Raw genomic sequence first — 57,671 nt, forward strand, 5'->3', positions numbered from 1 at the left:
CGGCCGTCGCGATGCGGCTATGCTCGCCCAACAGTTGCAAATGATTCTCCATTCGGTGTGCTGAATTTACCGCTTACGATCTGTCGACCGGTATCCTCAAGTTTTCGCTGATCCCGGGCGTGGTCCGCCATGTGCGCTTCGCCGACGAGAAACTGCGCGGCACGTGGAAGACCGCGTTTCCAACGGACGACGGCGAACTGCTGAACCTGCGCGATCTCGAACAGGGCCTCGAGCAAATGAAACGCGTGTCGAGCCAGGACGTTTCGATGCAAATCGTTCCGGGCGAGCTGCCCGGCGAAAGCGATGTCGTACTCGACGTGCAGCGTGGCAAACCGTGGACCGTCGTCGCGTCCGTCGACAACTCCGGCACGCGTGCGACTGGCAAGCTGCAAGGCAATCTGTCGCTCGGTATCGACAACCCTTTGGGCCTGAACGACATCTTCAACATCGGCGTGAGCCAGGATCTGGAATTTGACGACAAGCGCCTCGGCTCGCACGGCTGGAACGGTTTCTATTCGATCCCGTGGGGCTACTGGACGGCCACGCTGTCCGCTTACACGAACACGTACTACCAGCAGATTGCGGGCGTGAATCAGACATTCGTCGCGAGCGGCAATTCGAAGACGGTCGATTTCAAGCTGGCCCGCGTGCTGTCGCGTAGTCAGAACGATGTGTTCGGCGCGTACGTTCGCCTGTCGCGCCGTTTTGGACAAAGCTTTATCGAAGATACAGAGATCTCGCAGCAGCGCCGCAATAACACGATGATCGAACTCGGCCTGACCGATCGTCACTACTTCGGCGGCGCGCAGTTCGACGGCTCACTTGCATATCGTCAAGGTGTCGGTGGGTTGGGCGCACAGGACGATATGTTGGCGGCGGGAGGCGGGCCGACCTATCGCTTCAAGATGGCGGTGCTCGACGCGAACCTGTCGGTGCCCTTCGCGATCGGCAAGCAGCCATTCCGCTATGTCGGCACATTCCACGGTCAGTACACCGGAAACACGCTTTACTACATCGACGACTTGACGATTGGCAGTCGCTATACGGTGCGCGGGTTCGATGGCGAGACGATGCTCGCCGCAGCGCGGGGCTTCTACTGGCGAAACGAATTGCAGGCGCCGATCGGGCAGACAGGGCAGGCAGTTTATGCGGGACTCGACTATGGTCGCGTATGGGGCCCGCAGCCTGTCGTTCTTGTCGGGACGCAGTTGGCTGGCGCAGTGATCGGCATAAAGGGGAGCGTGGGTACGCGATTCGGAGCCTATGCGTACGATCTCTTCGCGGGTACGCCTGTCTACAAGCCGTCGGGTTTTCCGACTGCGCGAGTGACGCTCGGGTTTCAGGTGACTGCACAGTTCTGACAACGATGAGCCAAGGCACTTCTGCGACACGCACACGTCGCAAGCCAGATGTTGCATATGCCCGTATGATCGAGATTGCCGCCGAACGGGGGCTTACGCTTCTGACGCTCGAATGGCGAGGGCTGAAGTCCTACTACGAATTCCGCTGCGAATCGGGCCATAACTTCACGCGCATAGGCACAGTCGCGATGCGAGGCACGATAACGTGCCTCCAGTGCGAGCAAGTGCGCGTGCAGGACCGCTTTCGGGAACTGCTGAGTGAACGCGGTCTTGTTTGTCATGAGGGAACCTATCTCGGTCAAACGGCGCGGCAACATTTCACCTGTCGTTCTGGACACGAATGGACTACCGAGGCTCGCAAGATTCTAGACGGCCATGGATGTCCACGATGCGCAAAAGTCGAGTTGGCTGCGTGTCTCCTACGTTCCGATGGCTTGGAATGTCTTCATGAGGCGGCGACGGAGCGTGGCGGTCGTTGTCTGGCTGACACGTACATCGGTATCGCTGCGCATTACGAATGGGAGTGTGCCGAAGGCCATCGATGGACAGCAGTGGCTTACCGAGTCGTCGACGGCGGATGGTGTCCGCTCTGCGCTCGAATCAGGCATGGAGAACAGCAACGCGATCCGAACGGGCTTCAGCGATTGCAGGCCGCGGCGGCGCTGCGCGGCGGACAGCTTCTCTCGACGGAGTATCGCCTGACGAATTCGAAGTACCGATTCCGATGCGGACGCGGACATGAATGGACGACGTGGGGGCACTTAGTGCTTGGCGGGGCATGGTGTCGGCATTGCGCCAATCTCGCGAAGCGCCGAACGATAGAGGACATGCAGGCGGTTGCTGCGGCGCGCGGTGGCCGATGCTTGAGTACCGAGTATCACGGCAATCGAGTCAAATTGACATGGCAGTGCGCACACGGGCATGTGTGGAACTCAATGCCTAACACGGTGATCAATCGTGGCGCATGGTGCCCGAACTGTTTTCGGTTGCGGATCACACGGGACCCGGCATTGCGCCGGCGCTATGACCAAGAGGGGTAGCGCGAACCACCGGCGGTCTCGGGCGCAGTCTGAATTTGGCTTGCGCCAAAACATTGGCTCAAGCCCGTGACCAGATGACGGTGTAGAGAAGAGCAGCGGAGCATTTTGACCGCACACTCTTCGGCAACCAGGATTGTGTGCCTCGGAGTCAGCTTCGTTCCGCCGAGTAGTGCGTGTTGAAGACCGCGCGCAGCGTCGACTCGTCGGTGGCGAAATCGCCCCACAGCGGCCCGTCGTTCTGCGCGAACGCGAACGGCGTCGTATTGATCGACGCGAGGCGGAAGCGCCATTGCGCGGCTTCCTGGCGGAACGCGGTGAGCTGCATGTCGGACAGCGCCGTCTGTGCGCTGGCCAGCGTGACGAGCGGGTCGACCGGATCGTTCGCGACACGCACCTCGAAATGCAGGTGCGGGCCCGTGGCGGCGCCCGTCATCCCGACCGAGCCGATCCGCTGGCCCTGCTTCACGGTTTCGCCGGTCTTGAGCCCGCGTGCGAACGCGGACAGGTGCGCGTAGTAGGTCGAGTAGCCATCCGCATGATCGACGATCACGTAGCGGCCGTAGCCGCCCGGGTCGGTACCGACGAACGACACGACGCCGTCGGCGGCCGCGTCGACGGGCGTGCCGCTCGGCGCGGCGAGATCGACGCCCGTATGGAACGCCATCGCCTGCGACAGCGGATGGATGCGCTCGCCGAAGAACGAGCTGATGCGCGTCCACTTGACCGGCATCGTGAATGCCGCGGCTTCGAGCGGCGAGCCGTCGAGCGCGTAATACGCGCCGTGCTCGGCGCCCGGCGCGCGGAACCAGATCGCGCCGAACGTGCGGCCGGCGACGCGCAGCTCGAGCGCCGTGAGGCGCGGCGTGCCGCCGTTCGTGTCGAACGCGACGCGGTAGTAGTCGCCGCGCTGCGCGGTCGCACGCATCGCGACCTTGCCTGTGACGAGATCGCCGAGCTGGATGCGCACTTCGGGCGGTACGTCGAGACGGTTCAGCGTATCGGACAGCGTGAGCTCGATGCCGCCCGCGCGCATGCCGTGCTGGTTCTCGGGTGCCGCGAACTGGAACAGGCTCGCATAGCCGAGCACGTCGTTGCGGTGCGCGCTGAGCGGGGCGAACAGGCCCGGCTGCGGGCTGCGGTCGTGGCTGTCGACGTGCTCGTCGCGCGCGCCGATCGTGCGGGCGAGCTCGCTCGTCACGAAATGCTGCGCGGTGGGAAACGGCGTGTCGGACAGCACGCGCTGCGGCAGCGCGGCCGTGCCGGAATCGACGGCGCCCGGCAGTTGCGAGACGGCCGGCAGTGCGGCGGCGAGACCGAATGCGGCGAGGGCGCCGAGCACGGCGGCCGGCGCGAGCGCACGCGCGACGCGCTGCGCGCGGCCGGGCGCGAAAACATCAGGGGTAGCGGCAGACTTGACCAAGGTGTCCACATCCAGGAAAGCGGTTCAAAGGGGTGTGGGCAGGGGCCGCCGGCGGCTCATCCGTCGAACGGCGACGGGGCGGGTGGCGGGCGTGCAACAAAACAGGCCCCGCCAGGGGCCTGTGTCGTTTCCGTTCGACCCAACACACGGGGCGGGCCCGCTTCGAACGGCGGCGTGCATACCGGGTCGAACCCGGTTATCACGAAGACGCTAAAGAAAGATGACAGCGTCAGTCTACCGGTGTTCCGCAAAACGTTAAAAATTTTAAAGAGGGTCATCTCATTCGTTTCGCAGTGCGGTAAATCGGGTTAAATCAGCATTTGTTACGACGTTTGTCGTCGGTCTGGCAATTTTTGCGCGCGGCCGCGCAGCGCGGCGGAGGTGCGGACGGTGTCGAAACCGGCGTCGAGCATCGCTTCGGCGTCGTTCCACAGGTTGCCGCGCAGCCGGTTGGTCCAGATCATCGACGCGAACACGCCTTCGAGCAGCGACACGAGATAGACGGCGGCCAGGTGCACGTCGAGATCCGCGGCGAGTTCGCCGGCCGCGATCGCGCGGCGCAGCAGCGCCTTCGTGATGCGCAGCATCTGCAGTTCGAGCAGCATGCGGCGCCGCTGCAGCGCGCCGTTTTCCTCGCTTTGCTCGCACTTCGTATAGAGGATCACTAGCACGCGCTGCATCGGGCCCGGCTCGCCGCATTCCTGCAGGTAGTGCGACGCGGCGCGCCGCAGCGTGGCGAGCGGCGGCAGGCCGTCTCCTGCGTCGAAACCTTCCGACGTGCGCGCGAACGCGCGGTCGCACATCGCGAGACACACTTCCATCTTGTTGCGGTAGTGGCCGTAGACGGCGCCGCGCGACATCCCGGCGGCCTCGGCGAGGTCCGCCATCGCGGTTTGCGCGACGCCTTTCTCGAGCAGCACGAGCTCGGCGGCGTCGAGGATCCGGTGCTTGATGGCGAGCGATTCTTCCCGGGTCTTGCGGGCCATGTCGTGAAATTCCTTACAGTTCGCTGTCGTTTTATTGAGACAGTGTGCCAGGCAGATTGAAAGCCCATGTATTTAATCAGTCGTGACTGATTATAATCGGCCACCCTGAGCCGCCGCATTGTATCGGCGGCGAACGATCCGAGGTCAGAACATGAATAACAAACGCACCCTGTGGCGCCGCCTGCGGCTGGCGCCGTTCGCGCTGGCGGCCGTACTGGCCGTGGCCGGATGCGGAAAGGGCGACAAGGACGCCGCGCCGGAGACCGCAAAGCAGGCCACCGTCGTCACGGTGCGTCCGACGGCCGTGCCGATGACCGTCGAACTGCCGGGCCGGCTCGACGCGTACCGGCAGGCGGAAGTGCGCGCGCGGGTCGCGGGCATCGTCACGGCGCGCACCTACGAGGAAGGCCAGGAAGTGAAGCAGGGCGCGGTGCTGTTCCGCATCGATCCGGCACCGCTGAAGGCCGCGCGCGACGCCGCGCAGGGCGCGCTCGCGAAGGCGCAGGCCGCCGCGCTCGCGGCGAGCGACAAGCGCCGCCGCTACGACGATCTCGTGCGCGACCGCGCGGTGAGCGAGCGCGACCATACCGAAGCCGTTGCGGCCGATACGCAGGCGAAGGCCGAGGTGGCATCGGCGAAGGCGGAACTCGCGCGTGCGCAACTGCAACTCGACTATGCAACCGTCACCGCACCGATCGCGGGGCGTGCGCGACGCGCGCTCGTGACCGAAGGCGCGCTCGTCGGCCAGGACCAGGCGACGCCGCTCACGACCGTCGAGCAGCTCGATCCGATCTACGTGAACTTCTCGCAGCCGGCCGCCGACGTCGACGCGTTGCGCCGCGCGGTGAAGAGCGGGCGCGCGACGGGCATTGCGCAGCACGACGTCGCGGTGACGCTGCTGCGCGCCGACGGCACCGCGTATCCGTTGAAGGGCAAGCTGCTGTTCAGCGATCTCGCGGTCGATCCGACCACCGACACCGTCGCGATGCGCGCGCTGTTCCCGAACCCCGAACGCGAACTGTTGCCGGGTGCGTACGTGCGGATCGCGCTCGACGCGGCGGTCGACCAGCGGGCGATCCTCGTGCCGCGCGACGCGCTGCTGCGCACGGCCGACCGTACGTCGGTGCGCGTGGTCGGCACGAACGGCAAGGTCAAGGACGTCGAGGTCACGGCCGACCGGATGAGCGGCCATGACTGGCGCATCACGCGCGGCCTCGCGGGCGGCGAGCGCGTGATCGTCGACGACGCATCGCAGTTCGCGCCCGACACGGCCGTCAAGCCCGTCGAGAAGGCGCCGCCGTCGAAGGCGGCGCCGGCAGCGGCCGCTTCGCAGGCGGCCGCCCGTCAAACCTGACCGGTTCAAACCAACATGGCACGTTTCTTCATCGATCGCCCCGTCTTCGCGTGGGTGATCGCCATCTTCATCATGCTGGGCGGCCTGTTCGCGATCCGCGCGCTGCCCGTTGCGCAGTACCCGGACATCGCGCCGCCCGTCGTCAGCATCTATGCGACGTATCCGGGCGCATCCGCGCAGGTCGTCGAGGAATCGGTGACCGCGCTGATCGAGCGCGAAATGAACGGCGCGCCGGGGCTGCTGTATACGTCCGCGACGAGCAGCGCCGGGGCCGCGTCGCTGTACCTGACGTTCAAGCAGGGCGTGAACGCCGATCTCGCGGCCGTCGAAGTGCAGAACCGGCTGAAGACGGTCGACGCGCGCCTGCCCGAGCCCGTGCGCCGCGACGGCATCCAGGTCGAGAAGGCCGCCGACAACATCCAGCTCGTCGTGTCGCTGACGTCCGACGACGGCCGGATGACCGACGTGCAGCTCGGCGAGTACGCGTCGGCGAACGTCGTGCAGGCGCTGCGCCGCGTCGAGGGTGTCGGCAAGGTGCAGTTCTGGGGCGCCGAATATGCGATGCGGATCTGGCCCGACCCGGTGAAGCTGGCCGGGCACGGCCTTACCGCGTCGGACATCGCCTCGGCCGTGCGCGCGCACAACGCGCGCGTGACGATCGGCGACATCGGCCGCAGCGCGGTGCCGGACAGCGCACCGATCGCGGCGACGGTATTCGCCGACGCGCCGTTGAAGACGCCGGCCGATTTCGGCGCGATCGCGCTGCGTGCGCAGGCCGACGGCTCCGCGCTGTTCCTGCGCGACGTCGCACGCATCGAATTCGGCGGCAACGACTACAACTATCCGTCGTACGTGAACGGCAAGGTCGCGACCGGGATGGGCATCAAGCTCGCGCCGGGCTCGAACGCGGTGTCCACCGAGAAGCGCGTGCGCGCGACGATGGACGAGCTGTCCAGGTACTTCCCGCCGGGCGTGAAATACCAGATCCCGTACGAGACGTCGTCGTTCGTGCGCGTATCGATGAACAAGGTCGTCACGACGCTGATCGAGGCCGGCGTGCTCGTGTTCCTCGTGATGTTCCTGTTCATGCAGAACCTGCGCGCGACGCTGATCCCGACGCTCGTCGTGCCGGTCGCGCTCGCGGGCACGTTCGGCGTGATGTATGCGGCCGGCTTCTCGATCAACGTGCTGACGATGTTCGGCATGGTGCTCGCGATCGGCATTCTCGTCGACGATGCGATCGTCGTCGTCGAGAACGTCGAGCGGCTGATGGTCGAGGAAGGGCTCGCGCCGTACGATGCGACCGTCAAGGCGATGACGCAGATCAGCGGCGCGATCGTCGGCATCACCGTCGTGCTGACGTCGGTGTTCGTGCCGATGGCGTTCTTCGGCGGTGCGGTGGGCAACATCTACCGGCAGTTCGCGCTGTCGCTCGCGGTGTCGATCGGTTTCTCGGCGTTCCTCGCGCTGTCGCTGACGCCCGCGCTGTGCGCGACGCTGCTCAAGCCCGTGTCCGGCGACCATCACGAGAAGCGCGGCTTCTTCGGCTGGTTCAACCGCTTCGTTGCACGCGCGACGCAGCGCTATGCGTCGCGCGTCGGCACGATGCTGAAGAAACCGGTGCGCTGGCTCATCGTGTACGGCGCGCTGACCGCGGCCGCGGTGCTGATGATCACGCAGTTGCCGACCGCATTCCTGCCGGACGAGGACCAGGGCAACTTCATGGTGATGGTGATACGCCCGCAGGGCACGCCGCTCGCGGAAACGATGCAGAGCGTGCGCGAGGTCGAGTCGGCCATCCGTCGCGACGAGCCGACCGCCTATACGTATGCGCTCGGCGGCTTCAACCTGTACGGCGAAGGGCCGAACGGCGGGATGATCTTCGTCACGCTGAAGAACTGGAAGGACCGCAAGGCCGAACACGACCACGTGCAGTCGATCGTCGCGCGCATCAACGAGCGCTTCGCGGGCACGCCGAACACGACGGTGTTCGCGATGAACTCGCCGGCGCTGCCCGATCTCGGCTCGTCGAGCGGTTTCGACTTCCGGCTGCAGAACCGCGGCGGGCTCGACTACGCGACGTTCAGCGCCGCGCGCGAGCAGTTGCTCGCGGCCGGCGGCAAGGATCCGGCGCTCACCGACCTGATGTTCGCGGGCACGCAGGACGCACCGCAGCTGAAGCTCGACATCGATCGCGCGAAGGCGTCCGCGCTCGGCGTGTCGATGGACGAGATCAATACGACGCTCGCGGTGATGTTCGGCTCCGACTATATCGGCGACTTCATGCACGGCACGCAGGTGCGGCGCGTGATGGTGCAGGCCGACGGGCTGCATCGGCTCGACCCGGACGACGTGAAGAAGCTGCGCGTGCGCAACGCGCGCGGCGAGATGGTGCCGCTCGCGGCGTTCACGACGCTGCAGTGGACGCTCGGGCCGCCCCAGCTCACGCGCTACAACGGCTATCCGTCGTTCACGATCAACGGCTCGGCCGCGGCGGGGCACAGCAGCGGCGAGGCGATGACCGCGATCGAGCGGATCGCCGCGAAGCTGCCGGCCGGCATCGGCTATGCGTGGTCGGGGCAATCGTTCGAGGAGCGGCTGTCGGGCGCGCAGGCGCCGATGCTGTTCGCGCTGTCGGTGCTCGTCGTGTTCCTCGCGCTCGCGGCGCTCTACGAGAGCTGGTCGATCCCGTTTGCGGTGATGCTGGTCGTCCCGCTCGGCGTGATCGGCGCAGTGCTCGGCGTCACGCTGCGCGCGATGCCGAACGACATCTATTTCAAGGTGGGGCTGATCGCGACGATCGGGCTGTCGGCGAAGAACGCGATCCTGATCGTCGAAGTCGCGAAGGATCTCGTGGCGCAGCGCATGTCGCTCGTCGACGCCGCGCTCGAGGCTGCGCGCCTGCGGCTGCGGCCGATCGTGATGACGTCGCTCGCGTTCGGCGTCGGCGTGCTGCCGCTCGCGTTCGCGTCGGGTGCCGCGTCCGGTGCGCAGATGGCGATCGGCACCGGTGTGCTCGGCGGCATGATCACGGCGACCGTGCTCGCGGTGTTCCTCGTCCCGCTGTTTTTCGTGATCGTCGGCCGCCTGTTCGACGTCGGCCCGCGCCGGCGCGGCGGGGCGCAGCCGGCGACGATGGAGGGTTCGCAATGATGTCTGCGCTGAATGGACGCGCCGCGCTGCGGGTTCAGCTCGCGCTGGCCGCCGCGCTCGCGCTCGCCGGTTGCTCGCTCGCGCCGCGTTACGAGCGGCCGGCGGCGCCGGTGCCGGCGACCTATGCGCCGGCCGACGGCAGCACGGCGCCGGCCGCTGAACGGGCCGCGGCGCAGGATGCCGCGCTGCTCGACGACTGGCATGCGTATTTCACCGATCCGGCGCTGCAGGCGTGGATCGACGCCGCGCTCGAAAACAACCGCGACCTGCGGATCGCGGCCGGCCGGCTCGACGAAGCGCGCGCGCTGTACGGCGTGCAGCGTGCGGACCTGATGCCGTCGGTCGATGCGAATCTCGGCTACGAGCGCGCGCGCCAGTACGATCCGGTCGTGCGCGAAAGCGCGATCAGCGGGCTGTACCGCGCGGGCGTCGGCGTCAGTGCGTACGAGCTCGACCTGTTCGGCCGCGTGCGCAGCCTGTCCGATGCGGCGCTCGCCGAGTATTTCGCGACGGCCGAGGCACGGCGCACGGTCCGCATCGGCGTGATCGCCGAAGTGGCCGGTGCGTATGTCTCGGAACGCTCGCTGCACGAACAGCTTGCGCTCGCGCAGCGCACGCTCGACGCGCGCGAACGCATGGCCGCGCTCACGCAGCGCCGCTACGCGGCCGGCACGAGCGACGCGATCGAGCTGCGCTCGGCCGAGATGCTGGTGGCATCGGCGCGCGCGTCGCAGGCCGCACTGCAGCGCGAGCATGCGCAGGCCGTGCGGGCGCTGCAATTGCTGGCGGGCGATTTCGCGCGCAACGTGCCCGCCGACGCGACCGCGCTCGATACGCTGTCGATCGCGCCGGTGGCGCCCGGCGCGCCGAGCGAACTGCTCGAGCGGCGTCCGGACATTCGGCAGGCCGAGGCGCGGCTCAAGGCCGCGAACGCGCAGATCGGCGCCGCTCGCGCGGCGTTCTTCCCGCGCATCGCGCTGACGACCGACTACGGCTCGGTCAGCGACGCGTTCTCGAGCCTGTTCGCGGCCGGCACGAGCGTGTGGACGTTCGCGCCGCGCATCACGCTGCCGATCTTCGCGGGCGGCCGCAACCGCGCGAACCTCGACGTCGCGAATGCGCGCAAGCACATCGCGGTCGCCGAGTACGAGAAGACGGTGCAGACCGCGTTCCGCGAAGTGGCCGACGCGTTCGCCGCGCGCGACTGGATCGATCGCCAGCTTGCGGCGCAGCAGGACGTGTATTCAGCCGACGGCGCGCGGTTGAAGCTCGCCGAGCGCCGCTATGCGGGCGGCGTCGCGACGTATCTCGAACTGCTCGACGCGCAACGCAGCACGTACGAGTCGGGGCAGGAGCTGATTCGGCTCAAGCAGCTCAGGCTCGCGAATGCGATCGCGCTGTACCGTGCGCTCGGCGGCGGCTGGGCGCCGGCAGCGGCGGAGGCCGCGGCTTCCGCGTGACGGGTGTGTCGTCGCCAGGCGCTGCCGTGTGCCGGGTGACATGACGGCGGCCGTACGATCCGACGTGCGGCCGCCGCTTCGATAGTCGTGCTGCCGCCGTATCGCCGATCGCTATCGGTGCATTCTTTCGCTGTCCAGCGAACTACTTCGATGTTCTTCATCTCGCGGCGGGGCGGAAGTGCGCCTTCTGCGGCAACCCGCATCCGGCGGCCGGCCGTATCGCCCACCGACGCAAACGTATGCGCCGCATCTTCGCCTTTCCATCTCGTCCATCCAGGCCGGCGAATCGAGTTCCGATTGCTGCGCATTCATGCGATTTACGATCTTGAATTGATGATCGAATTAATCAATGAATTGGAATTAATGAGGGCGGCAAAGTGTCGCAGCAAAACGTTTGCATTCTTTTCGCAATCGTTTGCGCGGCAAATTGGCATTGATGAAATGCCTTGATTAATTTCCTGTCAGTTGAAAATGACTTGATATGGGCGTTGTCGTCGTACAACGATGGCGGCATTGGACAATATTTTGTCTTTGGGGTGATGGATATCGGTCAGAGCCAATGCCGGCAATGGCAGGCGGGGCGCGGTCGGTTATCGGAAGAAATTTCCCTTAATCTTCAATTGGTTCCGGAAAACTAAAAAGGACTGCGGATAAAAAGGTGCTTGATTGGAAATCAGGTGGAAATAATGTGATTCCGGAGGGGTGAATCGAACATTGTCAGATGCATTTGACAATGATTTACAGAAATCTTTCATGATTATCTCGATAATGCCGCCTCGTGTCGGACGGGAGCCACCATGCGCTGCCGTTTGTGTCCGCCACGTCGTCCAATCCATTTGCAGTCCTTACGGGAAACGTCATGAAAAAATCCATCCTGTCCGCCGTCGCACTCGCGGCCCTGTCCACCTCGGCCTTCGCAGCGGGCACCGGCACGATCAACTTCACGGGCGAGATCGTCGCGGGCGCATGCGGCATCGATGCGAACTCGGTCAACCAGACCGTGGAACTGGGCAAGGTGCCGACCAACAAGTTCAAGCAAGCCGGCGACAAGTCGGATCCGGTGTCGTTCGACATCAAGCTGACCGACTGCGACACCAGCATCGCGCAGAACGCGTACTTCACGTTTACGGGCACGTCGAGCGCAGGTCAGCCGAAGCTGCTCGCCACGATCGGTTCGGCAAGCAACGTCGGCATCCGCCTGCAAGCCGCGTCGGGCGAATACCTCGACAACGGCGCCGAGCAGAAGGCACCGACGCTGCTGCAGAACGGCACGAACACCGCGCGCTTCGCAGCGATGTACGAATCGACGGCAGCCGGCGTGACGCCGGGTACCGCCAACGGCGTCGCGAACTTCACGGTCCGCTACCAGTAAGCCGCCGTACCGGGGAAGGGTGCGCGCACCCTTCCTCGTTCGTTGTTCCTCCTTTTCCCCCTCCCTGGACTTCCGGTAGCACCGCGTGCGAATCAGACATTCCTTCCTTTGCGTCTCCGTGCTGGTGGTCGGCAGCCAGAGCCATGCGACGGAATTCAATTCGTCGTTCCTCGACATCGATGGAACGAGCAATGTCGACCTGTCGCAGTTCTCGCAGCCGGACTTCACGTTGCCCGGCGAGTACATGCTCGACGTGCAGGTCAACGACCTGTTCTACGGGCTGCAGGCGATCGAGTTCATCGCGGTCGACACATCGGGCGCGGGCAAGCCGTGCCTGCGGCCGGAGCTCGTCGCGCAGTTCGGGCTGAAGCCGTCGCTCGCGAAGGACCTGCCGCGCTTCCAGGGCGGGCGTTGCGTCGATCTCGGCGCGATCGAGGGCGCGACCGTGCGCTACCTGAAAAGCGACGGCCGGCTCAGGATCACGATTCCACAGGCCGCGCTCGAGTTCACCGATTCGACCTACCTGCCGCCGTCGCGCTGGTCCGAAGGGATTCCGGGCGCGATGCTCGACTATCGCGTGATCGCGAACACGAACCGTAACTTCGGTACGGGCGGTAGCCAGACGAATTCGATCCAGGCCTACGGGACGGTGGGCGCGAACTGGGATGCGTGGCGCTTTCGCGGCGACTACCAGGCGCAATCGAACGTGGGCAACACGGCGTATGCGGACCGCACGTTCCGCTTCAGCCGGCTGTATGCCTTTCGTGCGCTGCCGTCGATCCAGTCGACGGTGACGTTCGGCGACGACTACCTGACTTCCGACATTTTCGACACGTTCGCGCTGACGGGCGCGTCGATTCGCAGCGACGACCGCATGCTGCCGCCGTCGCTGCGCGGCTATGCACCGCTGATCTCGGGCGTCGCACGCACCAACGCGACGGTGACCGTGTCGCAGGCCGGCCGCGTGCTGTACGTGACGCGCGTGTCGCCGGGCGCGTTCGCGCTGCAGAACATCAATACGAGCGTGCAGGGCACGCTCGACGTCGCGGTCGAGGAAGAGGACGGCAGCGTGCAGCGCTTCCAGGTGACGACGGCCGCCGTGCCGTTCCTCGCGCGTGCCGGGCAGTTGCGCTACAAGGCCGCGGTCGGCAAGCCGCGGCTGTTCGGCGGCGCCGGCATCACGCCGTTTTTCGGCTTCGGCGAAATCGCGTACGGCTTGCCGTTCGACGTCACGGCGTACGGCGGTTTCATCGCCGCGTCGGGCTACACGTCGATCGCGCTCGGCGTCGGCCGCGATTTCGGCGCGTTCGGCGCGCTGTCGGCCGACGTCACGCATGCGCGGGCGAAACTGTGGTGGAACGGCGCGACGCGCAACGGCAACTCGTACCGCATCAACTATTCGAAGCACTTCGACGGGCTCGATGCCGACGTGCGCTTCTTCGGCTACCGCTTCTCCGAGCGCGAATACACGAACTTCGCGCAGTTCTCGGGCGACCCGACCGCATACGGCCTCGCCAACAGCAAGCAGCGCTACTCGGCGACGCTGTCGAAGCGTTTCGGCGACACGTCGACCTATTTTTCCTACGACCAGACGACCTACTGGGAACGCGCGAACGAGCAGCGCGTCGGCCTCACGCTGACGCGCGCGTTCTCGATCGGCACGCTGCGCAACCTGAACGTAAGCGTGTCGGCATTCCGCACGCAGAGCGCGGGTGCAAGCGGCAACCAGGTCTCGATCACCGCGACGTTGCCGATCGGCGGCCGCCACACCGTCACGTCGAACCTGACGACGGGCAGCGGCAGCACGAGCGTGAACGCGGGCTACATCTACGACGATCCGAATGGCCGCACCTACCAGATCAACGCGGGCGCGACCGACGGACGCGCATCGGCGAACGCGAGCTACCGCCAGCGCTCGTCGGCGTATCAGCTGACTGCGCAGGCATCGACGCTCGCCAACTCGTATGCGGCCGCGTCGCTCGAAGTCGACGGCTCGTTCGTCGCGACGCAGTACGGCGTGTCCGCGCATGCGAACGGCAATGCGGGCGACACGCGCTTGCTGGTGTCGACCGACGGCGTGCCCGACGTGCCGCTGTCCGGCACGCTCACGCATACCGATTCGCGCGGCTACGCGGTGCTCGACGGCATCTCGCCATACAACGTGTACGACGCGACTGTGAACGTCGAAAAGCTGCCGCTCGAAGTGCAGGTGACGAACCCGATCCAGCGCATGGTGCTGACCGACGGCGCGATCGGCTTCGTGAAGTTCACAGCCGCGCGCGGCAGCAACCTGTACCTGACGCTGACCGACCGGGCCGGCAAGCCGCTGCCGTTCGGCGCGTCGGTGCAGGACGCGGCGAACGGCAAGGAACTCGGCATCGTCGGCGAAGGCGGGGCGGCGTTCCTGACGCAGGTTCAGCCGAAATCCATGCTGGCGGTGCGAGCGGGCGAGCGGACGCTCTGCACGATCGACGCACTGCCGAACCAGCTTCAACTCGAAGGCACGCCGATCCCGGTGACGTGCCAGACGCCCGGCGAGTCGCATGCAGCGGCCGCGCGGGCCGAACGATGATTTCACGGATCCAGCGATGAAGAATCTCTTTTCCCTTTCCTTTCCGCGGCGCGCGCTGTGCGCGTTCGCGGCCTGTGGCGCGCTGCTCGCCGGCGCCGCCCATGCGGCGATCGTGCCCGATCGTACGCGCGTGATCTTCAACGAAGGCGAACCGGCCGCGGTCGTCACGATCACCAACAAGAGCACGACGTACCCGTATCTCGTGCAGTCGTGGCTCGAGGACGCGAAGGGCAACAAGATCACGTCGCCGCTGATGGTCGTGCCGCCGCTGCAGCGCGTCGAGGCGAACGAGCGCAACGTGCTGCGGATCGCGAAGCTGCCGGGCACCGAGCTGCCGGCCGATCGCGAATCGGTGTTCTACCTGAACATCCGCGAAGTGCCGCCGAAGACCGATACGCCGAACACACTGCAGATCGCGCTGCATACGCAGATGAAGCTGTTCTACCGGCCGAAGGCCGTGCAGCCGGCGCGCGACGAGGACTGGACGCTGCCGATGACGCTGCGCGTCGACGCAGCTGCGCACAAGCTCGTGTTCGACAATCCGACGCCGTATCACATCACGATCGTCGACCTGGCGTCGGGCGCGCAGAAGACGCACGTGCCGCTGGAGCCGGTGATGGTCAGCCCGATGAGCACGGCAGACGTGCCGTTCAAGGCCGCGACGCCGTCGACGCTGTTCGTCACGCATATCGATGATTACGGCGGCCAGGTGGCGATCGAGTATGCGTGCGAGGCCGGGGCTTGCAAGAGCGTGAAGAAATGAGCGGGGCCATGCATAAGCAGGTGTCGCTGGCGGGATGGCTTCGCTGGGTTGTGCTCGCGCTGCTGATCGCGGCAGTGCAGCCCGCGTGGGCACTACGTTGTCTGACCAACAGCGGCGCAACGTCGCTGACCGAGCCGGTTGGCGGCGTCGCCTCGTATCCGACCGACGCGCCTGACGGCTACGTCATATGGGTGTCGCCGCCGCGTACGACGTCGGGGTATTGCTACAAGGACCTGGGTGACGACAAAAGCCTGAGCGTCATCGACAACATCTATTTCTACGCCAATCCGAATCGCATGGACCCTGCAGCCTGGGGGCTCCAGATCGGCATCCGCTACAAGGGTGTCGATTACTTCGACCGGACCAGCGCGCCGGGCGGCGGCGTGCCGACCGGGTTCTCGGTGAAGCCGTGCAAGCGCTCCGACTTTGTTGCCGGGCGTTGCGAGCGCAAGCAGATCAGCATCGACTATCAAATCGTCATTCGAAAGAAGGGCAACTGGATCCAGCCATCCAACGACATCTACACGGTGTTCCAGTTCGACGGCGAGGGCGGCCTGAATGCGTTCGGCACCAGCTTTCAGTACCGCCTGAGCGGCCTGCGCAATCTCAAGCCGACGCCGTGCTTCGTCGACGTACTCGTCACGCCCGAGCCGGGCATCGTGAATTTCGGGCAGGTGCAGGCGTCCGGCAACGGCTTTCTGCCAGCCGTGCCGCGCAGGCGCTTCTCGCTGTCGTTGACGAAGAAATGCAGCATACCGGTGCGAGTCGACGGTTACTTCGAAGCGACGAAGGGCACGGTGCAGAACGGCTTGCTGGTGCCTGAGAGCAAGAGCAACTTCGGCATCGGCCTGGAAGACAGCCAGGGCAAGTCGATCGAATTCAACAAGCAATTCACGCTCACGCAGTTTCCGGCCAACGTCGCGAACCAGACCGTGTTGCTCGATGCGGTGCTCAAGTCGTTCGGACCACCGAAGATCGGACCGTTCGACGCAGCCGCCACGATCCGGATTTTCCTGTATTGAGCGTTGTGCGGCCTGAGCGGTGCGCGCCGCGCAGCATGCTGCCTGCACGGGATTTTCATCGATGTACTGACGGAGGAGAAGGGAATGCATCTGAAACGCAGTGTCGTCGCGGCCGTGCTGGCCGTGTCGGCAATGAGCGCGGTTCATGCGCAGACGGTATCGGCCGGCGGTTATTCGCTGACGGTGATCGGAGACCTGGGCGGGCCGCGCGACATGCAGTACCAGGGCAATGCCGTCAGCGCGGACGGCAAGACGATCATCGGTTCCTGCTGGAGCGCAGCGCAGTCCGGTGGCTCGATGGCGTTCTCGTGGTCGGCTGCGACGGGCTGGCAGCGGCTGGCCGCGCCAGCGAACGCCTATGACTCGCAGGCACAGACCGTGTCGGCCGATGGGCAGGTGATCGGTGGCTCGATCAGCGCGCGCCGGGCGGACGGCAACCTCGATCGATGGGCGGTGCGATGGCCCGGGGACGGTCGCACGCAGAAACTCGTTCCGGATACGGCGGGCCGGGGCGCATGGGTCGACGTCGCGAACCTCGCCGGCACGAGGATGACGGGCAGCTTCACGGCGGCAGGTGGCCGGAATGCACGGTTCATGTGGACCCAGCCGAGCGGTTTCCGCGAGTTGCCGCCGGGCGGCGACTATCTCGTGCACCTGCTCGCGATGACCTCGTCCGGGAATGCCGCAGCCGGGTTCGCCGGCAATGTCGACGGCGCGTATGGTTCGCGTGCGCTCCTTTGGACAGAACGAATTGGCGAACGACTGTTGCCGACGATCAACGCGGGCGTGGCCAGAATGGATCTGGCCCGTGGCGTGACCGAAGACGAACGCACGATCGCCGGCTCGCTCGGCACCCTGGTAGCCACGCCGGATGGACAACAACGGGTCGATTCGGAGGCCGTGCTGTGGACGAACGGCGGCGACAGCATCCAGCGGCTCGGTTTTCTTGACGGCGACGACAGCAGCTACGCGTTGTCGATCAGCATGGACGGGCAGGTTGTCGTCGGTGGCTCGAGCAACGGGCAGACCGGTGTCGAGCGCGTCTTCGTGTGGACGCCGCACAGCGGCATGCGCAGCCTCGTTGCGTTGCTCGAAGGGGCCGGCCTGTCGGTCGGCACGCTGAACCTGGCCAACGTGATCGGCGTGAGCCCCGACGGGCAGACCATCACGGGGCAGGGCTATCGGGAAGACGACCCCGACGGGAAACCGCAGTTCTGGCAAGTGCACATCGATGCGGCAACACTGCGCGCGTTGCGGCCGGCGAGCCCGGGGGCCGATGCGTTGCGGGTGCGGGCGGCGCAGCCGAAGGCGATGGCGGTGTCACGCACACTGGCGGCGCAGCCGAAGGCGGCGATGCAGCGAAGCGTCTGCCGCATGCCCGTCACCCCGGCGCGGCTCGCGTCGTGCCGGCTGCTGTTGCCGGCCGCGCGCTAGCGAGCATGGTCGCATGCAGGTGAAGCGATGAAACGAGGCGCCGGGTTGACGGCGCCTCGTTTCGTCGCGAACGCCGGACGAACCCGCGTCCCATCCGCCCGGACAACGATTCCGCCAATTGTTCAGACAAATCCCGACAACTGAAAGGGTCATCCGGTAATCGGATTGAGAATGATTTGCGTTTACGTTAAATTGCGCTATCTCGGAATTTGACGGAGCAGATCGATGGCGATGGCGGAAGTGCTCGACCGACCGGCGGCGGCAGCGGCGAACCCGTTCCTCGGCAGTTGTCCGGACCTACCGCCGCGCGCCGCGCCGCGACCGCGTCGTGCGTCGGAACCCCGCGCGCAGGGCGCGCTGCTCGACGTGCTGATCTCGCATCGTTCGATGCTCGTCAATGTCGCGCGCGGCTTCGTCGGGTGCGCGAGCCGCGCCGAGGACGTCGTGCACGACGTGTTCGTGAAGCTCGTCGAATTCCCGAACCAGGATGCGGTGCGCCAGCCGGTCGCCTACGTGACGCGGATGGTGCGCAATGCGTCGATCGACGCATGCCGCCGGCAAAGCCTCGAAAACGTCTATCACACGGAAGAGGACGACGGCTTCGACGTGCCGTCGCCCGAGCCGACGCCGGAAGCCGCGCTGATGACGCGCGATACGCTGCGGCGCGTGTGGGCCGCGCTCGACGACCTGCCTGCACGCAGCCGCGCGGCCTTCGAGATGGTGCGGCTGCGCGAGGAGACGCTGCAGACCGCGGCGCGCGCGCTGAACGTGTCGCAGACGCTCGTGCATTTCATGGTGCGCGATGCGGAGCGTCACTGCGCGGATTGCCTCGACGCATGCCAGCGCGGCGTCGCGTGCCCGGTGTTCCTGGGCGGCCGCGCACGGCGGCGGTAAAAAAACGCGCCGGCCAATCGTCTATCTGACAGGAGCGGCCGAAACCGCCGCTTCGCTTCCTTCAACCGCCCAGCGATTTCCGATCATGACGCAAGCCCCGACGCCTTCCGCCGACACCGACGATCTCGTCTACACGGTCGTCATCAACGACGAAGAACAGTACTCGATCTGGCCGACGTTCCGGCCCGTACCGGCCGGCTGGCGCGAGGTCGGCGTGAGCGGCCCGAAAGCAGACTGTCTCGCGCACATCGAGGCAGTCTGGACCGACATGCGCCCCGCGAGCCTGCGCCGCGCGATGGACGGCGAGCGCGCGTCGCGCGCATCGTGACCTGCTGCGCCGCGTTTCCGGCGCGCCACCTGAAGAGGACGTTGCATGACCCTGCTTTCGTTGCCGACGCTCGACGACCTGCATATCGAGCCGGGGCTGCCCACCGTCGTGTCGCCGCGCGGCAGCGACGGAATGTCGATCGACGACGTCGCGCCGCTGGCGCGCGAGATCGCGGCCGACACGCTCGAACGGGCGGGCGGCGTGCTGTTCACGGGCTTCCACGTGCCGTCGATCGATGCGTTCCAGCAGTTCGCGGCATCGTTCGGCGATCCGCTGATCGGCTATGAATATGCGTCGACGCCGCGCAGCCAGGTCGAAGGCGCCGTCTACACGTCGACCGAATACCCGCCGCATCGTGCGATTCCGCTGCACAACGAGCAGTCGTACACGCGCGAATGGCCGCTGCGGATCTGGTTCCACTGCGCGCTCGCCGCGCCGAAGGGCGGCGCGACGCCGATCGCGGACAGCCGCGCGGTGTATCGCGCGCTCGATCCGGCGCTGGTCGCGCGCTTCGAGAAGCGCGAACTGCTGTACGTGCGCAATTTCGGGCAGGGTCTCGACCTGCCGTGGCAGCAGTCGTTCGGCACCGACGAGCCGGCCGAGGTCGAACGGATGTGCGCGGCGCGCGGCATCGAATGCACGTGGCGCACCGGCGACGACGGCGAGCTGCTGCTGCGCACGCGCGAACGCTGCCAGGCCGTCGCACGCCATCCGCGCACGGGCGACCGCGTGTGGTTCAACCAGGCGAACCTGTTCCACCTGTCGGCGCTCGACGACGACATGCAGGAAGCGCTCGTCGATGCGGTCGGGCTCGAGAACGTGCCGCGCAACGTGTACTACGGCGACGGCGAACCGCTCGAGGCCGACGCGCTCGCGCAGATCCGCGGCGTGCTCGACCAGCAGCGCATCGTGTTCCCGTGGCGCACGGGCGACGTGCTGATGCTCGACAACATGCTGACCGCGCATGCGCGCGACCCGTTCGAGGGGCCGCGCAAGGTGGTCGTCGCGATGGCGCAGAGTCATACGGTCCCGCGCGACCGAACGGAGGATTGATGACGCGTAGTACCGCCGCGCTTGCCGCGCGCGGGCTGTCGGTAGGATATCGCGACCATGTCGTGATCGACGGGCTGGACCTGTCGATCGCGGCCGGCCGCGTCACCGCGCTGTGCGGACCGAACGGCTGCGGCAAGAGCACGCTGCTGCGCACGCTCGCGGGCCTGCAGCCCGCGCGTGCCGGCCATGTCGAAGTGAACGGCCGGCCGCTCGCGTCGTTTCGCCGTCGCGCGCTCGCGCGCGAGCTGACGATGCTCGCGCAGTTCAACCAGATTCCGTCGGGCCTCACGGTGCGCGAACTCGTCGCCTACGGGCGCTATGCGTACGGCGGCTTCCTGCGCGGCCTGTCGCGGGCCGACCATGCGGCGATCGACGAGGCGCTCGACACGAGCGGCCTCGCCGGCGACGCGGAGCGCGACGTCGGCGCACTGTCGGGTGGGGAACGCCAGCGCGCGTGGATCGCGATGGCGCTCGCGCAGCAGGCGCCGATCGTGTTGCTCGACGAACCGACGACCTATCTCGACATCCATCACCAGCTCGACATCCTCGACGCACTGCGCACGCTGAACCGGTCGCGCGGGCTGACGATCGTGTGGGTGCTGCACGACCTGAACCAGGCTGCCGCGTACAGCGACGAAATCGTGCTGATGCGCGCAGGCCGTCTCGTCGCGCAGGGCACGCCCGACGCGATGCTCGATCCCGCGCGGCTTCGCGCGGCGTTCGGCGTCGAGATGCTGAAGCTCGCGCATCCGCAGACGGGCGCGCCGATGTGCGTGCCGGCCTACGGACCGACCGCCGACGGCGCGCCGCAGGCGGCCGCCGTCTTCGACCGGGATCTCGCCGTATGACGACGCTCGCGATGCGCAAGCGCCTCGCGGCGACGGGGAAGGGCACGGCCACGGGGCGGGCCGGCTCGATCGCGTCCGGCCTCGTCGCGCTGATCGCGCTACTCGCGGCGCTGCGCGTCGCGCCCGACCTGCGCGTGTGGTGGGACGCGACGCCCGGCAGCGATGCCGCGTCGCTCGCGCACGTGTTCCTGTTCGACCTCAACCTGCCGCGCGTCGCGGCCGCGCTCGTCGCGGGCGGCTGCCTCGGCATCGCGGGCGCGCTGTTCCAGTCGCTCACGCGCAATCCGCTCGCATCGCCCGACCTGCTCGGCGTGACGGGCGGCGCGCAGCTCGGCCTGCTCGCGGCGATGCTCGTGCCGGCGCTGGCCGGCGTCGCGTCGGTGCCGCTGCTGTTCGTGTGCGGGCTCGCTGCCGCCGCGTGCGCGATCGTCGCGGCCGGCGGCTGGCGCGCGACGCCGTTGCGGCTCGTGCTCGCGGGCAGCGTGTGCATGCTGCTGTTCGCCGCGCTGTCGACGCTCGTGCTCGCGTTCTTCGAGCAGAACATCGCAGGGGCCGCGCTGTGGACCAACGGCAGCCTGTACCAGCCGGGCGCCACGGGCCTCGCGCTCGCCGCGCGCTGGCTCGTCGTGCCGCTGGCTGCATTGCCGTTCGTGATCCGGCCGCTGAATCCGCTCACGCTCGGCGACGACGCGGCGGCTGCGGCCGGCGTGCGCGTCGATGCGACGCGGCTCGCCGCGACGATCGTCGCGGTCGCGTTCACCAGTGTCGCCGTCAGTATCGCGGGCCCGCTGTCGTATGTCGGCCTCGTCGCGCCGAACCTGCTGCGCCAGGTACGCGGCGCGCGTGCGGCGCGGCTCGGCGTGCTGGTGCCGCTGTCGGCGCTCACCGGCGGCGCGCTCGTGCTCGTCACCGACAGCGCCGTGCTCGCGTCGGGCTTCGACGCGACACTGTCGACCGGCGTCGCGATTGCGCTGGTCGGTACGCCGCTGATGCTCGCGATGATTCGGCGCGGTGCTGCCTGGTCGGGCGTGCTGCATGCGGATGCCGAACGCGCGGCGGGCGGCGGCTCGACGCGGCTCGTCGGCTGGCTCGAACGGCTCGGCTGGCCGCTGCGCACGGCGCTGTTCGTCGTGGCCGGCCTGCTGGTCGTGCTGGCCGGCGTATCGGCCGGCCCCGAATGGTTGTCGCCCGCGCGCTGGTTGGCTGCGCTGTCGGGCCAGGATGCACTCGCGCGGATGCTGATCGACCTGCGCATGCCGCGCCTGCTGTGCGCGCTGCTCGCGGGTGCGCTGCTCGCCGTCAGCGGCGTCGCGATGCAGAGCGTCGTGCGCAATCCGCTCGCGGGCCCCGAAGTGCTCGGCGTCACGCAGGGCGCGGGGCTCGTCACGCTGTTCGCGCTGTCGACGTGGCCGCTGATGGGCCACGTGACGCTTGCCGCCGCGGCGTTGATCGGCGGCGGGCTGTCGCTGGCGATCACGCTCGCGCTGAATCACCGGCATCGCTATGCGCCGCTCGCGGTCGCGCTGACGGGTATCGTCATCGGCGCGTTGTGGACCACGCTCGCGCAATGGCTGATCACGCAGGAAAGCGTGCAGCCCGCGCGCTTCGTCGTGTGGCTCGTCGGCGGCACATATGGCCGCAGCTGGGGCGAGGTGTCAATGCTGTTGCCGTGGTGCGTGCTCGCGGTGCCCGTGTTCGCATGGCTCGCGAAGCCGCTCGACATGCTCGCGCTCGGCGACGACCAGGCGGCGGCGCTCGGCCTGCCGGTGGCTGCGCTGCGGCCGCTCGCGCTGACGATCGCGACGCTCGCCGCGTGCGCGGCCGTCGCGGCGGTCGGGCCGGTCGGCTTCATCGGGCTGATGGCGCCGCACGTCGCGACGATGCTCGGCGCGCGCCGGCATCGCACGCGGCTCTGGCTCGCGGCGGCATGCGGCGCGTTGATCCTCGGTGTCGCGGATCTCGCCGCGCGCACCGTCGTGGCACCGCGCGAGGTGCCGGCCGGCGTGCTGACCGCGCTGATCGGCGCGCCGTACCTGCTCGGGCTGCTGATCCTCGAGGGGCGCCGCGCCCGGCGCGCAGGGCGATGATTCCGGTGCTCGACGATACGCGCGCCACGCGATTCTCGGCGTTCGCGCCGGAACCATTCGCCGAGCATCTCGACGTCGTCTGGCTCGGCATGCCCGACGACGCACACGTGCACACGCCGGGCCGCATCGTCGTGCCCGTCAGCGCGTTGCCGGGGCACCGCGACGCCGTGCTCGCCGCGATGATCGACCATTACGGCGGCGATCCCGCGCAGCATGCGCGTGCGCTGATGTCGCAATGGAGCAAATACTATTTCGGCCGTGCGGCGCCGGCCGGTGTCGTCGCCGCGCTGACGCTCGGCCGGCCGCTCGACATGCACCCGGAGCGCACCTTCGTCGCACTCGACGACGGGATGCCCGCCGCGCTGTATTTCGCAAGCGATGCGCTCGGCGCGCCGTGCGACGATTCCGCGCCGCGCTATGCAGGGCTCATCGCGCATCTCGGCGCGGTGATCGACCTGCTCGCGGCGATGGGCCGCGTCACGCCGCGCGTGCTGTGGAGCAACGCGGGCAACCTGCTCGACTATCTGGTCGGCACGTATCGTTCGCTGCCGTGCGCGGCCGATCCCGTCCGCGATGCGGACTGGCTGTTCGGTTCGGCCTGCGTGCACGGCGAATCGAATCCGCTGCGAATGCCCGTGCGCGACGCCGTGCCGCGCTCGGCGCTGCTGCCGACGCCGTTTCGCGCGCGCCGCGTGTGCTGCCTGCGCTACGAAATTCCTGGAGAAACGCAACTGTGTGGAAGCTGCCCCCTGCTACTGACGATGGACGACGCGGCGCTGGCCGAGCAGGACGCGATCCGGTGACGCACGCCGGCCGCCGGCATGCGCTCGGCGCACTCGCGGCGGCACTCGGCGCCGCGTGCTGCGGCGCGTTTCCCGCATCGGTTTCAGCAGCGGTTGCCGTTGCCGACGACGCGCGCGGCGCGCAGGGCGCCGTGTCGCTGGCCGGCAACCCCGTCGTGTCGCAGGCGAGCGCGAGGATGCCCGTGCGGCCGCAGCGCGTGGTCGCACTCGACTTCATGTTCGCGGAAAGCGTGGTCGCGCTCGATATCGTGCCGGTCGGGATGGCCGATACGGCGTTCTACCCGGGCTGGCTCGGCTACCGGAGCGAGCGGCTCGCGCACGTGACCGACGTCGGCTCGCGGCAGGAACCGGGGCTCGAGGCGATCGCGGCGGTCAAGCCCGATCTCGTCATCGGCGTCGGCTTCCGCCATGCGCCGATCTTCGACGCGCTCGACCGGATCGCGCCGACGATCCTGTTCCAGTTCAGCCCGAACGTGTCCGACGGCGGGGTACCCGTCACGCAGCTCGACTGGATGCGGCAGATCTTCCGGACGATCGGTGCGGTGACGGGGCGCGATGCGCGCGCGCAGGCGGTCGACGCGCAACTCGACGCCGGCATCGCGCGCAATGCGGCGCGGCTCGCGGCCGCGGGCCGCAAGGGCGAGCGCATCGCGCTGCTGCAGGATCTCGGCTTGCCCGATCGTTACTGGGCCTATACGGGCAACAGCACGTCGGCCGGTCTCGCGCGTGCGCTCGGGCTCGATCCGTGGCCGAAGAAGCCGACGCGGGAAGGCACGCTGTACGTGACGTCGGCCGATCTGCTCCGGCAGCGCGACCTCGCCGTGATGTTCGTGACCGCATCGGGGCTGGACGTGCCGCTGTCCGCGAAACTCGACTCGCCGGTGTGGCGTTTCGTGCCCGCGATGAAGGAACACCGGATCGCACTGATCGAACGCAATATCTGGGGGTTCGGCGGGCCGATGTCGGCGCTGAAGCTGGCCGACGTGATGACCGACACGATGCTGACGCTGCCGGCGGTGCGCAAGACGTGATGGGCAGGGTATCGCGATCGGCGTGACCGGCGCGTCGCGCATCGGTAATTATTCGCTTCCGAAATGCAAATCGCCGACGCACTGCCATGGCAGCGCGTCGGCGTTTTTTTATCGACTATTTCTCTTAAACGCTCAGCGCATCGACGCCATCCTGCGCACGCAGGCGTGCGGGTTGCGTGTCGCTGACGATGCGCCCGTTGTCGAGCTTCAGCAGCCGGTCGGCGAGATCGAAGTAGCGGTCGTCGTGCGTGATCACGATCACGGCCTTGCCGCGTGCACGCAGTTCGGGCAGCAGCTGTTCGTAGAACACGGCCTTGAACGACGGGTCCTGGTCGGCTGCCCATTCGTCGAACAGGTAAAACGGCCGGTCCTCCAGGTATGCGACGACGAGCGCGAGCCGCTTGCGCTGCCCGGTCGACAGCGCGCGCGTCGAGAACGCGCCGTCGACCACTTTCACCTTGTGGTCGAGCGCGAGCTTCGCGACGAGCGCGTTCGCCCGTGCATCGGCCTGTGCGCGCGACGGATCGTCGGGATCGACGATGCCGAGCAGCGCGTCGAACAGGTGGAAATCGTTGAAAACCGCACTGAAGCGCTGACGGTAGGCCGCGCGCTCGCGCCAGCCGATCGTGCGGCCGTCGACCTCGATCGTGCCTTCCTCGGGCTCGTAGAGCCCCGTCAGCACCTTCGCGAGCGTCGTCTTGCCGCTGCCGTTGCCGCCGACGATGAACACGAGTTCGCCCGGCTTGATCGTCAGGTCGATCGGCCCGATGCTGAACATCCGTTCGTCGCGTTCGTGGAAGTACGCGTGCGTGACGCCGCGCAGCGTGACGGCGCCGGCCAGCGGCACGTCGGGTGCGTCGGCCGCGGGCGGCACCGTGCGCAGCGCGCCGAATTCGGCCATCACGCCTTCGATCCGCGTGAGCGACACGCGTGCGGCATTGACGGTCGGCAGGTTGTTCAGCAGGCCGTCGAGCGGCACGAGCATGAACAGGAACACGACGACGTAGCCGGCCGCCGCGGCCGGGTCGGCATGCACGCCGAGCTGCGGCCAGAACGACGCGACGCCGAGGAAGACGTAGAACAGGAAGATGATCCAGCCGACCCCGACCGCATACGCGCTGAACGCACGGCGGCGATGGTCGCGCACTTCGCCGATCGCGGCGCCGAGCTGGCCGTCGACGAACTGGCGGGCACGCGCGTCGTGCAGCTTCAGCTCCTTCGCGCCGGAGAACAGCGAGCCGAGATAGCCGAACAGACGGTCCTGCGCGTGGCCGGCCGCTTCGAGCGACGCGATCGCGCGGCGGTCGCCGGTGTGATAGCCGAGCGAGCCGGCGATGATCGCGGCCAGCGCCAGCAGGCAGACGGGCCACGACAGCCACGCGAGGTAGCCAAGGCAGCCGAACACGATCGAGCCGTGCATGACGAGGTTCGGCAGTGCGAAGAACAGCATCGACACGTTGGTCGCGTCGTCGGTCAGCACCGACTGCACGGGCGCCGCGCCGATCCGCTCGATGTCGCGCAGCTCGGCCGCGCCGACGCGCCGTGCGAGATGCACGCGCAACCGCGCCATCGTGTCCTGCGACAGGCGGGCGAACAGCGTGCCCGACACGATCCGCGTGACGAGCGCGATCACTGCACACAGGGCGAAGCGCCACGCGAGCGACGCGTCGGCGGCGCCCGGCTGCGACAGCGCGCGGTTCAGCGTCGCGACGAGCAGCACGCTCGCGATGCCGTTCAGCACGCACGCGGTGAGCGCCAGCGTGAACGACACGCGGCTTTCGCGCAACAGCGCAAGGATCAGGCGCGCGGCGGGGCGGCCGGGGGAGGCGTCGAGGGACGGCGGGGAGGAAGGCTCGTGGGCAGCTGTCATCGGCAACGTCGGTAAAGGGAAGGCAGGCAAAAAACGCGGAAACGGCAAATCTGACGCGAAAGCCGCGGGCGAGGCGGGCCCCGTTGCGGCTTTCCTCCCTGATAGACGAACGGGCCACGCAAATATTTAGCAGCACCGTCAAGAAAAACGGCCGCACGCACTTTGCGCGCAAAACGGTAAAAAATCGGCCGCGTCGTTCGTCACACCAGTGAAGCCGCCCCAAGCGGCCCCGAGACTTGGCCGAAGCGGCCGGACCGAAGGACTTCACGCACATGACGAGTTTCCCGACTGCGCTGCATCACCGAATCCGCGAACTGGCGCGCCTCGCGCCCGACGCACCCGCCATCGCGGCTCCTTTCCAGAATGACCTGCGCCTGTCGCGCGGTGCACTCGACGCACGTGCGTCGCACCTCGCCCGGCAACTGCGCGCGGCCGGCGTCGGCGCGGAAGTGCGGGTCGGCGTGTGTATCGAGCGTTCGTGCGAACTGTTTGTCGCGCTGCTGGCCGTATTGAAGGCGGGCGGCGTGTTCGTGCCGCTCGATCCGCGTCATCCGGCCGCACGCCTCGACTGGATCGTCCGGGATGCACAGCTGCGGCACGGCATCGTCGATGCGGCCGGTCGTGCGGCGCTCGGCACGCCGTTCGAACACGCGTTCGATCCGGCAACCGCAACCGCGGGCGAGCCGGCCCTCGGTGCGGACCATGAAGAAGCCGTGCCGGTCCACCCGCGTTCGGCCGCCTACATGATCTATACGTCGGGCTCGACCGGCACGCCGAAGGCGGTGGTCGTCGAGCACGGGCCGCTTGCCGCGCATTGCGCCGCGCTCGCAGCCGCACTGCCGATCGAGGCCGGCGACCGTCTGCTGCATTTCGCGTCGGTCAACTTCGATGCCGCGCATGAATGCTGGCTGGCGCCGCTCGCGATCGGCGCGAGCATCGTCGTGGCGCCGCCGCAACCGTTCGCGCCGGACGCCGCGCATGCGCTGCTCGTGCGCGAGTCGGTCAACGTGGCCGCGTTCCCGCCTGCCTACCTGCGCGAATTCGCGGCCGTTGCCGCGCGCGACGGCGTGCCGCCGGCGCTGCGCGTGCTCGCATTCGGCGGTGAAGCGCTGCCGCAGCAGGCATTCGAATTCGTGCGCGGCACGTTCCCGTCGGTACGCCTGATCAACGGGTACGGGCCGACCGAGGCCGTGATCTCGCCGATGCTGTGGCCGGTCGAGCCGGGCGAGACGCCCGTGCTGGCCGCGGACGACGCGTATGCATCGCTGCCGATCGGCCGCGTGATCGGCCCGCGCGTCGCGCGTGTCGACGGCGCCGCGGACGACGGCGCAGGTGAGTTGCTGCTCGGCGGCGTCTGCGTTGCGCGCGGTTATCACGGCCGTCCGGCCTTGACGGCCGAACGCTTCATTCCCGATGCGGACGGCGAGCCCGGCGCACGCGTCTACCGCACCGGCGACCTCGCACGGCTGCGCGACGACGGCGCATTCGACTATCTCGGCCGCCTCGACGATCAGGTCCAGGTGCGTGGCGTGCGCGTGGAGCCGGCGGAAATCGCCGCGTGCCTGCGCTCGCATCCGGCCGTGGCCGACGCGGCCGTGGTGGCCGAGACCGGCAACGGTCCGACGCGGCTGATCGCGTGCGTCGCGCTGCGCGCGGCGGCCGACGATGCGGCATTGAAGGCGCATGTGGCCGCGCAATTGCCGGCTGCGTGGCAACCGCACCGGTTCGTGCGCTGCGACGTGCTGCCGTATACGTTGAACGGCAAGCTCGATCGTGCCGCGCTGCGCGAGCGGATTGCCGCTGCCCGCGACACGACGCAAGGTGCCGGCGATGCGCCGCGCACGCCGGCCGAACAGCAGATAGCCGGCTTCTGGCAGACGCTTCTGGGCCTCGATGCCATCCCGTCGCGCGACGACCGGTTCTTCGCGCTGGGCGCCGATTCGCTCGCCGCGATGCAGTTGCAGGCCGCGATCCGTGCGGCCATGCGCGTGAACCTGCGGCTGGACACGCTGTTCGCCGATCCGGCGCTCGCCGAGCTGGCCGAGCAGGTCGATCGCGCGGAGCGCGAGACCGGCGAACCGCTGGCTGCCATCGGCGCGCGCCGTGCGCCGGCCGATGCGGCTGCCTCGCGCGCACCGCATGTCGACCGTGCGGCCTCGCTCGCGCAACAACGCTTCTGGGTGCTCGCGCAAACGCGTGACGCGAGCGCCGCGTATCACATCGCCGCGCACTGGACGATCGACGGCGCGCTCGACCGCGACGCGCTGCAGCGCGCGCTCGATCACGTGATCGGGCGTCACGAAGCGTGGCGCACGACGCTCGTCGACAACGACGACGGCGTCGTGATGCAGCGAATTCATGCGCACTTGCCGGTGTCGATCGCCGACGTCGACTTGCGCGACCAGCCGCCGGCCGCGCGTGATGCCGAAGCCGCGCGTCTCGCCGAACGCGACGCGGCCGAGCCGTTCGACCTCGCGCGCGGCCCGCTGCTGCGCGCGACGCTCGTCGCGCTTGCCGATAACCGCCACCGCCTGCTGCTGACCGCGCATCACGCGATCACCGACGGCTGGAGCTCGCGCTGCGCGTTCGACGAGCTGTCGGCTGCGTATCGCGCGTATGCCGAAGGCCGCGAACCGTCGCTGCCCGACCTGCCGATCCAGTACGCCGACTATGCGGACTGGCAGCGCGCCATGCTGGCCGGCGGCGAGGGCGCACGCCAGCTCGACTACTGGCGCGACGCCTTGCGCGACGTGCCGGGCCCGCTCGCGCTGCCGGTCGACCGCCAGCCGGGCGCCGTGCGCACGCTGCAGGGCGCGCGCGTGTCGGTGCGCCTGCCCGACGCGGTCGCGGCCGACGTGCGGCACCTCGCACGCGACGCGCAGGCCACCGTCTTCACGGTGCTGCTCGCCGCGCTCGATGCGTGGCTGTCGCGCCTGACCGGCGCAACGGACGTCGTCGTCGCGGTGCCGGTTGCGCACCGCCAGCGTCCCGAAACGCGCGCGCTGCTGGGCCTGTTCCTGAATACGGTCGCGCTGCGCGTGCAAGTGGCGCCGACGCTGCCGTTCCGCGCGCTCGTCGATGCGGCGCGCACGGCGGCGCTCGACGCGGTGGCGCACCAGGACGTGCCGTTCGAGCGCGTCGTCGATGCGGTGAAGCCGCCGGTCAGGCGCGGCGACGAATGGCTGCGCGTGAAGTTCGCGCAGCAGTTCGATGCGCGGCACGACAGCGTGCTGCCGGGCGCGACGGCAATCGCGACGCCGGGGCCCGACCTCGCCGCGCGCTTCGACTTCGCAGTCGATTTCACCGACGATGCAACCGGCATCGAACTGGTCGCGGCCTATGCGACGGACTGCATCGACGCGGACACCGCGCGCGCCTGGCTCGACAGCTATGCGGCGCTCGTCGGCGCGGCCGCGCGCGATCCGCAGCACACGACGGCCGCGCTGCCGTGCGACGCATCGGCCGCATCGCGCCAGCCGCGCAACGGTCGCGCATTGCGCATCGAGCATGCCGACATCGTCGCTGCGTTCGCGCGGCAGGCGGCTGCATATCCGCATCGCATCGCGCTGGCCGACGCATCGGCATCGCTGACGTTCGCCGAACTCGACGACGCGTCGAACCGCGTCGCACGCGCACTGATACAGCGCGGCGTGAGCGCCGAAGCGTCCGTGATCGTCTGCATCGAACGGTCGGCGCGTTTCGTCGTCGGCCTGCTGGGCGCGCTGAAGGCCGGCGCGCTCGCCGTGCTGCTCGATCCGGCGCAGCCGGCCGCACGACTCGGTGCCGCGGCAGCCGACTGCGGCGCGCGCTGGGCGCTCGTCGCGGACATCGCCGCGTGGCCGGCCGGCATCGCCACGCAGCCGCTCGACGTCGACACGCTGGCGCAGGATGCGACGCTCGCCCACGCGGCCGGCGTGCGCGTCGCGCCGCATCCGGAACAGGGCGCGTACCTGATCTATACGTCGGGCTCGACCGGCACGCCGAAGGGCGTCGTCGTCTCGCACGGCGCACTGGCCGACTACGTGCAGGGGATGCTCGACGAACTCGCGTTCGCACCGGACGCATCGTTTGCGATGGTGTCGACCGTCGCGGCCGACCTCGGCCATACGTCGCTGTTCGGCGCGCTGTGCGCGGGCCGCACATTGCACCTGCTGCCGGCTGCCTGCGCGTTCGATCCGGACCTGTTCGCCGACGAAATGCGTCGCCGCGAAGTCGGTGTGCTGAAGATCGTGCCGAGCCACCTGCAAGCGCTGCTCGACGCGCGCGTGCCGGCCGACGTGCTGCCGCGCCACGCGCTCGTGACGGGCGGCGAAACGCTCACGTGGGCGCTCGTCGCGCGCCTGGCCGCGCTCGTGCCGGCCTGCCGCGTGATCAACCATTACGGGCCGACCGAAGCGACCGTCGGCGCGATCGCCTGCGACACGGCGTCGATTGCCGCCGAGGCACGCAATCCCGCGAGCGGCGTGCCGCTCGGCCTGCCGCTGCCGAATGCACGTGCGCTCGTGCTCGACGCGTTCGGCGCGTGCGTGCCGGCCGGCGCGACGGGCGAGCTGTATCTGGGCGGGCCCGGTGTCGCGCGCGGCTATCTCGGCCGCCCGGCACAAACCGCCGAGCGCTTCGTACCCGATCCGTTCACGCCCGGTGCGCGGCTGTATCGCACGGGCGACCGCGTGCGGCTGCGCACGGACGGCCGCCTCGCGTTCCTCGGCCGCATCGACGACCAGGTGAAGATCCGCGGCTACCGCGTCGAACCGGGCGAAGTGAGCGCGGCCGTGCGCGCGGCCGGGCCGGTCGCACAGGCCGAAACGCTCGCGATCGAACACGACGGCCGCTTGCGGCTCGCGACGTTCGTCGTGATGCGCGACGGCGCGGCATTCGACGAAGCCGCCGTGCGCGCAGCGCTCGCGGCAACGCTGCCCGACTACATGGTGCCTGCGCAGTTCGTCGCGCTGGCTCGGCTGCCGGTGACGGTGAACGGCAAGATCGATCGCGCGGCATTGCGCGAACTGGCTGCCGCACCCGTTGCGGTCGCGTCCGGTGACGCACCGCGGGGCGCGGTCGAAACCGTGCTCGCCGAAGTCTGGCAGGCCGTGCTGAAGGCACCGAACGTCGGCCGCGACGACAACTTCTTCGAACTCGGCGGCGATTCGATCCTCGTGCTGCAGGTGATTGCCCGTGCGCGCAAGCGCGGCGTGCGCTTCACGCCGAAGCAGTTGTTCGACGGCCCGACCGTCGCCGAACTCGCGCGCATCGCGAAGACAGACGACGCGGCCACTGCCGTACCGCCCGCGAGCGCGGTCACGACGTCAGCCGCGACGCCGACTGCCGCGCCGGTCCTGACGCCCGCGCAGCAACGCTTCTTCGCGCTCGATATCCCGCATCCGGGCCACTGGAACCAGTCGGTCGCGTTCGACGTGCGCGGCTCGTTCGATGTCGACGCGTTCGCACGCGCATTCGACGCGTTGCTCACGCATCACGACGCATTCCGCCGGCGCTTCGCGCGTGGTGCGGACGGCACGTGGCAAGCGAGCGACGCCGCGAAGCCGTACGACGCATTGCCGTTCGTCGAAGTCGCCGCTCGCGACGACGCCGATGCGCTCGCGCGCTTCGACGCGTTGCAGCGCCGTCTCGACCTCGGCCGCGGGCCGCTCGCCTGCGCGTGCGCGGCGCGTCTGCCGGACGGTTCGACGCAGCTTTATCTGGCGATTCACCATGCGATCGTCGACGGCGTGTCGTGGCGCATCCTGCTCGACGATCTCGACACGGCCTATCGCGCCGCATGCGAACGCACGCCGGTCCGCCTGTCGCAGCCGGGCCTGCGCGCCGACGCCTGGGCCGCACGGCTCGCGCGCGCCGCGACGGACCCGGCGTCGCCGTTCGCGGGCGAAGTCGCGTACTGGGCCGGCATGGCGCAGGGTGGCGATGTCGTACCGGATCATCCCGACGCAGCAGCGACGAACGCTGATGCGTCCGTCGTCGTGCAGACGATCGACGCGGCATTGACCCGCGCGGCGCTGACCGATGCGCATGCGGCTTATCGCACGCAGACGATCGAAGTGCTGGGTGCGGCGCTCGCGCTGGCACTCGCCGGCGCACGCGATGCCGCGTCGTGCCGCGTCGAACTGGAAGGACATGGCCGCGAAGCGCTGTTCGACGACGCGGACGCGAGCCGCACGATCGGCTGGCTGACGAGCCATTACCCGGTGACGCTGCCGGTCGAAGCGACCGCCCGCGACACGCTGTGCGCCGTCAAGGACACGCTGCGCGCGGTGCCGCACAAGGGGCTCGGCTTCGGCGTGCTCGCCCATTACGGCGATGCGGCGACGCGCGCGGCGCTGGCCGCCGTGCCGCGCCCGCGCGTCACGTTCAACTATCTCGGCCAGTTCGATGCGCCGCGCGATGCGACGCTCGTGCCGCGCTTCGGCGGCACCGGCGTCGAGCGCGATCCGCAAGGCCCGCTCGGCAATACGCTCGCGATCCACGCGTACCTCGATACGGACCGCGACGGCGCGCGCACGCTGAAGGTGCACTGGGTCTACGGTGCGCCGCAGTTCGAACGCGCGACGATCGACGCGTTCGCCGAACGCTTCGCGTCCGCGCTGCGCGAGCTCGTCGACGCATGCGCGTCGCGCGTCGCGCATCGCGGTGCCGGCGCGACGCCGGGCGATTTCCCGCTCGCGCAGGCCGCGGGCCTCACGCAAGCCGCGATCGAACGCACGCCGCTCGACTGGCGCGCGATCGACGACGTGTATCCGCTGTCACCGATGCAGCAGGGCATCCTGTTCCATGCGCTGTTCGCACCGGGCCACGCGAGCTACGTGAACCAGCTCGTCGCGACCGCGACCGCGCTGGACGCCGACCGGCTCGCCGCCGCGTTCGACGCGTCCGTTGCGCGTCACGACATCCTGCGCACGAGCGTAATGCCGGACGAGGCTGCGCCGCTGCAGTGCGTGCATCGTCATGCCCGGATGCCGGTCGAGCAGCTCGACTGGCGCGAGCGCGGCGACACGCTCGACGCCGATTTCGACGCTTGGCTCGCGGCCGACCGCGCGCGCGGCTTCGACTGGCGCGAGCCGCCGCTGATGCGGCTCACGCTGATCCGTGTGTCGAACGACGCATGGCGCGTCGTGTGGACGCGTCATCACGTGCTGCTCGACGGCTGGAGCACCGCGCGCCTGCTCGCCGACGTGCTGCGCGACTATCGCGACCCGGATGCCGTGTCGCCGTTCGCGAGCCGTCCGGCACTGCGTTACCGGGACTTCATCGCATGGCTCGGCACGCGCGACCGCGATGCCGACGAGCGTTTCTGGACCGAACGTCTTGCCCGTCTGGATGCGCCGACGCTGATTGCCGAACGCACGGCCGATCGCGCCGATGCCGAGATGGCCACGTGGCGCGCGACGCTCGATGCGGACGCGATGGCGCGCGTTGCGCAGACGGCGCGTGCCTTGAAGCTGACCGTCAACACGCTGGTGCAGGGCGCATGGGCGCTCGCGCTGCAGCGGATGACGCACCAGCCGGCCGTCGCGTTCGGCGCGACCGTCGCGGGCCGTCCCGACGCGCTCGCGGACGTCGACGCGGTACTCGGCCTGTTCATCAACACGTTGCCGGTGATCACCGCACCGGCCCCGCAGCAACGCGCGGCCGACTGGCTGCAAGCGCTGCAGCGCGAGAACGCGGCCGCCGCCGAGCATGCGCACACGCCGCTCGCCGACATCCAGCGCTGGGCGCGCGGAGCGGGCGGCGCACTGTTCGACACGCTGGTCGTGTTCGAGAACTACCCGGTCGACGACACGGCGCGCGACGCCGATCCGCGTGCGTTGGCATTGAGCGGCGTACGCAGCATCGAAGCGACCGATTTCGCGCTGACGCTGGTCATCGAAAGCGGCGCCGAACTGACGATCGACTACGGTTACGACACCGCCCGCGTCGATGCACGGCAGGTCGAGACCTGGCACCGTGCGTTCGCCTGTGCGCTCGATGCGCTGGCGCGCACGCCGGACGCGCTGCTCGGCACGCTGTCGATCGCCGACGATGTCGCCCGCGACGCACTGGCGCTCGCCCAGGATACGGCGCGCGCATGGCCGGCGCCGCAGCGGCAGCCGCTGCACCTGCAATTCGCCGACGCCGCGCAGGCGACGCCCGACGCGATCGCGCTCGAATATGCCGACGTTCACGGCGGCGTGCATCGCGCGACCTATCGCGAACTCGACGTGGCGACGTCGCGCATCGCGGCCGCGCTGCGCCGGCGCGGCGTGCAGCCCGACACGCCGGTCGCGCTGTGCGTCGAGCGTTCGTTCGACATGGTGATGGCGCTCGTCGGCGTGCTGAAGGCCGGCGCCGCGTACCTGCCGGTCGACCCCGACTATCCGGCCGAGCGCATTGCGTACCTGCTGCGCGACGCGCGGCCGGCCGTCGCGATCACGCAGGCCCATCTGCGCGAGCAGGTCGAGGCCGCGCTGGGCGAGGGCGCCGACACGCAGTTGCTGACGGTGGCGGACCTGCTTGCGGACGCAGCGGGCGACACGCCTGCAGGCGAGGCCGCCGCGATCGACGACGCGCAGCTCGCGTACCTGATCTACACGTCCGGCTCGACCGGCAAGCCGAAGGGCGCCGGCAACACGCACGGCGCACTGGCGAACCGGATCGCGTGGATGCAGCACGCGTACCGGCTGACGCGCGACGACGTCGTGCTGCACAAGACGCCGTTCGGCTTCGACGTGTCGGTCTGGGAATTCGTGTGGCCGCTCGCGATCGGCGCGAAGCTCGCGATCGCCGCGCCCGGCGACCATCGCGACCCGGCGCGTCTCGCGGCCGCGATCCATGCGCACGGCGTGACGGTTCTGCATTTCGTGCCGTCGATGCTGGCCGCGTTCGCCGCGCATCTCGACGATTTCTCGGCCGCCGCGCAATGCGACAGCGTGCGCCTGATCGTCGCAAGCGGCGAGGCGCTCGCACCCGAACTCGTCGCGAAGATGGCGCGCCTCTTGCCGAACGCGACGCTCGTGAACCTGTACGGGCCGACCGAAGCCGCGATCGACGTGTCGCACTGGACTTGCGGCCCCGCCGACGCGCACGCGGTCGCGGTGCCGATCGGTCATCCGATCGCGAACCTGCAACTGCACGTGCTCGATGCCGCGTGGCAGCCGGTGCCGGCCGGCGCGACCGGTGAACTGTATCTCGCGGGCGCGGGCCTCGCGCGCGGCTACCTCGGCCGTCCGGCGCTGACCGCCGAGCGCTTCGTGCCCGATCCGTTCGTGCCTGGCGCGCGCATGTACCGCACCGGCGACCTCGCGCGCCGGCGTGCCGACGGCGCACTCGACTACCTCGGCCGCGTCGACACGCAGGTGAAGCTGCGCGGCCAGCGGATCGAGCCGGGCGAGATCGAAGCGCTGCTGCGCGCAGCGCCCGGCGTGAACGATGCGGTCGTGATCGTGCGCGACGAGCAACTGATCGGCTATGTCGCCCGTGGCGACGCAGGCCCGCTCGACCGCGCGGCGCTGCTCGACGCACTGCGCGCGCAACTGCCGGCCTACATGGTGCCGTCGCAGCTGATCGAGCTCGACGCGTTGCCCGTCACGCCGAACGGCAAATGCGACCGCCATGCGCTGCCGGCCCCGGTGCGCGAAACAGCCGGAACCGTCGAACTCGCGACCGATACCGAGCGCGCGCTCGCGGAAATCTGGCAGCGCGTGCTGCACGTGGACGCGATCGGCCGCGACGGCGATTTCTTCCTGCTCGGCGGTCACTCGCTGCTCGCGACGCAGGCCCATGCGCAAGCCAACCTGCACTGGGGGCTCGCGCTGCCGCTGCGCACGCTGTTCGACACGCGCACGCTGGCGCGCTGCGCGGAAGCGATCGACGCGGCGTGCGCGGCGCGCGGCGAGACCGATGCGGCGAGCGCGATCGACGCGCTGCTCGGCGAACTGGAAACCCAATAAGGACGACGGATGACGAAGGTTCAACCCGACTGGCTCGCGCTCGCGACGCGTTTCGCGCAACTGCCCGACGCGCAGCGCGCGGTCTTCATCGACAAGCTCGGCGCGGCCGGCATCGACTTCCGCGTGCTGCCGATCCCGCCGCGCACGCCGCGCAGCGATCGCGTGCCGGCGTCGTTCGCGCAGACGCGGCTGTGGCTGCACGCGCGGCTGATCGATGCGCCCGATGCGTATCACATCACCGAGCGCCTGGCGTTGACGGGCCCGCTCGACGTGCATGCGCTGCGGCTCGCCTGCGATGCGCTGATCGCCCGTCACGAAGCGTTGCGCACGACCTTCGACGAAGCGCAGGACGGCGTCGCGCAGACGATCCACGCGCCGCTGCGCTGCCCGTGGTGCGAAACCGATCTCGAGGCGCTGCCGGACGCACAGCGCGTGGCGCGCGCGGAAACGGTCGCGACGGCCGACGAAGCCGAGCCGTTCGATCTCGGCACGGCACCGCTCGTGCGTGCGCACCTGGTGCGCTTCGACGCGACGCATCACTGGCTCGCGCTGACCGTGCATCACATCGTGTCCGACGGCTGGTCGTCGGGCGTGATGCTCGAAGAACTCGCGGCGTTCTATCGTGCGTATGCGTCCGACCGGCCGGTGCCGCTCGCGCCGCTGCCGATCCAGTACGCCGACTACGCGCTGTGGCAGCGCCGCTGGCTCGATGCCGGCGAACGCGACCGCCAGCTCGCGTTCTGGCGCGAACGGCTCGATCCGCAACGCGGCGTGCTGACGCTGCCGGGCGCGATGGCAAGGCCGGCACGCCGCAGTGCGCGCGGCGCGCGCCATGTGTTTTCGCTCGACGCGCGCGTCGGCGCGCAACTGCGTGCCTTTGCCGCTGCGTCGGGCGCGACGCCGTTCGCCGTGCTGCTCGCCGCGCTCGATGCGCTGCTGGCGCGTGCGACCGGCGACGCGCGGATCTGCGTCGGCGTGCCGGCCGCGAACCGCGAGCGCGCGGAAGTCGCCGGGCTGATCGGCTTCTTCGTCAACACGCTGGCGATCGACGTCGACGTGCCCGCGCACGGCGATTTCTCGTCGCTGGTCGCGCGCACGCAGCGCGCGCTCGTCGACGCGCAGATGCACCAGGACGTGCCGTTCGAGCAGGTGGTCGACGCGCTCGGCGTGCCGCGCAGCGCGAGTCACCATCCGCTGTTCCAGGTGATGGCCGCGTATGGCGAACGCCGTGCGCTGCCGGCGCTCGGCGCGGCTTCGGCCGCGTTGCTGCCTTCGGGTACGCCGTCCGCGAAATTCGACCTGACGCTGTCCGTCGAGGCGACGCCCGACGGTACGTTCGACGCGGCATTCATCTATGCGCTCGATTTGTTCGATGCCGACGCGATCGCGCGACTGGCCGCACGCTTCGTCACGCTGCTGACCGATGCGCTTGCACGCCCCGACATACTGGTCGGCGATCTCGACTGGCTGCCCGCCGCCGAACGCGCGCAGCTTTTTGCGTGGAATGCGCCGGCAGGCGCGACCGCAGGCGAACCGTTCGTCCCCGTGCATGCACGCATCGCCGTGCATGCCCACGCGCGGCCCGACGCTCGCGGCGTGGCCGATATCGACCGCGCGCTGACACGCGGCGAAGTCGACGCCCGTGCGGCGCGCCTGGCGCGTCACCTGGTCGAGGCCGGCGTACGGCCCGAGATGCGCGTTGGCGTCGCGCTGCAACGCTCGGTCGACCTGCTCGTCGCGCTGATCGCCGTACTGAAGTCGGGTGCCGCGTTCGTGCCGCTCGATCCCGCGCATCCGCGCGAACGGCTCGCGCAGATCGTCGGCGACGCGAACATCGCGCACGTGCTGACCGACGGCGCGAGCGCCGTGTCGCTGCCCGCATTGCCGGCGCTGCGCGTCTGGCGTGCCGATGCGATCGATACGCTCGACGAAGCAGCACACGTCGCGCTGCCGGACGTGCTGCCGGGGCACGCGGCCTACGCGATCTACACGTCGGGTTCGACCGGCAAGCCGAAGGGCGTGATCGTCGACCATGCGTCGTTCGCGCTGCATTGCGCGGCGATCGCCGCGCGCTACGGCGCGGGCGAGAACGACGTGTTCCTGCTGTTCCAGTCGGTCAACTTCGACGGCGCGCACGAAGGCTGGTTTTCGCAATACATGTCGGGTGCCGCCGTGTCCGTGACGGCCGACGTGCTGTGGCCGCCCGCGCAGACCTGCGCGATGATGGTCCGCGACGGCGTGACGATGACCTACGTGCCGCCCGGTTGCGCCGCGCAGCTCGCCGAATGGGCGCTCGCGCACGGTGCGCCGCCGACGCTGCGTTCGCTGACCGTCGGCGGCGAGGCGACCTCGCGCGAGGCGTTCGCGCTGCTGCGCCGCGCGTTGCCGAACGTGCGCGTGGTCAACGGCTACGGCCCGACCGAGACGGTCATCACGCCGACGCTGTGGATGTTCCGGCCCGGCGACGATCTCGCGAAGCTCGGCGACGCCGCGTATCTGCCGATCGGCACGCTGGTCGGCGCGCGTACGGCCCACGTGCTCGACGAGCGGCTGCATCCGCTGCCGGTCGGCGTGATCGGCGAACTGTACCTGGGCGGCGAGGGGATCGGCGTCGCGCGCGGCTATCTCGACCGTCCTGCACTGACGGCCGAGCGCTTCGTGCCCGACCCGTACGGTGCGCCTGGCGCGCGGCTGTACTGCACCGGCGACCTCGTGCGCCGCCGCGCGGACGGCGTATTCGACTTCATCGGCCGCGTCGATCACCAGGTGAAGCTGCGCGGGCTGCGCATCGAGCTTGGCGAGATCGAAGCGCAACTCGCCGCACACGACTCGGTGCGCGAAGCGTGCGCGGTCGTGCACGGTCAGGGCGCGCTCGCGCAGCTCGTCGCGTATGTCGAGCTGACTGCCGATGCGCAGGCGGCTGCACAGCCGGTCGAAGCCGCGACGCTCGATGCACACCTGCGCCGCACGCTGCCCGACTACATGGTGCCCGCGCAACTGATCGTGCTCGACGCGCTGCCGCGCAACGCGAACAGCAAGGTCGACCGCGCGCGGCTGCCGGCGCCGGTGCGCGTCGAACGCGCATACGAGGCGCCGCACGATGGCGACGAAGCCGCGCTCGCGGCGATCTGGTGCGACGTGCTGAATCTCGAGCGTGTCGGCCGTGGCGATCATTTCTTCGATCTCGGCGGCCATTCGCTCGCCGCCGTTCGCGTCGCGACGCGCGTGGCTGAGCGGCTCGGCCGCGACGTGCCGGTGCGAGCGCTGTTCGAGGCGCCCGTGCTGGCGCAGTACGCGCTGCAGGTGGCCGATGCGCCGCGCGCCGTGCATGCCGGCGCCGCGGCGCCGGGCGTCGCGGTGGCCAGGCCCGATGCGCACGGCGTGTGGCCGCTGTCGCCCGCGCAGCTCGGCCTGTGGTTCCTGTGGCGCGCGCAGCCGGACAGCGCCGCATACAACATTCCGGTTGCGCTGCGCGTGCGCGGCCCGCTCGACGTCGATGCGCTGCGCGCCGCGTTCTCGGATACGGCCGCCGTGCATCCGGCGCTGCGCACGCGACTCGTTGCGCGCGACGGCGCGCTGCCGGGCCAGCGAATCGATGCGGACGTTTCTGTCGAACTGCCGGTGATCGACTTGTCGACGCAAGCCGATGCGCTTGCCCGCGCGGCCGTGCTGACCGACGAGGATGCACTCGCGCCGTTCGACCTCGCGGCCGACGCGCCGCTGTGGCGCGCCCGCGTGCTGCGGCTCGGTACGGACGACCACGTGCTGTCGGTGACGATCCATCACATCGTGTCGGATGGCGAATCGATCGAGCTGTGGCTCGATGCGGTGCGCGCACGCTATGTCGCCCGTGTGCAGGGCAGCGCCATGCCGGCCGACGAGGCCGTCCAACCGGCCGTCCAACTGGCCGTCCAACCGGCGGTACCGCTCGTGCTGCCGGCACCGTGCCATCCTGCCCGCGTCGCGTATTGGCAGGATGCGCTGGCCGATCTGGCGTCGCGCGTGCTGCCGCAGCGCATGGACGCGCCGGCCGACCCGCAATGGCGCGCCGCCCGCATCGCGTTCGAATTCGATGCGCACCTGATCCGCGCTGCACGCGGCGCCGCATCGGCCGCGCACGCGACGCTGCCGATGCTGCTGCACGCGGCGCTCAATACCGCGCTGTTCCGCACGACGGGGGCGGCCGACCAGCCGGTCGGCGTGCTGGCGTCGACGCGTGAGCTCACCGGCGACGCGGCGCGCGAAGCGCTCGGCCTGTTCATCAACTCGGTCGTCGTGCGCACGCGGATCGACCCGGCTGCCCGCCGCGCGGACGTGCTGGCGCAAGTGCGCGACACGGCGCTTGCTGCGTACGCGCATGCCGACGTGCCGTTTGCCGACGTCGTCGCCGCGCTGCGCGCACCGCGTGCCGCGCAGGCCAATCCGCTGTTCCAGGTGATGTTCAACTACCTGCGTCCCACCGGCGCCGCCGCGCGCGACTGGGCCGGCCTGTCGCTCGCCGGATTCGACGACGTACGCCATCGCGTCGTGTTCACGCTGGAGCTGGACGTCGTCGAGCACCCGGACGGCCGCGTGAGCGCCGCGTTCTCGTATGCGGACGAACTGCTCGACCAACGTTTCGTCGAGGCGCTCGTCGACGTCTATCACGACGAAGTCGCCCGCTTCGCCGGCGCGCCGGAAGCGGCGCTCGGTGTGCCGGACGCACGCGTGGCCGCGCACGCCGCGTTCAGCACCCAGGCAGGCGCGCAGGCACGGGGCCACGTACCGTCGTCGCACGCGGCGGTCGTACTCGCGGCCTTGTGGTCCGACACGTTCGCGACGGCCGCGCCCGAGGCCGATGCGGACCTGTTCGCGGCCGGCGCGACGTCGTTCGACGTCGTGCGCTTCGTCGACGCGGCCAGCCGTGCCGGTCATGCGCTGACGGTCGCCGACGTGTTCGCGGCGCCGACGCTCGCGGCCCTCGGCGCACGGCTCGCTGCACGAGCGGAAACAGGACAGGAGGCGCGCCATGCTGGCTGAAGTCCGTCCGGACGGGTTCACGATGCTCGATACGTACCGCCTCGCGTTCGCGGACGGCCTGTTCGCGATGCGCGACGGCACGGAGATCCGCGTCGCGCAGGGCGACGGCATCGGCGCGCAGCTGCTGCGTGCGCAGCTCGGCGACGACGGCGCACTGCGCCTCGTCGCCTACAACCATCGCGCGGCGCCGGCCGACCAGCGCCGTGCGCTGCTGGCGGCGCTGGCCGCGGCATTCTCGGACAGTGCACGCCACGCGGCGATCCGGCTCGATCCGGCCGCGTGGCCGGCGGTCGCGCTCGATGCGTTGCGCGCGAGCGGCGTGCTCGCCGACGCCGGCCGCTGCGTGCGCGACGGCTGGGCGCAACAGGCCGACCTGTGGCTCGTCGGCCCGCACTTGCCGTGCGCGACGCTGCCGATGCTCACCGATGGCCGGCGTCACCCGCGCCGCCCGCCGGCGCCGCGCGGCGACGTCTACGCGCGCGACCTGCCGGCGCTCGGCGTGCGCTTCACGTTGCGCGGCTGGCAGCCGGCGGAGGACGCCGAACGGCTCGCGCGCTGGTTCGACGAACCGCGCGTGCGCGACGGCTGGCCGGGCGCGCAACGCGGCACGGAAGGCGCCGGAGGTGTCGCCCCCGACGCCGATCCGCACGTGACGCCGCTCGTCGGCTGCTTCGACGACGAACCGTTCGCGTACTTCGAGGCCGTCTGGCTGAAGGAAGACGCGCTTGCGCCGCACGTCGCGGCACGCGACTACGACCGCGGGCTGCGGATGCTGGTCGGCGAGTCGCGCTGGCGCGGCCCGCAGTACGTGGCCGGCTGGCTGCCGTCCGTCGTGCATTACCTGTTTCTCGACGACCCGCGTACCGAAGCGGTCGGCTGTGCCGTTCCGGCCGGCCACGCGCGGGTTGCCGACCATCTCGCGCGGCATGGCTTCGCGCGGCAGCGCCGCCTGGCGCTGGCCGACGCGCAGCCGCTGTGGATGCGCACGCTGCGCGAGACGTTCTTCTCCGGCCGTCACGTCTGACGGGCCGGATTCACCGACAAGGGAACTGAGACATGCAGAGAGAAACCGTATTCGACCTGATCGGCGTCGGCTTCGGGCCGTCGAATCTGGCGCTGGCCGTGCGCCTCGCGGAGCGCAGCGGCGCGCGCACGTTCGCCCATTGCTTCGTCGAGCGCCAGCCGGAATTCGGCTGGCATCGCGGGATGCTGCTCGACGACTGCCGGATGCAGATCTCGTTTCTGAAGGATCTCGTCACGATGCGCGATCCGAAAAGCCGCTACACGTTCATCAACTACCTGTTCGAACGCGGCCGCCTGAACGAATTCGTCAACCTGAAGAACTTCTACCCGACCCGCGTCGAATTCCATGACTACCTGAGCTGGGTGGCCGACGCGTTCGACGACCGCGTTCACTACGGCGAGACCGTGCTGGCGATCGAGCCGGTACGCGGCGACGGCGCGACGATCGACGCGCTGCGCGTGCTGTCGCGCGACGCGGCCGGCCACGAGCGCCAGCGTGTCACGCGCGCACTGTCGGTCGGCGTCGGCGGCACGCCCGCGATTCCCGACGCGTTCGCCGCGCTCGGCCGCGACCGCGTGATCCATTCATCGTCGTACCTGACCGACATCGACCGGCTCGTCGCGTCGCCCGACGGCGAGCGCCGCCGCGTCGCGGTGATCGGCGCGGGGCAGAGCGCGGCCGAGGTGTTCATCGATCTCGCGCGCCGCTTCCCGCACGTCGACGCGAGCCTCGTGATGCGCGCAGGCGCATTGAAGCCGGCCGACGACAGCCCGTTCGTCAACGAAATCTTCAGTCCCGAGTTCACCGATGTCGTCTATGCGCAACCGCACGACGCGCGCCGCGCGCTGCTCGAGCGCTATCGCGACACGAACTACGCGGTGGTCGACCGGCCGCTGATCGAGCAGATCTACGAAATGCTGTATCTGCAGCGCATCGACGGCACGCCGCGCCACGCGCTGCTCGCGAACAGCGCGATCGAGGCCGCGGTGCGCACCGCCGACGGCCGCGTCGAGCTGACGCTGCGCGACCGGATGAGCGGCGCCACGCGCGTCGAGCGCTTCGATGCGCTCGTGCTCGCGACCGGCTACCGCCGCGACACGCATTCGGCGCTGCTCGAAGGGCTCGCGCCGCACCTGGGCGATGCGCTCACGCGCGGCGACGTCACGCGCGACTACCTGCTCGCGACGCCCGAGCACTTCACGCCGCGCATCTACCTGCAAGGCTGCTGCGAAGACAGCCACGGCTTGTCTGACACGCTGCTGTCGGTACTGGCGCGCCGCGCGGACGAAATCTGCGCGTCGCTCGAAGACGGGATCGCGTCCGCCCATGACGAAGGCGCGACCCGGGCACTGCATGAAAAACGACGGGAAAACGGGGTGAGCGCGGGCCGGATGGCTTTCGCTCTTTGACAAAGGCGCGGTCGGAGACCGCATGAAAAAAGTGGAGCAGAGAAAGATGGAGTGGGCAACAGGCACGCGTTTGCGTGCGATCGCAGCCGCGGCAAGCGTGGCGTTCGGGATGGCGGCGGCAGGGCACGCATACGCCCAGACGGCGCCGGCCGGCAGTGCGCAAAACGGCGCGACGACGAGTACGTCGACCGGCGCGCAAAACGGCACGCTGCCGGCGATCACCGTCAACGCGGCCTCGGCAGGCGACGGCACGGTCGGGCTCGTCGCGAAGCGCAGCAGGAGCGGCACCAAGACCGACACGCCGCTCAACGAGATCCCGCAGACGATCAACGTCGTCACCGCGCAGCAGATCGAGATGACCGGCGCCACCGACGTGAACGCGGCGCTGCGCTACGTTCCGGGCTTCTCGTCGTACGGTTCGGACAACCGCTCGGACTGGTACGCGGCGCTGCGCGGCTTCACGCCGACCGCCTACGTGAACGGGCTGCAGGTGCCGAACACGATCAACCTCGCGAGCTGGCGCGTCGATCCGTACATGATCGACAGCATCAGCGTGCTGCGCGGGCCGACCTCGGTGCTGTACGGCGCGGGCGACCCGGGCGCGATCATCGACGTACAGACCAAGCTCGCCGACGGCGAGCGCGTGCGCGAAGCCGGGGTGCAGATCGGCAACTACGCGCGCAAGCAGTTCATGATCGACGTCGGCGACAAGCTCGACCCGGACGGCAAGTACGCGTACCGGTTCGTCGGCGTCGCGCGCGACGGCAATGCGCTGACCGGCCCGAACAACGACCAGCGCGTCGCGCTCGCGCCGTCGTTCCGCTGGCGCCCGGACGCGGATACGTCGCTGACGCTCTCCGCGACGTACCTGCAGGACTGGGGCGACATTTCGTCGAACTTCGTGCCCGCGCAGGGCACGGTGCTGCCGAACCCGAACGGCCAGATCAACAAGGACGTCTACGAAGGCGACGGCGCCTTCAACTACTACCGCAAGAAGCAGTGGTCGGTCGGCTACCAGTTCGAGCGCAACCTGACGCCGGCCTGGACGTTCCGCCAGAACACGCGCCTGATGCACCTGTCGCTCGACAACGGCTCGGTGTTCGGCAACGGCTTCGTCGACGGCAGCACGACCGACGTGTCGCGCTGGGCCGGCGTGTTCCAGATGAACTACAGCCGCTTCGACATCGACAACAACCTCGAGGGCCGCTTCGCGACGGGCCCGCTGCAGCACACGCTGCTGCTCGGCTTCCAGTACAACCGCCAGACCGCGACCGACAGCGAGTGGCTCGCCGCCGCGCCGCCGCTGAACATCTACAACCCGGTGTACCAGCCCGTCACGACGGCGGTGTTCACGCCCGACGCGACGTTCCGCACCAACACGTACACGACGATGAACACGTTCGGCCTGTACGCGCAGGACCAGATCAAGTGGAACCGCTGGACGCTGACGCTCGGCGGCCGCGAGGACTGGGTCAACATGCGCCAGGACGATCGTGCGGCGGGCACGTCGACGAAGGCGGACGTCACGGCGTTCACCGGCCGCGTCGGCCTCACGTACCAGGGCGACTACGGGCTGTCGCCGTACATCAGCTACGCGACGTCGTTCAACCCGCTGATCGGCGTGAACCTGCTCGGCGGCGGGCTGCCGCAGCCGACGCGCGGCAAGCAGATCGAGGCCGGCCTGCGCTGGCAGCCGCCCGGCAAGAACCTGATGCTGAACGCGGCGATCTACCAGATCAACCAGACCAACGTGCTCACGCCGGCGCTGCCGAGCCAGGACAACACCGGCACGAAGTCGGTGCAGACGGGCGAGGTGCGTTCGCGCGGGATCGAGCTGAGCGCGACCGGCAAGGTCACGCGGAACCTGTCGGTGATCGCGTCGTACGTCTATCAGGACGTGAAGAACGTGCAGGCCAACGACGTCTCGCTGAACAACTGGCCGGTCGACATTCCGCGTCCGCGCCAGATGGCGTCGCTGTGGACCGACTGGACCTGGCACACGGGGCCGCTCGCGGGCTTCGGCCTCGGCGGCGGCATTCGCTACCAGAGCGCGTCGGCCGGTGCGGCCGACAACTCGCTGACGGTATCGAGCGTCACGCTGTTCGACGCGGGCCTGCATTACGACATGCGTAACTGGCGCTTCGCAGTGAACGGGACGAACCTGTTCAACCGCCATTACATCAGCGGTTGCCAGTCGATGAACGTCTGCGTGTTCGGGACCGACCGCACGGTCATCGCGACCGCGAAATACAACTGGTGACGTTGCGTGCCGCGGCCAGCCGGCCGGCCTTCGTGGCCGGCGCGGGCCGGCCGCGGCGCCTTCGTCCGCTTTTCCACGACGCCTCCATGCCGAAGAAAAATCTCGTCTACATCCAGTCGCTGCGCAACGGCGCGGCCGATCGTGCCGGCCAGCCGGTCGCCTATCGCGGCGGCACGCGCTACATGAAGGCGCCGCTCGAATTCCTCGTCGAGCGCCTGAACGATTCGTCGCTGGGCGAACGCTATACGTTGCAGGGCGTGATCGTCGACGACGACGAAGGGTCGCCCGCCGACCGCGCGAAAGTCGCCGACTACGGCTTCGCACGCACGCCGGGCCGGCCGTGGATCCTGCCGGAAGGCCTGACGGTGCAGGGCCGGCCGGTCGACGAACTGTTCTGCACGATTGCGTCGACGTACCGGCGGCTGCCGCGCGACGCGCGCGAGCGCGTGGCCGGCAAGCAGGCGTTCGAGCGACGCCTGCTCGAGCGTTTGCTCGAACTCGACGCCGACATCGTCGTGCTCGACGGGCTGCTCGTGATCCTCGACGAGCTCGTGCGGCCCGGCGCGCGCTTTCACCGGCGCATCGCCAACATCCACCCGGGCATCACGGCCGACGATTCGCCGTACCAGCGGCGCGGCGCGTGGGCGACGCTCGACGCGCTGCACGGCGCGCGCGGCGAACGGGTCGACTGGGCGAGCGGCACGACGTCGTCCGTCGCGCCCGTGACGATGACGGGCGCATCGTTTCACTACGTCGACAACGGCATCGATTCCGGCGAGGTGATCAGCGACGTGCTCGACACGCCGATCGCGCCGGACGACACGATTCTCGAACTGCGCTGGAACAACTTCCAGCGCAGCCTGTTTCCGGCGCTCGAGCGGGGGCTGCACGTCCTCGCCGACCGCCACGACGCGGGAGTACTTTGATGGAAGACACGCTGACGAAACCGGCCGGCGCCGCCGACGCCGTCGAAGGTGAGGTGGCTGCCGCGCTCGACGGCGCCGCGCAGAGGCAGGGCGTGTCGATCGTCGAGCACACGCTCGATGCATGGCGGCCCGACGATGCGCCGGACGCGCTGCTCGCGGCATTCGTCGCGCTGTTCAACACCGACACGCGGCACGACATCGCGATGATCTCGGTGCCGCTCGCCGGCGCGGACGCGGCAGCCGTCGAGTCGTACGTCGCGCGTGCAGTGCGCGAGGGCGTGATCGACGGCGCGCAGGTCGCGGGCGACACGCTGCGGCTCACCGTATCGCGGACGACGTTCTGGCAGAACCCGCGGCCGTGGCTGAAGGCGCCTGCATCGGGCGGGATGCCGCTGCGCTACGCGATCACGGACGGCCACCGGCATCCGGTGCGGCCGCCGTCGCCGGCCGGCGAGATCTATGCGCGATACATGCCGCAGGTCGGGATGACGTTCAGCCTGCGCACCGTCGACATCGACGCGCACGCGGACCTGTTCAGCGGCTGGATGAACCTCGATCGCGTCGCGCATTTCTGGGATCAGCGCGGCACGCGCGACGAGCATGCGGCGTATCTCGCCGAGCGGCTTGCCGATCCGCACATGCACCCGATGATCGGCTATTTCGACGACACGCCGTTCGGCTATTTCGAGTTCTACTGGGCGAAGGAGGACCGTCTCGCGCCGTTCTACGACGCGCACGACTACGATCGCGGGCTGCACCTGCTGATCGGCGACTCGCGCTTCCAGAGCGCCGGCAAGCTGCATGCGTGGTGGAGCGGGGTGCTGCACTACATGTTCGTCGACGAACCGCGCACGCAGCGGCTCGTCGGCGAGCCGCGCGTCGATCACGTGCGGCACATCGCGTACATGCACCGGCTCGGGTTCTACACGCTGAAGGAGTTCGACTTCCCGCACAAGCGGGCAGCGCTCACCGTGATCGAGCGCGATACGTTCTTTGACACTTTCCGGTTACCGTGACGGGGCGCCGCGCGCAGCGTCGATGCGGCGTTGCGCGCGGCCTTGCGATGCGTGTGCATTAGCCGTCCGGGATATGGATCGCGCGGCCTGCGTCGTGAAGAATGGGTCGCTCCTCTCATCGACGACAGGCCGGCGACATGAATCAGACATCCTCGACAACGTGGGACGCAACGGCGAATTCGCCTCCCGCCAAATTGACATATGCCAGCATATGTCTAGAATGGGCGCATCGTACTCCCATGGAGTGGCTCATGCGCACCGTTTCCATTTTCAAGAATGCCCGTAACCAGGCCATCCGCATCCCGAAGGACATGGAGTTCGAAGGGGTGACCGAACTCGAGATCCGCCGCGAGGGCGACACCTTGCTGCTGCGGCCGGTACGGCCGACGTGGCTGTCGTTCGCGAACGAACCGCTGGCCGATGCCGATTTCCTTGCCGAGCGCCCGGCCGTCATCGAGCCCGGTCGCTTCGACCTGTCCGGCGATACCGACGCGCCGACGGAGTCCAACCGGTGACCACGCTCTACATGCTCGATACGAACATCTGTTCGTTCATCATGCGCGAACGGCCGCCCGTGGTGCTGTCGCGGCTGCAGTCGTGCGTGAATGCGCAGCACCGGATCGTCGTGTCGGCCATCACCTATGCCGAGATGCGGTTCGGCGCGGTTGGCAGGAAGGCGTCGCCGAAGCATGCGGAACTCGTGACGGCCTTCGTTTCGCGGCTGGACGGCGTGCTGTCGTGGGATACGGCGGCAGTCGATGCCACGGCCGCGATCCGCGCGGATCTCGCCGCGCGCGGCACGCCGATCGGCGCAAACGATGCGTCGATTGCCGGGCATGCGATCGCGGCGGGCGCGGTGCTCGTCACGAGCAACGGCCGCGAATTCGGCCGTGTCGCGGGGTTGTCGCTCGAGGACTGGGCGGCATGAACACGTCCGGCCGAAAGTGCGATGACGTCGCTGCTGCTCCGCGACGCATCATGCGTGCGGAGCGGGCGAATCGACGAGAAACGCGCGGCGGAACGCATCGAGATACCGGTCGGCGTCGTCGTTGAATTCACCCGGCAGCGACGCGAACGCACGGGCCAGCAGATCCTGGCCGAGCGTCGTGTAAGTCGCTTCGTCGGACAAGAGCGTGCGGACGGCGTCGCGCGTTTGTGGCGAAGCGATCCGTTTCGCATCTCGTGCGAGCAGCCCGGCCGCGGCAAGGCCCGGCTGGAATGCATGCACTTCCAGAAGGTCCGGCGCGGCATCCCAGATTCGTTCGCGATTGCCGGCGTCGTGGTAATGACGCAGCAGGAACAGCAGGTCGTATGCGTCGCTGTTCTGGCGCGCGCGCCGGTCCTTCCACGCGAGCAATTTCAGCAACGCAAGCGCAGGCAGGCTCGCCACCGGCACCACGTTGTCCGCACCGATCGACACGGCCAGTGCGGTATCGACCGCTTCCTGAAAGCCCAGCACGGTCAGCACGAATTCGCCGCCCGGCGGCCAGGCGATCTCGCCTGGTGTTGTTTCGAGCGGCCCGAACGGCACGAGATCGAGCTCGGTGCGAAAGCCGTGCGTGCCGCTGTCGAACAGCAGTTTCTGCTGCTGTTTGGGCGCACGCGTGAATTGCCCCGTCGCGACGAGTGCGTCGACGAGTTGCGCGTGAAACGGCCAGCTCACCGCGCACACGGCAACGTCGACGTCCCGTGTCGCGCGCACGGGCCGGATGCCGTGGACGTGCCACATCAGGATGTCGCGCGCGGTTGCGCCGGCGACGACGAAGGCTGCGTCGAGGCGCGCGCAGGCCGTGCCGACCGCTTGCAACAGCGCGACCGCTGCCGGTTCGAGCGGCCGGCTCGCGTCGACTTCAAGCGGGCGGATGGGCGAGGTATCGGTCATGAATCCGTTCGGCGGCGGTGAGATTGCGGCTGTCCCCGGACGACACGAGATCCGCGTAGATCAGCAGTGGCGGCACGAGCGGCACATCCTGCTCGCGCCAGTCGAGCGCCGGCGAGCGCGGCCAGAATGCTTCGAGGATTTCGACGTCGCCTTGCTCGTCCGGGCGCAGACGCGCCTGCAACAGCAGCCGGTTCGACACCGCGCCGTGCGTATAGACGGTGATCGCGGCAGGCTTCAGATCGTGCGTCAGCAGATCGGCCGCCGGCTCGCCGCCGAGCTGCGCATCGAAGGCCGCGAAATCGAAACTGCGCCACCAGTCGGGCGTCAGGCCGGCAAACCGGCGGCTCGGCAGTTTCGCGCGCAAGCGGCTGGGGTACAGCGAAGCCCACTCCTGCACGAAGCGCGGCCAGTCGGGAATCAGGCGCTCGCCGTTGCGGCGCTGCCCGACCAGGCCGCGCGCGATCAGGTCGTCCATCGCGAGATTGACGGTGCCGAGCGCGACGCCCGACACCGCGGCAATTCCCCGGTACGGCTGTGCGACGAGGCCCGGCTGCGTCGCGAGGGCGAACATCACGGCCAGCCCCTTCGGCGTGGTTGCGCGCGACGCGTGCCGGCGTGGCGCGCGTGCCGGTTTCGGCCGGCCAGCGATCATGATGGTTGCCTCCGGCTGGATCAGGCAGGTGTTGCCGGCGACGTCGAGAAACGGGATGCCCTGGTCGATCAGCGCGGCGGCCAGTTCGGCCGAAAGATGCGGCGTGACCAACATCAGCGGCCGCTCGCCGGGCTTCGTGGCATCGCCGCCGCGACGGCGCAACGCCGCGAGCGCGGCCGTCAGCGATTCGGTCCGCAGGCTCACGGCGACCGGCATGTCGAATACGTGCCCGGCCACGTCGAAGCGGATCATCGCGTCGGCGCGCGCAGGGTACGCAGCCGGCACCCGCACGGGCCGCGCGCTGAAGCGCCGGGTTGCACGGCCGAACGCGGCGCAGGCGTCGTCGAGCACGTGCTGTTCCGACAGAGGGAGAGGAGCGTTCTCTGGCATCAGGGAGGATCGCTTGTTCACTTTTTTGTTAGCGTACACAAAAAATGTACAACCGTCAAAAAATGAACAAGAATCTGCAACCCTTTGATATGCAGGAAGTATTTCCGATATTTGAGCGAGCATCTCCGGATCCTCCTGGGCGGAAAATCGACGTGGAACGCGCAGTTTCACGTATCCGGGCCATCAGCGGCAGTCGTCCGGATGGCCGGCTGGCACCGACTGCGAGAGCGATGTTTTCACATGGCAACCACCAGTTGCTACCGTGACGACTTTCCGTCTGCCAGGTTGCCATCGAACGGACTATCCTTGCGTGCACATTCCCCCGCACACCAGGAGACGACACCGTGGCGCACAGCGTGATCCCCGCAGGCCTTGCCGATGAAATGATCGAGATCCGGCACCGCATTCATGCCCATCCCGAGCTGGGTTTCGAGGAATTCGCGACGAGCGACCTCGTCGCCGCGCAACTGCAGTCGTGGGGCTACACGGTGCATCGCGGGCTCGGCGGTACCGGCGTCGTCGGGCAGTTGAAGGTCGGCGATGGCGCGCAGCGCCTCGGCCTGCGCGCCGACATGGACGCGCTGCCGATCCACGAGGCGACCGGGTTGCCGTACCAGAGCACGATCGCCGGCAAGATGCATGCATGCGGCCACGACGGCCACACGGCGATGCTGCTCGCGGCCGCGAAGCATCTCGCGCGCGAGCGCCGTTTCTCGGGCACGCTGAACCTGATTTTCCAGCCGGCCGAGGAAGGGCTCGGCGGGGCGAAGAAGATGCTCGACGAAGGGCTGTTCGAGCAGTTCCCGTGCGACGCGATCTTCGCGATGCACAACATGCCGGGCTTTCCGACCGGCCAGTTCGGCTTCCTGCCGGGGCCGTTCATGGCATCGTCGGATACCGTCGTCGTCGACGTGCAGGGCCGCGGCGGTCACGGCGCGGTGCCGCACAAGGCGATCGATCCCGTCGTCGTGTGCGCGCAGATCGTGCTGGCGCTGCAGACGATCGTGTCACGCAACGTGTCGCCGCTCGACATGGCGATCGTCACGGTCGGCGCGATCCACGCGGGCGAGGCGCCGAACGTGATTCCCGATCGCGCGCAGATGCGCCTGTCGGTGCGTGCGCTGAAGCCCGAGGTACGCGACCTGCTCGAAACACGCATCAAGGAAGTCGTGCACGCGCAGGCCGCCGTGTTCGGCGCGACCGCGACGATCGACTACCAGCGCCGCTACCCGGTGCTCGTCAACGATGCGGAGATGACGGCGTTCGCGCGCGGCGTCGCACGCGAGTGGGTCGGTGAAGCCAATCTGATCGACGGGATGGTGCCGCTCACCGGCAGCGAGGATTTCGCGTTCCTGCTCGAAAAGCGGCCGGGCTGCTACCTGATCATCGGCAACGGCGACGGGGAGGGCGGCTGCATGGTGCACAACCCCGGCTACGACTTCAACGACGCGGCGCTGCCGACAGGCGCGTCGTACTGGGTCAAGCTGGCCGAGGCGTTTCTGGTGTGACGGAACCGGATTGCGCGTCGTGCGCGATCGTTCAGAACGCCTCTCCGCCGAACAACGCCACGACCGCATCCGGATTCGACGGCCAGTACATGTGCATGTACGTCGCGACGATCGCACCGTGGCGATAGACGGCTTCGCCGCTGCCCGGCGCGCCGTCGGGGCGCGCGGCGCTCGCGACCGGCTCCAGCGGCGTCGCGAGCCGCGAATAGTGGAACGTGTGCCCGCGCATCGGCCCGGTGCGCGTGTCGAGCTGCTGCATGCCGAGCGCCGCGAACCGCCGCTGCATCGTCGCGTGACCCGGCAGCACGCCGAGCATCGGCGTCGTCGAGCCGTCCACGTCGGTCAGCGATTCGCACAGATACACCATCCCTCCGCATTCCGCGACGATCGGCCGGCCGGCCGCCGCATGCGCGCGAATCGTCCGCGCGGTCGCGGCATTTGCCGCCAGCATCGCCGCATGCAGTTCCGGATAGCCGCCCGGCAGGAATAGCGCGTCGCAATCGTCGGGCACCGGTTCGTCGGCGAGCGGCGAGAAGAACCGCAACTGCGCGCCGAGCGCGTCGAGCAGCGCGAGATTCGCCGGATAGATGAACGAAAAAGCCGCATCGCGCGCCACCGCGATCCGCTTGCCGGCGAGCGCGCGCGGCAGCGGCGCCGAGGCGTCCGGTTCCGCGAACGCGACGGCCGGCGGCAATTCGGCGAGCGCCGTCTGCGCGAGCACGTCGGCCGCGCGGTCGAGCCGCGCGTCGAGATCGTCGATGTCGGCCGGCTGGTGCAGGCCGAGATGCCGCTCCGGCAGCGCGATGCCCGCATCGGCCGGGACGTGCCCGAGCCAGCGCAGGTCGCCCGGCAGCGCCTGTTGCAGCAGTTCCACATGCCGCGCCGAGCCGACGCGGTTCGCCAGCACGCCGTGAAACGGTAGCTCCGGCCTGAATCGCGCGAGCCCGAACGCGATCGCCGCGAACGTCTGTGCCATCGCCTTCGCCGAAATCACCGCGACGACCGGCACGCCGAACGCGGCCGCGAGATCGGCACTGCTCGGCGTGCCGTCGAACAACCCCATCACGCCTTCGATCAGGATCAGGTCCGCTTCGCGCGCGGCATCGGCAAGCAGCGCGCGGCAACCGGCCTCGCCGACCATGCCGAGGTCGAGCGCATGCACGCTCGCGCCGCTTGCGCGTTCGAGCAGCATCGGGTCGAGAAAATCCGGCCCGGTCTTGAACACGCGCACGCGGCGGCCGAGCCGGCGGTGCAGCCGCGCGAGGCCGGCCGTCACCGACGTCTTGCCCTGGCCCGACGCGGGTGCGCTGACGAACAGCGCGGGGCAGGCCGGCACGCTCAGAACTCCACGCCGCGCTGCGCCTTCACGCCTTGCTCCTTGTACGGATGCTTGACGAGCCGCATTTCGGTGACGAGGTCGGCCGCGTCGATCAGCGCATCGGGCGCGTGCCGCCCGGTCACGACGACGTGCACCGAATCCGGACGCGCGACGAGCGTCGCGAGCACTTCGTCGAGCGGCAGGTATTCGTACTTCAACACGGTGTTCAGCTCGTCGAGGATCACCATCCGGTAATCGCCGCTTTCGATCATCCGGCGCGCTTCGTCCCAGCCCTTGCGCGCGGTCGCGATGTCGGCGTCGCGGTTCTGCGTATTCCACGTATAGCCGTCGCCCATCGTCACGAAATCGCATTCCGCGACCGCGCCGAGGAAGTCGCGCTCGGACGTGTGCAGCGCGCCCTTGATGAACTGCACGACACCGAGCCGCATGCCGTGGCCGAGCACGCGCACGGCCATGCCGAACGCAGCCGTGCTCTTGCCCTTGCCGTTGCCGGTATTGACGATCAGCAGGCCCTTTTCCTGGGTGGCGGCGGCCTGCTTCTTCTCGTGGCCGGCGCGGCGGCGTTCGGTCATCCGTTGATGGGATTCGGCATCGGTCTTCATCGGAAATCGTCCTGTCGAAAGCGAAACAAAGGGTTCAGAGCGGGCCGGCGAGCGCGACCGTCACGCCGTCCCGGATGGATTTGGGGCCCAGCAACCTGCCGTGCGGCGCCGCGAGCTGCGCGCAAGGTTCGGCCACACCGGCAACACCGAAGCGTGCAAGCGCGGCGTCCGACGGGCCGCTCACGGCGAGTTCGGGATGGCTCGCCAGCCGCACCGCGTCGAATGCGACGAGCGGCCAGCCGCGGCGCGCGCACAGCGTGCGCAGCGCACGGGCACGCGCCTTGTCGACGAGCGTCGCGACGAGCGCCGGTTCGGCGGCCGGGTAACGCGCCAGCGCCGCGCGGATCGCGGCATCGAGTTGCGCGGCCGTGACGCCCGTGCGGAATCCGATGCCGAGCGCGACGCGCATCATGCGTGGCCGCCGAGCGCCGCACGCACTGCCGGATCGTCGGCGAGCGCCGCGACGCGTCCGATCACGACGATCGCCGGCGAACCGAGGCCGGTCGTGCCGGCGCGTTCGACGAGGCTGTCGAGTGTCGCGAGCACGTGCCGCTGTTCCGGGCGTGTCGCATTCTCGATCGCCGCGCACGGCGTATCGCCGGGCACGCCGCCGGCGCGCAGCGCGGCGGTAATCGCGTCGAGCCGGCGAATGCCCATGTAGATCACGAGTGTCATGCGCGTGGCCGCGAGCGCGCGCCAGTCGGGCTCGTCGACGCCCGCGCCGTGGCCCGTGACGAAGATCACGCCCTGCGCGTCGCCGCGCTGCGTGACCGGGATGCCGAGCGCGGCCGGCGCCGCGATACCCGCGGTGATGCCGTTCACGATCTCGACCGGAAAGCCCGCCGCGCCCAGCGCGACCAGTTCCTCGCCGCCGCGGCCGAACACGAACGGATCGCCGCCCTTGAGCCGCGCGACGCTGCGGCCCGCCCGCAGGTGCGCGAGCATCGCGGCGACGATCGCTTCCTGCGGCGTCGACGCATGGCCGCCGCGCTTGCCGACGTGCTCGATCTGCGCGCCGGCGCGCGCATGGCACAGCACGTCGGGGTTCACGAGATCGTCGACGAGCAGCACGTCGGCCATGCCGATCGCGCGCACGGCCCTGAGCGTCAGCAGGTCGGCATCGCCGGGGCCGGCGCCGACGAGCCATGCGCGGCTCATTGCACGCGGCACGGCACGCACCGTGTCGAAACAGTGGAACAGAAAAGGCGGGCGGCACATCGGCGGCCGGCGGGCAGGCAGTGCATGGCGAATCGGGTGAAGCTCGCGCGAACGCGGGCGGAATGCGCACCCCATCCGTCCCCCGCGGATCGGGCGTTCGGCGAGCATCGCGCTCGCCCCTTGCGTCGGCCGGTATCCGGGCTGGCCGCTTGCCAGGCCGCAGCCTTCCCGCCCGGCTGAAGGGCAGTGGCATCGAGGGCGGCCTGGGCGCAGGCGCGGGAAAGCGCGTCGCGCGGGCGGCGTACCGTTGCGGGGACAGCACAGGCCGGGCGGATGGCCGCCTCCTGTTTCCCGTTTAACTGCATGCACGGAATGCGCATGCGAGCACCGAACGCGGCGCATACGATAGCACAGGGCTTGCGGCGCGCAAGCCCCGGCGGGCCGGCTGCGCGGGGCGTCGGCGCGGGCCGCGCGGTCAGAACTTGTACGCCGCCGTCAGCGTGAACGTGCGTGGCGAACCGGGCATGATCTGCGCGAGGCTCGTCGCAGTCGCATAGTAGTCACGATCGGTCAGGTTGACGGCCGCCAGCGTCACCTCGAAGTCGCGCGTGCGATATCCGGCCTTGCCGTCCCAGCGGACGTAGGCGGGCAGTTCGAGCAGGTTGTCGCGATCCGCGTAACGCGCCCCTTCGTACACGAGCCCGAGTTCGGTGAAAAATCCGCGCAGCGGCGCATGGCTGACGAACAGGCTGCCGTTCGCCCCGGACACGCCCGCCGAGCGCTTGCCCGCGTATTTCGGCTCGGCGTCGACCACCCGCGCGTGTTGCCAGCCGATGCCGCCACGGACGAACCAGTCGCCCACGAGCCGGCCGGCGACGCCCAGTTCCAGGCCGCGATTGCGCTCGAGGCCGGTGAGGTCGAAAAATCCCGGCCGAACCGGATCGGCCACGCGGCGGTTGTACAGATCGAGCTGAAACAGCGCGAACGTCGTGCTCAGCGCGCCGTCGCGCCAGTCGCTTTTCACGCCGATCTCGTATTGGCGGTTGTATTGCGGGCCGAGATCGTTGGCGTTGCCGCGCGCGTCCGGCGTGATGCCGATCAGGTCGCCGCCGACCGGCGCGAAGCTCTTGCTGTACGACGCATACACGCTGTGCGCACCGACCGGCGACCACACGACGCCGAGCCGCGGGCTCCAGGCCGTCGTCGTGCGCCGCGAATGCAGACCGTCCAGCACGTTGATCGAAGCGACGTCGAAGCGTTCCCCACGCAGGCCGCCGAGCAGCTTCCACGCTCGGCCGAGGTCGATGCGGTCCTGCGCGAAGATTGCGTAGTCGCTGACACGGTGGCGATTCATCGCATACGGGCGCGGCGCCGAGCCGGCCAGTGCGAAACGATCCGGTCCGCCGATCGGGACCGGCGCCGCGTCGGCCTGCCAGAGCGTCGGGCTGCGTTTCTGCCAGCCGTATTCGATACCGAACAGCAGATGATGCAGCCCCGGTCCGGTCGCGACCTTGCCGCCCAGTTCGATGCCGGTCTGCACGTTGAGATGCGTCATGTCCTGCAGGTAGCGCGCTCGCTGCACGCGCCGATAGTCGCGCGGCTTCGTGACGTAGCTTTGCGTGACGTAGGTATTGTCGAAGGTGCTGCGCAAATCCAGCACGCCCAGCGTATGACGCAGCTCCCAGCCGTCATCG

At 69.0% G+C, this 57,671-nt stretch carries 37 protein-coding genes, 1 pseudogene and 1 riboswitch (1 of these 39 running past the window's edge); of the genes and pseudogenes, 28 read left to right on the plus strand and 10 right to left on the minus strand.

Annotation, left to right across the window (positions count from 1 at the left end):
- Nucleotides 1–77: 77 nt before the first annotated feature.
- Nucleotides 78–1,361: pseudogene (locus tag DIE03_RS15115) on the plus strand (ShlB/FhaC/HecB family hemolysin secretion/activation protein); the annotation flags it as partial.
- Nucleotides 1,362–2,549: 1,188 nt separating this feature from the next.
- On the opposite strand, the gene DIE03_RS15125 reads toward DIE03_RS15115, so the two are convergent.
- Entirely contained in the window at nucleotides 2,550–3,821 is a 1,272-nt protein-coding gene (locus DIE03_RS15125; protein ID WP_124451607.1) for a M23 family metallopeptidase, read from the minus strand.
- Nucleotides 3,822–4,144: 323 nt separating this feature from the next.
- Nucleotides 4,145–4,807 carry a TetR family transcriptional regulator gene (locus DIE03_RS15130; RefSeq protein WP_124451609.1) on the minus strand — a complete coding sequence of 221 codons (663 nt, stop codon included), beginning with the start codon at nucleotides 4,805–4,807 and terminating at the stop codon, nucleotides 4,145–4,147.
- A 151-nt stretch (nucleotides 4,808–4,958) separates the two neighbouring features.
- Between DIE03_RS15130 and DIE03_RS15135 the strand changes: the two genes are divergently transcribed.
- The 17 genes from DIE03_RS15135 (at nucleotide 4,959) to DIE03_RS15215 (ending at nucleotide 24,981) form a co-directional block, all read left to right on the plus strand.
- Nucleotides 4,959–6,161 (plus strand): MexX/AxyX family multidrug efflux RND transporter periplasmic adaptor subunit, encoded by a 1,203-nt coding sequence (locus tag DIE03_RS15135; protein ID WP_124451611.1) that lies wholly within the window; start codon nucleotides 4,959–4,961, stop codon nucleotides 6,159–6,161.
- Nucleotides 6,162–6,176: 15 nt separating this feature from the next.
- On the plus strand, nucleotides 6,177–9,314 hold the full coding sequence (locus DIE03_RS15140) for a multidrug efflux RND transporter permease subunit (RefSeq protein WP_124451613.1): 3,138 nt from the start codon (nucleotides 6,177–6,179) through the stop codon (nucleotides 9,312–9,314).
- Nucleotides 9,314–10,774 (plus strand): efflux transporter outer membrane subunit, encoded by a 1,461-nt coding sequence (locus tag DIE03_RS15145; protein ID WP_124452001.1) that lies wholly within the window; start codon nucleotides 9,314–9,316, stop codon nucleotides 10,772–10,774. The genes DIE03_RS15140 and DIE03_RS15145 overlap by 1 nt, the downstream gene beginning before the upstream one ends.
- 150 nt (nucleotides 10,775–10,924) lie before the next feature.
- Nucleotides 10,925–11,224, plus strand: a complete 300-nt coding sequence (locus tag DIE03_RS15150) for a hypothetical protein (protein WP_124451615.1) — start codon at nucleotides 10,925–10,927, stop codon at nucleotides 11,222–11,224.
- Nucleotides 11,221–11,412, plus strand: coding sequence for a hypothetical protein (locus DIE03_RS15155; RefSeq protein WP_124451617.1), 192 nt, complete (start codon nucleotides 11,221–11,223; stop codon nucleotides 11,410–11,412). Before DIE03_RS15150 ends, DIE03_RS15155 begins: the two co-directional genes overlap by 4 nt.
- A gap of 221 nt (nucleotides 11,413–11,633) precedes the next feature.
- Complete coding sequence (locus DIE03_RS15160) at nucleotides 11,634–12,146, plus strand: fimbrial protein (RefSeq protein WP_124451619.1); 513 nt, start codon at nucleotides 11,634–11,636, stop codon at nucleotides 12,144–12,146.
- A 118-nt stretch (nucleotides 12,147–12,264) separates the two neighbouring features.
- Nucleotides 12,265–14,718: a fimbria/pilus outer membrane usher protein gene (locus DIE03_RS15165; protein WP_124452002.1), complete on the plus strand. Its 2,454-nt coding sequence runs from the start codon at nucleotides 12,265–12,267 to the stop codon at nucleotides 14,716–14,718.
- A gap of 16 nt (nucleotides 14,719–14,734) precedes the next feature.
- Nucleotides 14,735–15,481, plus strand: a complete 747-nt coding sequence (locus tag DIE03_RS15170) for a molecular chaperone (RefSeq protein WP_124451622.1) — start codon at nucleotides 14,735–14,737, stop codon at nucleotides 15,479–15,481.
- Complete coding sequence (locus DIE03_RS15175) at nucleotides 15,478–16,503, plus strand: fimbrial protein (protein WP_124451624.1); 1,026 nt, start codon at nucleotides 15,478–15,480, stop codon at nucleotides 16,501–16,503. The genes DIE03_RS15170 and DIE03_RS15175 overlap by 4 nt, the downstream gene beginning before the upstream one ends.
- An 84-nt stretch (nucleotides 16,504–16,587) precedes the next feature.
- Entirely contained in the window at nucleotides 16,588–17,937 is a 1,350-nt protein-coding gene (locus tag DIE03_RS15180; RefSeq protein ID WP_124451626.1) for a calcium-binding protein, read from the plus strand.
- A 225-nt stretch (nucleotides 17,938–18,162) separates the two neighbouring features.
- Nucleotides 18,163–18,831 carry an RNA polymerase factor sigma-70 gene (locus DIE03_RS15185; protein WP_124451628.1) on the plus strand — a complete coding sequence of 223 codons (669 nt, stop codon included), beginning with the start codon at nucleotides 18,163–18,165 and terminating at the stop codon, nucleotides 18,829–18,831.
- Nucleotides 18,832–18,916: 85 nt separating this feature from the next.
- Entirely contained in the window at nucleotides 18,917–19,159 is a 243-nt protein-coding gene (locus DIE03_RS15190; protein WP_059234271.1) for an MbtH family NRPS accessory protein, read from the plus strand.
- Between the two features lie 45 nt (nucleotides 19,160–19,204).
- Entirely contained in the window at nucleotides 19,205–20,212 is a 1,008-nt protein-coding gene (locus tag DIE03_RS15195) for a TauD/TfdA family dioxygenase (protein WP_124451630.1), read from the plus strand.
- Nucleotides 20,212–21,060, plus strand: coding sequence for an ABC transporter ATP-binding protein (locus tag DIE03_RS15200; RefSeq protein ID WP_124451632.1), 849 nt, complete (start codon nucleotides 20,212–20,214; stop codon nucleotides 21,058–21,060). The genes DIE03_RS15195 and DIE03_RS15200 overlap by 1 nt, the downstream gene beginning before the upstream one ends.
- Nucleotides 21,057–23,147: a Fe(3+)-hydroxamate ABC transporter permease FhuB gene (gene fhuB / locus DIE03_RS15205; RefSeq protein ID WP_124451634.1), complete on the plus strand. Its 2,091-nt coding sequence runs from the start codon at nucleotides 21,057–21,059 to the stop codon at nucleotides 23,145–23,147. The genes DIE03_RS15200 and fhuB overlap by 4 nt, the downstream gene beginning before the upstream one ends.
- A complete protein-coding gene (gene fhuF, locus DIE03_RS15210) occupies nucleotides 23,144–23,950 on the plus strand; it encodes a siderophore-iron reductase FhuF (RefSeq protein ID WP_124451636.1) in 807 nt (268 codons plus the stop codon). Before fhuB ends, fhuF begins: the two co-directional genes overlap by 4 nt.
- Nucleotides 23,947–24,981 carry an ABC transporter substrate-binding protein gene (locus DIE03_RS15215; protein ID WP_124451638.1) on the plus strand — a complete coding sequence of 345 codons (1,035 nt, stop codon included), beginning with the start codon at nucleotides 23,947–23,949 and terminating at the stop codon, nucleotides 24,979–24,981. The genes fhuF and DIE03_RS15215 overlap by 4 nt, the downstream gene beginning before the upstream one ends.
- 124 nt (nucleotides 24,982–25,105) lie before the next feature.
- Here the strand turns inward: DIE03_RS15215 and DIE03_RS15220 are convergent, their stop codons facing one another.
- Complete coding sequence (locus DIE03_RS15220) at nucleotides 25,106–26,851, minus strand: cyclic peptide export ABC transporter (RefSeq protein ID WP_124451640.1); 1,746 nt, start codon at nucleotides 26,849–26,851, stop codon at nucleotides 25,106–25,108.
- Between the two features lie 272 nt (nucleotides 26,852–27,123).
- Here DIE03_RS15220 and DIE03_RS15230 point away from each other — a divergent pair, with 272 nt between their 5' ends.
- The 9 genes from DIE03_RS15230 (at nucleotide 27,124) to DIE03_RS15270 (ending at nucleotide 49,374) form a co-directional block, all read left to right on the plus strand.
- Nucleotides 27,124–36,792, plus strand: a complete 9,669-nt coding sequence (locus DIE03_RS15230) for a non-ribosomal peptide synthetase (protein WP_124451642.1) — start codon at nucleotides 27,124–27,126, stop codon at nucleotides 36,790–36,792.
- Between the two features lie 9 nt (nucleotides 36,793–36,801).
- Nucleotides 36,802–41,811, plus strand: coding sequence for a non-ribosomal peptide synthetase (locus DIE03_RS15235; RefSeq protein ID WP_124451644.1), 5,010 nt, complete (start codon nucleotides 36,802–36,804; stop codon nucleotides 41,809–41,811).
- A complete protein-coding gene (locus DIE03_RS15240) occupies nucleotides 41,801–42,835 on the plus strand; it encodes a GNAT family N-acetyltransferase (protein ID WP_124451646.1) in 1,035 nt (344 codons plus the stop codon). Before DIE03_RS15235 ends, DIE03_RS15240 begins: the two co-directional genes overlap by 11 nt.
- Before the next feature lie 32 nt (nucleotides 42,836–42,867).
- Nucleotides 42,868–44,244, plus strand: coding sequence for a lysine N(6)-hydroxylase/L-ornithine N(5)-oxygenase family protein (locus DIE03_RS15245; RefSeq protein ID WP_124451648.1), 1,377 nt, complete (start codon nucleotides 42,868–42,870; stop codon nucleotides 44,242–44,244).
- A 22-nt stretch (nucleotides 44,245–44,266) separates the two neighbouring features.
- On the plus strand, nucleotides 44,267–46,504 hold the full coding sequence (locus DIE03_RS15250) for a TonB-dependent siderophore receptor (protein WP_124451650.1): 2,238 nt from the start codon (nucleotides 44,267–44,269) through the stop codon (nucleotides 46,502–46,504).
- A gap of 86 nt (nucleotides 46,505–46,590) precedes the next feature.
- Nucleotides 46,591–47,430, plus strand: coding sequence for a N(5)-hydroxyornithine transformylase PvdF (locus tag DIE03_RS15255; protein ID WP_124451652.1), 840 nt, complete (start codon nucleotides 46,591–46,593; stop codon nucleotides 47,428–47,430).
- A complete protein-coding gene (locus DIE03_RS15260; protein ID WP_124451654.1) occupies nucleotides 47,430–48,446 on the plus strand; it encodes a GNAT family N-acetyltransferase in 1,017 nt (338 codons plus the stop codon). The genes DIE03_RS15255 and DIE03_RS15260 overlap by 1 nt, the downstream gene beginning before the upstream one ends.
- A 251-nt stretch (nucleotides 48,447–48,697) precedes the next feature.
- Nucleotides 48,698–48,961, plus strand: a complete 264-nt coding sequence (gene vapB, locus DIE03_RS15265; RefSeq protein WP_124451656.1) for a type II toxin-antitoxin system VapB family antitoxin — start codon at nucleotides 48,698–48,700, stop codon at nucleotides 48,959–48,961.
- Nucleotides 48,958–49,374 (plus strand): PIN domain-containing protein, encoded by a 417-nt coding sequence (locus DIE03_RS15270; RefSeq protein ID WP_124451658.1) that lies wholly within the window; start codon nucleotides 48,958–48,960, stop codon nucleotides 49,372–49,374. Before vapB ends, DIE03_RS15270 begins: the two co-directional genes overlap by 4 nt.
- A 48-nt stretch (nucleotides 49,375–49,422) precedes the next feature.
- Here the strand turns inward: DIE03_RS15270 and DIE03_RS15275 are convergent, their stop codons facing one another.
- Together DIE03_RS15275 and DIE03_RS15280 are read right to left on the minus strand one after the other, a co-directional pair.
- Nucleotides 49,423–50,328, minus strand: a complete 906-nt coding sequence (locus DIE03_RS15275; protein ID WP_124451660.1) for a nucleotidyl transferase AbiEii/AbiGii toxin family protein — start codon at nucleotides 50,326–50,328, stop codon at nucleotides 49,423–49,425.
- On the minus strand, nucleotides 50,297–51,370 hold the full coding sequence (locus DIE03_RS15280) for a type IV toxin-antitoxin system AbiEi family antitoxin (protein ID WP_124451662.1): 1,074 nt from the start codon (nucleotides 51,368–51,370) through the stop codon (nucleotides 50,297–50,299). The genes DIE03_RS15275 and DIE03_RS15280 overlap by 32 nt, the downstream gene beginning before the upstream one ends.
- 344 nt (nucleotides 51,371–51,714) lie before the next feature.
- On the opposite strand from DIE03_RS15280, the gene DIE03_RS15285 reads away from it, so the two are divergent.
- A complete protein-coding gene (locus DIE03_RS15285) occupies nucleotides 51,715–52,878 on the plus strand; it encodes a M20 aminoacylase family protein (protein ID WP_124451664.1) in 1,164 nt (387 codons plus the stop codon).
- A gap of 31 nt (nucleotides 52,879–52,909) precedes the next feature.
- Here the strand turns inward: DIE03_RS15285 and DIE03_RS15290 are convergent, their stop codons facing one another.
- The 5 genes from DIE03_RS15290 to DIE03_RS15310 all read right to left on the minus strand — a co-directional run.
- Nucleotides 52,910–54,214 carry a cobyrinate a,c-diamide synthase gene (locus tag DIE03_RS15290; RefSeq protein WP_124451666.1) on the minus strand — a complete coding sequence of 435 codons (1,305 nt, stop codon included), beginning with the start codon at nucleotides 54,212–54,214 and terminating at the stop codon, nucleotides 52,910–52,912.
- Nucleotides 54,215–54,216: 2 nt separating this feature from the next.
- A complete protein-coding gene (cobO, locus tag DIE03_RS15295) occupies nucleotides 54,217–54,819 on the minus strand; it encodes a cob(I)yrinic acid a,c-diamide adenosyltransferase (RefSeq protein ID WP_124451668.1) in 603 nt (200 codons plus the stop codon).
- A 34-nt stretch (nucleotides 54,820–54,853) separates the two neighbouring features.
- Nucleotides 54,854–55,231, minus strand: coding sequence for a cobalamin biosynthesis protein (locus DIE03_RS15300; protein WP_124451670.1), 378 nt, complete (start codon nucleotides 55,229–55,231; stop codon nucleotides 54,854–54,856).
- A complete protein-coding gene (gene cobA / locus DIE03_RS15305) occupies nucleotides 55,228–56,037 on the minus strand; it encodes a uroporphyrinogen-III C-methyltransferase (RefSeq protein WP_409364423.1) in 810 nt (269 codons plus the stop codon). The genes DIE03_RS15300 and cobA overlap by 4 nt, the downstream gene beginning before the upstream one ends.
- A 109-nt stretch (nucleotides 56,038–56,146) precedes the next feature.
- Nucleotides 56,147–56,384: riboswitch (cobalamin riboswitch) on the minus strand.
- 68 nt (nucleotides 56,385–56,452) lie between these two features.
- A protein-coding gene (locus tag DIE03_RS15310) for a TonB-dependent siderophore receptor (RefSeq protein WP_124451674.1) crosses the window boundary here: on the minus strand, nucleotides 56,453–57,671 show its 3' portion. Its footprint extends 920 nt past the window's final position; the window shows 1,219 of its 2,139 coding nt (coding positions 921–2,139); the start codon falls outside the window, past its right edge; it ends in the stop codon at nucleotides 56,453–56,455.

The sequence above is a fragment of the Burkholderia sp. Bp8992 genome, assembly GCF_003853705.1.
Taxonomy (GTDB): domain Bacteria; phylum Pseudomonadota; class Gammaproteobacteria; order Burkholderiales; family Burkholderiaceae; genus Burkholderia.

Excerpts from the sequence above, each read along its gene's own strand:
- DIE03_RS15275 (WP_124451660.1), bottom strand. The coding sequence starts at position 50,328 with ATGACCGATACCTCGCCCATCCGCCCGCTTGAAGTCGACGCGAGCCGG.
- fhuB (WP_124451634.1), top strand. The coding sequence starts at position 21,057 with ATGACGACGCTCGCGATGCGCAAGCGCCTCGCGGCGACGGGGAAGGGC.
- fhuF (WP_124451636.1), top strand. The coding sequence starts at position 23,144 with ATGATTCCGGTGCTCGACGATACGCGCGCCACGCGATTCTCGGCGTTC.
- DIE03_RS15240 (WP_124451646.1), top strand. The coding sequence starts at position 41,801 with ATGCTGGCTGAAGTCCGTCCGGACGGGTTCACGATGCTCGATACGTAC.
- cobO (WP_124451668.1), bottom strand. The coding sequence starts at position 54,819 with ATGAAGACCGATGCCGAATCCCATCAACGGATGACCGAACGCCGCCGC.
- DIE03_RS15130 (WP_124451609.1), bottom strand. The coding sequence starts at position 4,807 with ATGGCCCGCAAGACCCGGGAAGAATCGCTCGCCATCAAGCACCGGATC.
- DIE03_RS15195 (WP_124451630.1), top strand. The coding sequence starts at position 19,205 with ATGACCCTGCTTTCGTTGCCGACGCTCGACGACCTGCATATCGAGCCG.
- DIE03_RS15230 (WP_124451642.1), top strand. The coding sequence starts at position 27,124 with ATGACGAGTTTCCCGACTGCGCTGCATCACCGAATCCGCGAACTGGCG.
- cobA (WP_409364423.1), bottom strand. The coding sequence starts at position 56,037 with ATGTGCCGCCCGCCTTTTCTGTTCCACTGTTTCGACACGGTGCGTGCC.
- DIE03_RS15255 (WP_124451652.1), top strand. The coding sequence starts at position 46,591 with ATGCCGAAGAAAAATCTCGTCTACATCCAGTCGCTGCGCAACGGCGCG.
- DIE03_RS15135 (WP_124451611.1), top strand. The coding sequence starts at position 4,959 with ATGAATAACAAACGCACCCTGTGGCGCCGCCTGCGGCTGGCGCCGTTC.
- DIE03_RS15160 (WP_124451619.1), top strand. The coding sequence starts at position 11,634 with ATGAAAAAATCCATCCTGTCCGCCGTCGCACTCGCGGCCCTGTCCACC.
- DIE03_RS15200 (WP_124451632.1), top strand. The coding sequence starts at position 20,212 with ATGACGCGTAGTACCGCCGCGCTTGCCGCGCGCGGGCTGTCGGTAGGA.
- DIE03_RS15170 (WP_124451622.1), top strand. The coding sequence starts at position 14,735 with ATGAAGAATCTCTTTTCCCTTTCCTTTCCGCGGCGCGCGCTGTGCGCG.
- DIE03_RS15145 (WP_124452001.1), top strand. The coding sequence starts at position 9,314 with ATGTCTGCGCTGAATGGACGCGCCGCGCTGCGGGTTCAGCTCGCGCTG.
- DIE03_RS15190 (WP_059234271.1), top strand. The coding sequence starts at position 18,917 with ATGACGCAAGCCCCGACGCCTTCCGCCGACACCGACGATCTCGTCTAC.
- DIE03_RS15140 (WP_124451613.1), top strand. The coding sequence starts at position 6,177 with ATGGCACGTTTCTTCATCGATCGCCCCGTCTTCGCGTGGGTGATCGCC.
- DIE03_RS15250 (WP_124451650.1), top strand. The coding sequence starts at position 44,267 with ATGAAAAAAGTGGAGCAGAGAAAGATGGAGTGGGCAACAGGCACGCGT.
- DIE03_RS15175 (WP_124451624.1), top strand. The coding sequence starts at position 15,478 with ATGAGCGGGGCCATGCATAAGCAGGTGTCGCTGGCGGGATGGCTTCGC.
- DIE03_RS15220 (WP_124451640.1), bottom strand. The coding sequence starts at position 26,851 with ATGACAGCTGCCCACGAGCCTTCCTCCCCGCCGTCCCTCGACGCCTCC.
- DIE03_RS15260 (WP_124451654.1), top strand. The coding sequence starts at position 47,430 with ATGGAAGACACGCTGACGAAACCGGCCGGCGCCGCCGACGCCGTCGAA.
- DIE03_RS15185 (WP_124451628.1), top strand. The coding sequence starts at position 18,163 with ATGGCGATGGCGGAAGTGCTCGACCGACCGGCGGCGGCAGCGGCGAAC.
- DIE03_RS15150 (WP_124451615.1), top strand. The coding sequence starts at position 10,925 with ATGTTCTTCATCTCGCGGCGGGGCGGAAGTGCGCCTTCTGCGGCAACC.
- DIE03_RS15180 (WP_124451626.1), top strand. The coding sequence starts at position 16,588 with ATGCATCTGAAACGCAGTGTCGTCGCGGCCGTGCTGGCCGTGTCGGCA.
- DIE03_RS15235 (WP_124451644.1), top strand. The coding sequence starts at position 36,802 with ATGACGAAGGTTCAACCCGACTGGCTCGCGCTCGCGACGCGTTTCGCG.
- DIE03_RS15280 (WP_124451662.1), bottom strand. The coding sequence starts at position 51,370 with ATGCCAGAGAACGCTCCTCTCCCTCTGTCGGAACAGCACGTGCTCGAC.
- DIE03_RS15300 (WP_124451670.1), bottom strand. The coding sequence starts at position 55,231 with ATGATGCGCGTCGCGCTCGGCATCGGATTCCGCACGGGCGTCACGGCC.
- DIE03_RS15245 (WP_124451648.1), top strand. The coding sequence starts at position 42,868 with ATGCAGAGAGAAACCGTATTCGACCTGATCGGCGTCGGCTTCGGGCCG.
- vapB (WP_124451656.1), top strand. The coding sequence starts at position 48,698 with ATGCGCACCGTTTCCATTTTCAAGAATGCCCGTAACCAGGCCATCCGC.